This is a genomic window from Pseudoxanthomonas suwonensis (assembly GCF_010093235.1).
GTDB classification, from domain to species: domain Bacteria; phylum Pseudomonadota; class Gammaproteobacteria; order Xanthomonadales; family Xanthomonadaceae; genus Pseudoxanthomonas; species Pseudoxanthomonas suwonensis.
The window spans coordinates 1-56083 of the sequence record NZ_PDWP01000014.1 but is presented as its reverse complement, the minus strand read 5'-3'; the positions used below and the strand labels follow the sequence as shown (position 1 = coordinate 56083).

Annotated in this window: 52 protein-coding genes, 1 tRNA gene and 1 pseudogene (1 of these 54 cut by a window edge); 37 read left to right on the top strand and 17 right to left on the bottom strand. The window is 71.2% G+C overall.

All coding sequences use genetic code 11. From position 1 onward, the window contains the following. The 11 genes and pseudogenes from CSC68_RS08415 to glgX all read left to right on the top strand — a co-directional run. Positions 1 to 245, top strand: the 3' portion of a protein-coding gene (locus CSC68_RS08415; RefSeq protein ID WP_162203116.1) for a chaperone NapD. 55 nt of this gene lie to the left of the window's left edge; the window shows 245 of its 300 coding nt (coding positions 56–300); the start codon falls outside the window, past its left edge; it ends in the stop codon at positions 243 to 245. Further along, positions 242 to 2737, top strand: coding sequence for a periplasmic nitrate reductase subunit alpha (gene napA, locus CSC68_RS08410; protein ID WP_162203115.1), 2496 nt, complete (start codon positions 242 to 244; stop codon positions 2735 to 2737). Before CSC68_RS08415 ends, napA begins: the two co-directional genes overlap by 4 nt. 10 nt (positions 2738 to 2747) lie before the next feature. Further along, complete coding sequence (locus CSC68_RS08405; protein ID WP_211365718.1) at positions 2748 to 3323, top strand: nitrate reductase cytochrome c-type subunit; 576 nt, start codon at positions 2748 to 2750, stop codon at positions 3321 to 3323. Then, on the top strand, positions 3324 to 3923 hold the full coding sequence (locus CSC68_RS08400) for a NapC/NirT family cytochrome c (protein WP_162203114.1): 600 nt from the start codon (positions 3324 to 3326) through the stop codon (positions 3921 to 3923). A gap of 379 nt (positions 3924 to 4302) precedes the next feature. Continuing rightward, on the top strand, positions 4303 to 5784 hold the full coding sequence (glgA, locus tag CSC68_RS08395) for a glycogen synthase GlgA (RefSeq protein WP_211365717.1): 1482 nt from the start codon (positions 4303 to 4305) through the stop codon (positions 5782 to 5784). Continuing rightward, on the top strand, positions 5781 to 8012 hold the full coding sequence (gene glgB, locus CSC68_RS08390; RefSeq protein ID WP_162203112.1) for a 1,4-alpha-glucan branching protein GlgB: 2232 nt from the start codon (positions 5781 to 5783) through the stop codon (positions 8010 to 8012). The genes glgA and glgB overlap by 4 nt, the downstream gene beginning before the upstream one ends. Continuing rightward, a complete protein-coding gene (treZ, locus tag CSC68_RS08385; protein WP_162203111.1) occupies positions 8009 to 9751 on the top strand; it encodes a malto-oligosyltrehalose trehalohydrolase in 1743 nt (580 codons plus the stop codon). Before glgB ends, treZ begins: the two co-directional genes overlap by 4 nt. Then, a pseudogene (locus tag CSC68_RS08380) lies at positions 9748 to 11678 on the top strand (4-alpha-glucanotransferase). The gene treZ and the pseudogene CSC68_RS08380 overlap by 4 nt, the downstream one beginning before the upstream one ends. Continuing rightward, positions 11675 to 14254, top strand: coding sequence for a malto-oligosyltrehalose synthase (treY, locus tag CSC68_RS08375; protein ID WP_162203110.1), 2580 nt, complete (start codon positions 11675 to 11677; stop codon positions 14252 to 14254). The pseudogene CSC68_RS08380 and the gene treY overlap by 4 nt, the downstream one beginning before the upstream one ends. A gap of 11 nt (positions 14255 to 14265) precedes the next feature. Further along, positions 14266 to 14466, top strand: a complete 201-nt coding sequence (locus tag CSC68_RS08370) for a DUF2934 domain-containing protein (protein WP_162203157.1) — start codon at positions 14266 to 14268, stop codon at positions 14464 to 14466. Next, on the top strand, positions 14453 to 16609 hold the full coding sequence (gene glgX, locus CSC68_RS08365; RefSeq protein ID WP_162203109.1) for a glycogen debranching protein GlgX: 2157 nt from the start codon (positions 14453 to 14455) through the stop codon (positions 16607 to 16609). The genes CSC68_RS08370 and glgX overlap by 14 nt, the downstream gene beginning before the upstream one ends. Before the next feature lies 1 nt (position 16610). On the opposite strand, the gene CSC68_RS08360 is transcribed toward glgX, so the two are convergent. Next, a complete protein-coding gene (locus tag CSC68_RS08360; protein WP_162203108.1) occupies positions 16611 to 17624 on the bottom strand; it encodes an SMP-30/gluconolactonase/LRE family protein in 1014 nt (337 codons plus the stop codon). A gap of 140 nt (positions 17625 to 17764) precedes the next feature. Between CSC68_RS08360 and CSC68_RS08355 the strand changes: the two genes are divergently transcribed. Then, positions 17765 to 18580: a polysaccharide deacetylase family protein gene (locus CSC68_RS08355; RefSeq protein WP_162203107.1), complete on the top strand. Its 816-nt coding sequence runs from the start codon at positions 17765 to 17767 to the stop codon at positions 18578 to 18580. 142 nt (positions 18581 to 18722) lie between these two features. On the opposite strand, the gene CSC68_RS08350 is transcribed toward CSC68_RS08355, so the two are convergent. The 3 genes from CSC68_RS08350 to CSC68_RS08340 form a co-directional block, all read right to left on the bottom strand. After that, positions 18723 to 19313 carry a hypothetical protein gene (locus tag CSC68_RS08350; RefSeq protein WP_162203106.1) on the bottom strand — a complete coding sequence of 197 codons (591 nt, stop codon included), beginning with the start codon at positions 19311 to 19313 and terminating at the stop codon, positions 18723 to 18725. Positions 19314 to 19516: 203 nt separating this feature from the next. Next, entirely contained in the window at positions 19517 to 19723 is a 207-nt protein-coding gene (locus CSC68_RS08345) for a hypothetical protein (RefSeq protein WP_162203105.1), read from the bottom strand. 113 nt (positions 19724 to 19836) lie between these two features. After that, entirely contained in the window at positions 19837 to 20679 is an 843-nt protein-coding gene (locus tag CSC68_RS08340; RefSeq protein WP_162203104.1) for a transglutaminase-like domain-containing protein, read from the bottom strand. A 138-nt stretch (positions 20680 to 20817) separates the two neighbouring features. On the opposite strand from CSC68_RS08340, the gene CSC68_RS08335 reads away from it, so the two are divergent. Next, positions 20818 to 21162, top strand: coding sequence for a cupin domain-containing protein (locus tag CSC68_RS08335; RefSeq protein ID WP_162203103.1), 345 nt, complete (start codon positions 20818 to 20820; stop codon positions 21160 to 21162). Between the two features lie 3 nt (positions 21163 to 21165). On the opposite strand, the gene CSC68_RS08330 is transcribed toward CSC68_RS08335, so the two are convergent. Continuing rightward, the gene (locus tag CSC68_RS08330; protein WP_162203102.1) at positions 21166 to 22632 is read right to left on the bottom strand and encodes a GGDEF domain-containing protein; all 1467 of its coding nucleotides are present in this window, start codon (positions 22630 to 22632) and stop codon (positions 21166 to 21168) included. A 148-nt stretch (positions 22633 to 22780) separates the two neighbouring features. On the opposite strand from CSC68_RS08330, the gene gnd reads away from it, so the two are divergent. Further along, on the top strand, positions 22781 to 23680 hold the full coding sequence (gene gnd / locus CSC68_RS08325; RefSeq protein WP_162203101.1) for a phosphogluconate dehydrogenase (NAD(+)-dependent, decarboxylating): 900 nt from the start codon (positions 22781 to 22783) through the stop codon (positions 23678 to 23680). Positions 23681 to 23686: 6 nt separating this feature from the next. Here gnd and CSC68_RS08320 read toward each other — a convergent pair whose 3' ends face one another. Next, on the bottom strand, positions 23687 to 24748 hold the full coding sequence (locus tag CSC68_RS08320) for an oxidoreductase (protein WP_162203100.1): 1062 nt from the start codon (positions 24746 to 24748) through the stop codon (positions 23687 to 23689). Between the two features lie 165 nt (positions 24749 to 24913). On the opposite strand from CSC68_RS08320, the gene CSC68_RS08315 reads away from it, so the two are divergent. Together CSC68_RS08315 and CSC68_RS08310 are read left to right on the top strand one after the other, a co-directional pair. Then, a complete protein-coding gene (locus CSC68_RS08315; RefSeq protein WP_162203099.1) occupies positions 24914 to 25264 on the top strand; it encodes a BON domain-containing protein in 351 nt (116 codons plus the stop codon). 170 nt (positions 25265 to 25434) lie between these two features. Continuing rightward, entirely contained in the window at positions 25435 to 27630 is a 2196-nt protein-coding gene (locus tag CSC68_RS08310; RefSeq protein ID WP_162203098.1) for a glycoside hydrolase family 3 N-terminal domain-containing protein, read from the top strand. Between the two features lie 68 nt (positions 27631 to 27698). Here the strand turns inward: CSC68_RS08310 and CSC68_RS08305 are convergent, their stop codons facing one another. The 7 genes from CSC68_RS08305 to CSC68_RS08275 form a co-directional block, all read right to left on the bottom strand. Then, positions 27699 to 28010 (bottom strand): hypothetical protein, encoded by a 312-nt coding sequence (locus CSC68_RS08305; protein ID WP_162203097.1) that lies wholly within the window; start codon positions 28008 to 28010, stop codon positions 27699 to 27701. Between the two features lie 92 nt (positions 28011 to 28102). Next, positions 28103 to 28600 (bottom strand): hypothetical protein, encoded by a 498-nt coding sequence (locus tag CSC68_RS08300; RefSeq protein ID WP_162203096.1) that lies wholly within the window; start codon positions 28598 to 28600, stop codon positions 28103 to 28105. Positions 28601 to 28677: 77 nt separating this feature from the next. Beyond that, the gene (locus CSC68_RS08295; RefSeq protein ID WP_162203095.1) at positions 28678 to 29952 is read right to left on the bottom strand and encodes a dicarboxylate/amino acid:cation symporter; all 1275 of its coding nucleotides are present in this window, start codon (positions 29950 to 29952) and stop codon (positions 28678 to 28680) included. Continuing rightward, entirely contained in the window at positions 29949 to 30779 is an 831-nt protein-coding gene (locus CSC68_RS08290; RefSeq protein WP_246193493.1) for a L,D-transpeptidase family protein, read from the bottom strand. The genes CSC68_RS08295 and CSC68_RS08290 overlap by 4 nt, the downstream gene beginning before the upstream one ends. Before the next feature lie 7 nt (positions 30780 to 30786). Next, positions 30787 to 31629 carry a MurR/RpiR family transcriptional regulator gene (locus CSC68_RS08285; protein ID WP_162203094.1) on the bottom strand — a complete coding sequence of 281 codons (843 nt, stop codon included), beginning with the start codon at positions 31627 to 31629 and terminating at the stop codon, positions 30787 to 30789. A gap of 43 nt (positions 31630 to 31672) precedes the next feature. Further along, on the bottom strand, positions 31673 to 32770 hold the full coding sequence (locus CSC68_RS08280) for a dipeptide epimerase (protein ID WP_162203093.1): 1098 nt from the start codon (positions 32768 to 32770) through the stop codon (positions 31673 to 31675). Then, on the bottom strand, positions 32767 to 34221 hold the full coding sequence (locus tag CSC68_RS08275; protein ID WP_162203092.1) for a C40 family peptidase: 1455 nt from the start codon (positions 34219 to 34221) through the stop codon (positions 32767 to 32769). The genes CSC68_RS08280 and CSC68_RS08275 overlap by 4 nt, the downstream gene beginning before the upstream one ends. Positions 34222 to 34430: 209 nt before the next feature. Here CSC68_RS08275 and CSC68_RS08270 point away from each other — a divergent pair, with 209 nt between their 5' ends. From CSC68_RS08270 to CSC68_RS08200, 15 genes are all read left to right on the top strand, one after another. After that, positions 34431 to 35936, top strand: a complete 1506-nt coding sequence (locus CSC68_RS08270) for a transglutaminase family protein (RefSeq protein WP_211365716.1) — start codon at positions 34431 to 34433, stop codon at positions 35934 to 35936. Next, a complete protein-coding gene (locus CSC68_RS08265; RefSeq protein WP_162203090.1) occupies positions 35918 to 38947 on the top strand; it encodes a TonB-dependent receptor in 3030 nt (1009 codons plus the stop codon). Before CSC68_RS08270 ends, CSC68_RS08265 begins: the two co-directional genes overlap by 19 nt. Before the next feature lie 56 nt (positions 38948 to 39003). Next, positions 39004 to 40563 (top strand): serine hydrolase domain-containing protein, encoded by a 1560-nt coding sequence (locus CSC68_RS08260; RefSeq protein WP_162203089.1) that lies wholly within the window; start codon positions 39004 to 39006, stop codon positions 40561 to 40563. After that, the gene (locus tag CSC68_RS08255) at positions 40517 to 41272 is read left to right on the top strand and encodes a M15 family metallopeptidase (RefSeq protein ID WP_162203088.1); all 756 of its coding nucleotides are present in this window, start codon (positions 40517 to 40519) and stop codon (positions 41270 to 41272) included. The genes CSC68_RS08260 and CSC68_RS08255 overlap by 47 nt, the downstream gene beginning before the upstream one ends. A 13-nt stretch (positions 41273 to 41285) precedes the next feature. Continuing rightward, the gene (locus CSC68_RS08250) at positions 41286 to 41474 is read left to right on the top strand and encodes a CPXCG motif-containing cysteine-rich protein (RefSeq protein WP_162203087.1); all 189 of its coding nucleotides are present in this window, start codon (positions 41286 to 41288) and stop codon (positions 41472 to 41474) included. 58 nt (positions 41475 to 41532) lie between these two features. Further along, positions 41533 to 41925, top strand: coding sequence for a hypothetical protein (locus CSC68_RS08245; protein WP_162203086.1), 393 nt, complete (start codon positions 41533 to 41535; stop codon positions 41923 to 41925). Positions 41926 to 42129: 204 nt separating this feature from the next. Continuing rightward, entirely contained in the window at positions 42130 to 42486 is a 357-nt protein-coding gene (locus tag CSC68_RS08240; RefSeq protein WP_162203085.1) for an EF-hand domain-containing protein, read from the top strand. Between the two features lie 115 nt (positions 42487 to 42601). Then, positions 42602 to 43324 carry an HAD family hydrolase gene (locus tag CSC68_RS08235; protein ID WP_162203084.1) on the top strand — a complete coding sequence of 241 codons (723 nt, stop codon included), beginning with the start codon at positions 42602 to 42604 and terminating at the stop codon, positions 43322 to 43324. A 45-nt stretch (positions 43325 to 43369) separates the two neighbouring features. Beyond that, positions 43370 to 44557: a helix-turn-helix transcriptional regulator gene (locus CSC68_RS08230; RefSeq protein ID WP_246193492.1), complete on the top strand. Its 1188-nt coding sequence runs from the start codon at positions 43370 to 43372 to the stop codon at positions 44555 to 44557. A 135-nt stretch (positions 44558 to 44692) separates the two neighbouring features. After that, positions 44693 to 45430, top strand: coding sequence for an isocitrate lyase/PEP mutase family protein (locus CSC68_RS08225; RefSeq protein ID WP_162203083.1), 738 nt, complete (start codon positions 44693 to 44695; stop codon positions 45428 to 45430). A gap of 84 nt (positions 45431 to 45514) precedes the next feature. Continuing rightward, complete coding sequence (locus tag CSC68_RS08220) at positions 45515 to 46054, top strand: hypothetical protein (RefSeq protein WP_162203082.1); 540 nt, start codon at positions 45515 to 45517, stop codon at positions 46052 to 46054. A 128-nt stretch (positions 46055 to 46182) separates the two neighbouring features. Beyond that, positions 46183 to 47196, top strand: coding sequence for a tRNA dihydrouridine(20/20a) synthase DusA (gene dusA, locus CSC68_RS08215; RefSeq protein WP_162203081.1), 1014 nt, complete (start codon positions 46183 to 46185; stop codon positions 47194 to 47196). A gap of 205 nt (positions 47197 to 47401) precedes the next feature. Beyond that, a complete protein-coding gene (locus CSC68_RS16155) occupies positions 47402 to 47788 on the top strand; it encodes a PepSY domain-containing protein (RefSeq protein ID WP_425501227.1) in 387 nt (128 codons plus the stop codon). Positions 47789 to 47840: 52 nt separating this feature from the next. Then, positions 47841 to 48524, top strand: coding sequence for a response regulator transcription factor (locus tag CSC68_RS08205; RefSeq protein WP_162203080.1), 684 nt, complete (start codon positions 47841 to 47843; stop codon positions 48522 to 48524). 85 nt (positions 48525 to 48609) lie between these two features. Next, positions 48610 to 49965, top strand: coding sequence for an ATP-binding protein (locus CSC68_RS08200; protein WP_246193491.1), 1356 nt, complete (start codon positions 48610 to 48612; stop codon positions 49963 to 49965). A gap of 620 nt (positions 49966 to 50585) precedes the next feature. Here the strand turns inward: CSC68_RS08200 and CSC68_RS08195 are convergent. Then, positions 50586 to 51374 carry a M90 family metallopeptidase gene (locus CSC68_RS08195; RefSeq protein WP_162203154.1) on the bottom strand — a complete coding sequence of 263 codons (789 nt, stop codon included), beginning with the start codon at positions 51372 to 51374 and terminating at the stop codon, positions 50586 to 50588. Next, positions 51341 to 51631: a hypothetical protein gene (locus tag CSC68_RS08190; protein WP_162203078.1), complete on the bottom strand. Its 291-nt coding sequence runs from the start codon at positions 51629 to 51631 to the stop codon at positions 51341 to 51343. Before CSC68_RS08190 ends, CSC68_RS08195 begins: the two co-directional genes overlap by 34 nt. A 116-nt stretch (positions 51632 to 51747) precedes the next feature. Between CSC68_RS08190 and birA the strand changes: the two genes are divergently transcribed. The 4 genes from birA (at position 51748) to CSC68_RS08170 (ending at position 54223) form a co-directional block, all read left to right on the top strand. Continuing rightward, positions 51748 to 52707, top strand: a complete 960-nt coding sequence (gene birA / locus CSC68_RS08185) for a bifunctional biotin--[acetyl-CoA-carboxylase] ligase/biotin operon repressor BirA (RefSeq protein ID WP_162203077.1) — start codon at positions 51748 to 51750, stop codon at positions 52705 to 52707. Beyond that, a complete protein-coding gene (locus tag CSC68_RS08180) occupies positions 52704 to 53423 on the top strand; it encodes a type III pantothenate kinase (protein WP_162203076.1) in 720 nt (239 codons plus the stop codon). The genes birA and CSC68_RS08180 overlap by 4 nt, the downstream gene beginning before the upstream one ends. Before the next feature lie 44 nt (positions 53424 to 53467). Beyond that, positions 53468 to 54121, top strand: coding sequence for an SPOR domain-containing protein (locus CSC68_RS08175; protein ID WP_162203075.1), 654 nt, complete (start codon positions 53468 to 53470; stop codon positions 54119 to 54121). A 26-nt stretch (positions 54122 to 54147) separates the two neighbouring features. After that, a tRNA-Thr gene (locus CSC68_RS08170) sits at positions 54148 to 54223 on the top strand. A gap of 32 nt (positions 54224 to 54255) precedes the next feature. On the opposite strand, the gene CSC68_RS08165 is transcribed toward CSC68_RS08170, so the two are convergent. Then, entirely contained in the window at positions 54256 to 54573 is a 318-nt protein-coding gene (locus CSC68_RS08165; RefSeq protein ID WP_162203074.1) for a hypothetical protein, read from the bottom strand. A gap of 107 nt (positions 54574 to 54680) precedes the next feature. Here CSC68_RS08165 and rocF point away from each other — a divergent pair, with 107 nt between their 5' ends. Together rocF and CSC68_RS08155 are read left to right on the top strand one after the other, a co-directional pair. Further along, positions 54681 to 55604, top strand: coding sequence for an arginase (gene rocF / locus CSC68_RS08160; protein ID WP_162203073.1), 924 nt, complete (start codon positions 54681 to 54683; stop codon positions 55602 to 55604). A 100-nt stretch (positions 55605 to 55704) separates the two neighbouring features. Then, on the top strand, positions 55705 to 55857 hold the full coding sequence (locus CSC68_RS08155) for an entericidin A/B family lipoprotein (RefSeq protein ID WP_162203072.1): 153 nt from the start codon (positions 55705 to 55707) through the stop codon (positions 55855 to 55857). 107 nt (positions 55858 to 55964) lie between these two features. Here the strand turns inward: CSC68_RS08155 and CSC68_RS08150 are convergent. Beyond that, positions 55965 to 56083, bottom strand: a 119-nt coding sequence (locus CSC68_RS08150; RefSeq protein WP_162203071.1) for a transposase, incomplete at its 5' end; no start/stop codon positions are given.

Below are 56083 nucleotides of genomic sequence, written 5' to 3'. Positions count from 1 at the left end.
GTGCGCTGCAGGCGCTGCGCGCGGCGGTCGCGGCCGAGCCGGCGCTGGAGCTGGCCATCGCCAGTGACACGCGCAGCGTGGTGGTCTGCGAAACCGCGGACCGGTACCAGGTGATGGACCTGGTCGACCGCCTGCGTGAGCTGCCCGGCGTGCTCAACGTGCTGCTGGTGCACCACCATGCCGAACCGGCGGACGCGCTCGACGAACCGGTTTCCCCGCCCATTGCCAGTGGAGCTTCCGCATGAGCACCACGCGCCGCGAATTCATCCGCACCGCCGCCGCGGCCACCGCCGCCGCAGCCGCCGGGCTGCCATTACCCGGCGGCGGCACCAACGTGGTCACCGAAGGCGACCGCACCGGCCTGAAGTGGGACAAGGCGCCGTGCCGCTACTGCGGCACCGGCTGCGGAGTCAACGTGGCCGTGCGCGACGGCCGGGTGGTCGCCACCCATGGCGACGTGCATGCCGAGGTCAACCGTGGCATCAACTGCGTCAAGGGTTACTTCCTGTCCAAGGTGCTGTATGGCGCCGACCGCCTGACCACGCCGCTGCTGCGCAAGAAGAACGGCGCCTATGCCAAGGACGGCGACTTCACCCCGGTGTCCTGGGACGAGGCCTTCGACGTGATGGCCGAGCAGTTCAAGCGTGTGCTCAGGACCAAGGGCGGCGAGGGCATCGGCATGTTCGGCTCCGGGCAGTGGACCGTCTGGGAGGGCTATGCGGCGACCAAGCTGATGCGCGCCGGCTTCCGCAGCAACCACCTGGATCCCAACGCGCGCCACTGCATGGCCTCGGCCGCCTATGGCTTCATGCGCACCTTCGGCATGGACGAGCCGATGGGCTGCTACGACGACATCGAGGCGGCCGACGCTTTCGTGCTGTGGGGCTCGAACATGGCCGAGATGCACCCGATCCTGTGGACCCGGGTCACGGACCGCCGGCTGTCCAACCCGCACGTGAAGGTGGCGGTGCTGTCCACCTTCGAGCACCGCAGCTTCGAGCTGGCCGACATCCCGGTGGTGTTCAAGCCGCAGACCGACCTGGTGATCCTCAACTACATCGCCAACCACATCATCCGCACCGGGCGGGTGGACCGGCAGTTCGTGGAGAAGCACGCCACCTTCAAGCGCGGCGCGACCGACATCGGCTACGGCCTGCGCCCGGAGCATCCGCTGGAGGTGGCCGCCAGCGGCGCGGCCGATCCCGGCGCCGGCGAGCCGTGCAGTTTCGATGACTTCGCCCGCCTGGTCGCGCCCTATACCCTGCAGCACGCGGTAGAGATGACCGGGGTCGAGGCCGGCTGGCTGCAGCAGCTGGCCGAGCTGTACGCCGATCCGAAGGTCAGGGTGATGTCGTTCTGGACCATGGGCTTCAACCAGCACACCCGCGGGGTGTGGGCCAACAACATGGTCTACAACATCCACCTGCTGACCGGGAAGATCTCCACCCCGGGCAACAGCCCGTTCTCGCTGACCGGCCAGCCCTCGGCCTGCGGCACCGCGCGCGAGGTGGGCACCTTCAGCCACCGTCTGCCGGCTGACATGCTGGTGGCCAACCCGGAGCACCGCCAGCACGCCGAGGAGATCTGGAAGCTTCCGCGCGGCCTGCTGAATCCGAAGCCCGGCTACCACGCGGTGGAGCAGAACCGCGCGCTGAAGGACGGCCTGCTCAATGCCTACTGGGTGCAGGTCAACAACAACATGCAGGCCGGCGCCAACCTGCTGCAGGAGACCTGGCCCGGCTACCGCAACCCGGCGAACTTCATCGTCGTCTCCGACGCCTATCCCACGGTCACCGCGCAGGCCGCCGACCTGATCCTGCCGGCGGCGATGTGGGTGGAGAAGGAGGGCGCCTACGGCAATGCCGAGCGCCGCACCCAGTTCTGGCACCAGCTGGTGCAGGCCCCGGGCGAGGCCCGTTCGGACCTGTGGCAGCTGATGGAGTTCTCCAGGCGCTTCACCACCGACGAGTGCTGGCCGAAGGAGATCCTCGACGCCAATCCGGCCTACCGCGGCAAGACCCTGTTCGAGGTGCTGTTCGCCAACGGCAAGGTCGACGCGTTCCCGCTGTCGGATATCGAACAGGGCTACGCCAACCAGGAGTCCCAGCACTTCGGCTTCTACGTGCAAAAAGGCCTGTTCGAGGAGTACGCCGAGTTCGGACGCGGCCACGGCCACGACCTGGCGCCGTTCGACGCCTACCATCGGGCGCGTGGCCTGCGCTGGCCGGTGGTGGACGGCAAGGAAACCCGCTGGCGCTACCGCGAAGGCAGCGATCCCTACGTCAAGCCCGGGACCGGCTTCCAGTTCTACGGCAACAAGGACGGCAAGGCGGTGATCTGGGCGCTGCCCTACGAGCCGCCGGCCGAGGCGCCCGACGACGAGTACGACCTGTGGCTGGTGACCGGACGGGTGCTGGAGCACTGGCATTCCGGCTCGATGACCATGCGCATCCCCGAGCTCTACAGGGCGTTCCCCGCCGCGGTGTGCTTCATGAACCCCGACGACGCCCGCGCGCGCGGGCTCAAGCGCGGCGACGAGGTGCGGGTGGCCTCGCGTCGCGGCGAGATGCGCACCCGGGTCGAGACGCGCGGCCGCAACCGCATGCCGCGCGGGGTGGTGTTCGTGCCCTGGTTCGATGCCGGCCAGCTGATCAACAAGGTCACCCTGGACGCCACCGATCCCATCTCCAAGCAGACCGACTACAAGAAGTGCGCGGTCAAGGTCCTCCCCGCATAGGAGCCGCGTCATGCGAAACCGGATGCCGCTGGTCGCAATCGCCCTGGCCGTCGTGCTGGGGGCACTGCTGTTCTTCCTCGGCGTGATCCTGGGTCGCGGCGCGCGCGAGGCGCGGGCGCCGCAACCGCAGGCCACCGCATCCGTGCCGGTGGACGCGCGGGCCGTCTTCATCCCCGGTTCCGGGCAGATCGACGCCATCCGCCGCGGCGTGCCGGTGGACCAGGAAGGCCACCCGCCGCCGATCGCGCGGGTGGAGAACACCGACATCAAGCGGGTGCGGGCCTATCCGATGCAGCCGCCGACCATTCCCCACGCGATCGACGGCTACCAGGTCGACCGGAACAGCAACCGCTGCATGCTGTGCCACGCCCGCGCCAACGCGGCCACCTTCCAGGCCCCGCCGGTGAGCGTCACCCACTACATGGACCGCGACGACCAGTTCCTCGCCTCGATCTCGCCGCGCCGCTACTTCTGCATGCAGTGCCACGTGGTCCAGACCGATGCCCCGACCCTGGTGGCCAACGGCTTCCGCGACATCGACAGCCTGCTTGCCGATCCGGCGGCCCCGCAGGCGGAGGTGCACTGAATGCTCCGCCGCCTCCGCCGCCACGTGTCGCTGCTGTGGATGACCCTGCGTTCGCCCAGCCGCTACTACAGCCTGGGGTTCCTGACCGTGGCCGGGTTCATCGCCGGCGTCCTGTTCTGGGGCGGGTTCAACACCGCGCTGGAGGCGACCAATACCGAGCGCTTCTGCACCACCTGCCACGAGATGCGCGACAACGTGTTCGAGGAGCTGAAGACCACGATCCACTACACCAACCGCTCCGGCGTGCGCGCCACCTGCCCGGACTGCCATGTCCCGCACAACTGGACCGACAAGATCGCGCGCAAGATGCAGGCCTCCAAGGAGGTCTGGGGCAAGATCTTCGGCACCATCAATACCCGCGAGAAATTCCTTGACGAGCGGCTGGTGCTGGCCAGCCACGAGTGGGCGCGGCTGAAGGCCAACGACTCGCTGGAGTGCCGCAACTGCCACGACTTCGATTCGATGGACCTGACCCGCCAGGGCGCGCGCGCGGCCCAGGTCCACAAGCTGTGGCTGGGCACCGGCGAGAAGACCTGCATCGACTGCCACAAGGGCATCGCCCATCGCCTGCCGGACATGGCGGGCGTGCCGCAGGGCTGAATCGCCCCATCGTGGTGCAATCCACTGCATGACCGTTGCATGCGCCGGCGCATGGAGGGTGTGATGGCGCACCCGCATGAACGGGTTACGTGACCTCGCAGGAAAATCCGCAAAAGTCACACCGGTGACGGTTGGAATTCACAACGTATTTATCGGAACGCGCTGTAGATTGCAGCCGTAGCTCGCGCATATCCCCCACGATCTGCGTTGACCTCCCAAAACGAACCTCCGCTGCCCCCTGCAAGGGGTGGTGCGGGAAACGTCAACCCCAGAACAACGAGCCACTGCGATGTCAGCCGCCCCCGATTCCGTCGGTGTTGTCGCGTTACGTGAACAGAAGTCGCTGCGGCTTCCACCACGGGATGAACGGGGGCGCTTCATGCGCCGCCAGTCGGCAGCCGTGCTGCCGCAGCCGGGCCACCACAGCATCCCGGTGCTCTTCGTCGTCTCCGAGATGGCGGACTTCCTCAAGGCCGGCGGCCTCGGCGACGTCGCCGCCGCCCTGCCGCGCGCGCTGCGCCCTGCCTGCGACGTGCGCGTGCTGATCCCGGGCTACCCGGAAGTCCTGCAGCGCATCCGCGCCATGAACATCGTCGGCCGGGTGGACGCCCATGCCGGCCTGCCGGAATGCCGGATCGGCCTGACCCACCAGGCCGACGGCCTGCCGGTCTACGTGCTGCTGTGCCCGGAACTGTTCGAGCGGAGCGGCTCGCCCTACGTGGACGGCTCCGGCGCCGAGTGGGACGACAATGCAATCCGCTTCGCCACCTTCGCCCATGCCGCCGCGCGCATCGGCGCCGGTGGCTGCGGACTGAAGTGGCGGCCGGCCCTGCTGCACCTCAACGACTGGCCCTCGGCCATGGCCGCGGCCTACGTGCGCTGGACCGGCGGTGACACCCCGAGCGTGCTGACCATCCACAACCTCGCCTACCAGGGCGTGTTCCCGCGCAGCGTGGCCAAGGCCATCGGCGTGCCGAAGGCGCACCTGGAGGACATGGAGTTCCATGGCCGGCTTTCGTTCCTCAAGGCCGGGATCATCAACGCAACCCGCATCAACACCGTCAGCGTCAGCTATGCGGCGCAGATCGTGGGGCCGGAGGAGGGCTGTGGCCTGCACGAGCTGCTGGCCAGGCGGGCCGCGCAGGGCCACCTCAGCGGGATCGTCAACGGCATCGACGACAGCTGGGACCCGGCCACCGACCGTTCCCTGCCGGCGCGTTTCAGCCCTGCCGACTGCCGCGACCGCCATCTCAACGCGCGCGCGGTACGCACCGCGTTCGGCCTGCCGGACAACGGCGGCCCGCTGTTCGCGGTCGTCTCGCGACTGGTCCACCAGAAGGGCCTGGACATCACCTGCGAGGTGGCGCCGCAGATCGTGGCCGCCGGCGGCCAGGTGGTGATCATCGGCGGCGGCGAGCCGCAGGTGGAGGCGCAGGTGGCCGCCCTGGTGCGCCGCTTCCCCGGCGCCGTAGGAGCCTTCATCGGCTTCGAGGAAGGGCTGGCCCGGCGGATGTTCGCCGGTGCGGACTTCCTGTTGATGCCATCGCGCTTCGAGCCCTGCGGCCTCAGCCAGATGTACGCGCAGCGCTTCGGCTGCCTGCCGGTTGCGCATGCGACCGGCGGCCTGATCGACACGGTCGACGACGGCGTGACCGGCTTCCTGTTCGAGGGCGCCAGCGCCGACGGCCTGCGCCGCTGCCTGCAGCGCGCGATACGTACCTTCCGCAGTCCGCTGCTGCTGGGCGCCATGCGCCGCGCGGCCATGCTGCGCCCCGGTGGCTGGACGCCGGCCGGGCAGCAGTACCACGCGCTCTACCGCCAGGCGGCCGGGATCGCCGCAACCCGGGGGCTGACCGCATGAGCGAAGGGGTGGCGGCCATGCCGCAGGAATGCGAACCAGCCTTCCCGGGCGGCCCCGGGGATCCGGAACGCGACGCCGCCCTGGCGGCGCTCGCGGCGGGCGAGCCGGTCGACGCCTTCGCCTGGCTTGGCGCGCATGCGCTGCCGGAAGGCGGGTTCTGCCTGCGGGTCCTGTTCCCGGGGGCGGTTGCGGTGAGCTGCGGCACCGGCCCGGACCAGTGGCCCGCGCTGCGGCCGACTTCGGTGTTCGGCGTGTTCGAGGCACGGGTCGACGGCGGCGGCGTGCACCTGCTGCGGGTGGACTGGGGCGACCGGGTCGAGGAGACCGAGGATGCCTACGGGTTCGGCGCGTTGCTGGACGAGGCGTTGCTGGAGCGCCTGTCGGCCGGCGATGGCGAGGCCTGCCGCGCGGCGCTGGGCGCCCATCCCATGCGGCTGGGCGAAGTCGAGGGCGTGCGCTTCGCGGTATGGGCGCCCAATGCCCGGCGCGTGGCCGTGGTGGGCGACTTCAACGGCTGGGACGGGCGTCGCCACCCCATGCGCCTGCGCCATCGTGCCGGCGTCTGGGAGATCTTCCTGCCGCGCGTGCGGGCCGGCGCCCTGTACAAGTACGAGATCACCGGGCTGGACGGCGCACGCCTGCCGCACAAGGCCGACCCCTGCGCACGCCAGTGCGAACTGCCGCCGTCCACCGCATCGCGGGTGGCCGATCCCGCGCCGTTCGCCTGGAACGACGAGGAATGGATGGCCTCGCGTGGCTGGGAAGGCAGGCCGCTTTCGATCTACGAGGTGCATGCCGGCTCCTGGCGACGCGATGCCGAAGGGCGCGCGCCGGACTGGGACGCGCTGGGCGACGAGCTGATTCCGCACGTGCAGGCGCTGGGCTTTACCCATATCGAGCTGCTGCCGGTCAGCGAGCATCCGTTCGGTGGCTCCTGGGGCTACCAGCCGCTGGGCATCTATGCGCCTACCGCGCGCCATGGCGAACCGGCGGCGTTCGCGCGCTTCGTCGACCGCTGCCATCGCGCCGGGATCGGCGTGATCCTGGACTGGGTCAGTGCCCACTTCCCGACCGACGCGCACGGCCTGCAGCGTTTCGACGGCACCGCGCTGTACGAGCACGAGGACCCGCGCGAGGGCTTCCACCGCGACTGGCACACCCTGATCTACAACTACGGCCGCAACGAGGTCTCGGCCTTCCTGGTCGGCTCGGCGCTGGAATGGATCGAGCGCTTCCATATCGACGGCCTGCGCGTGGACGCGGTGGCCTCGATGCTCTACCGCGACTACAGCCGGCCCGAGGGCGAGTGGGTTCCCAACGAGCATGGCGGACGCGAGAACCTGCAGGCGATCGGTTTCCTGCGCCGGATGAACAGCGAGCTGCGCCGCCGCTTCCCGGACGTGATGCTGATCGCCGAGGAGTCCACCGCATGGCCGGGCGTCACCGCGCCGGCCGAACACGGCGGGCTGGGTTTCACCCACAAGTGGAACATGGGCTGGATGCACGACACCCTCCAGCACATGGGGCGCGATCCGATCCATCGCGGCTGGCACCACAGCGAGATGACGTTCGGCCTGGTCTACGCCTTCGCCGAGCGCTTCGTGCTGCCGCTGTCGCATGACGAGGTGGTGCACGGCAAGGGCTCGCTGCTGCGGCGCATGCCCGGAGACGAGTGGCAGCGCTTCGCCAACCTGCGGGCCTATTTCGCCCTGATGTGGGCGCACCCCGGGGCCAAGCTGCTGTTCATGGGCGGCGAGTGCGGCCAGCTGGCCGAATGGAACCACGATGCCCAGCTGGACTGGGAAGAAGCGAAGCGCCCCCTCAACGATGGGCTGGCGCGGCTGGTCGGCGACCTCAACCGCATGCTTCGCGCGCAGCCGGCCCTGCACGTGGCCGAGCAGGACGAGCGCAGCTTCGAGTGGAGCGTGGCCGACGACTCGCGCAACAACGTGGTCGCCTTCCTGCGCCACGATCCGGAAGGGCGCGCGCCACCGGTGCTGGCGGTGACCAACCTCACCCCGGCCGTGCACCATGGCTACTCGGTAGGCGTGCCCTGCGCCGGCGGCTGGCGCGAGCTGCTCAACACCGACAGCGCCCATTACGGTGGCAGCAACGTCGGCAATGGCGGCCTGCTGCAGACGGTGCGGCGACCCATGCATGGCCACGCGCAGTCGCTGGCCCTGACGTTGCCGCCGCTGGCCACGCTTTACCTCCAGGCCGGGGCATGAGCGCCATCACCGCGTCCAAGCCCCCGGGCGCCTGCCCAGCCGGGGAGGGGAACTGGCGCTTCCGTTTTTGGGCTCCGGATGCGCGCCAGGTGGAACTCGTGCTCGCCGGCCAGGCCGTGCCGATGTGGGCAGCGGGCGATGGCTGGTTCGAAGTCGAAACGGCGGCCGTTGAGGGCGCGCGCTACCGCTATCGCATCGATGGTGGCAACGAGGTACCGGATCCGGCTTCGCGCTGGCAGCCCGAAGGCGTGCACGGACCCAGCGCCCTGTACCGCGGCGATTACACGTGGCGCCACGACGACTGGCGTGGCCGGCCCTGGCGCGAGGCGGTGGTCTACGAACTGCATGTCGGCGCGTGCGGCGGCTATGTCGGGGTACGCGCGCAGCTGCCGCGGCTGGCGGCACTGGGGATTACCGCGATCGAGCTGATGCCGCTGGCCCAGTTCCCGGGCAGCCGCAACTGGGGCTACGACGGGGTGCTGCCGTTCGCTCCCGCCAATGCCTATGGCACCCCGGACGAGCTCAAGGCGTTGGTGGACGAGGCCCATGGCCTGGGCCTGATGGTGCTGCTGGACGTGGTCTACAACCACTTCGGCCCGGACGGGAACTACCTGGGCAGCTATGCCTCGTCGTTCTTCCGCGCCGGCTCGCACACACCCTGGGGCGAGGCCATCGATTTCGGGCAGCCGGCGGTGCAGGGCTATTTCATCGCCAATGCGCTGATGTGGCTGGAGGAATACCGCTTCGACGGACTGCGCCTGGACGCGGTGCATGCGATCGAGCCGACCGCCTTCCTCCACCAGCTGCGGAAGGCGGTGCATGCGGCCCTGCCTGCCGACCGCCACGTGCACCTGGTGCTGGAGAACGAGCACAACCAGGCCAGCCTGCTGCGCGGGGGTTTCACCGCGCAGTGGGACGACGACTTCCACAACGCCCTGCACGTGCTGCTGACCGGCGAGGACGAGGGCTATTACGGCGATTACGCGCCGCAGGCCGCCGCGCACCTGGCGCGCGTGCTTGGAGAGGGCTTTGCCTGGCAGGGCGAGACCACCCCGCGGGGGCGCGTCCGTGGCGAGTCGAGCGCGGATGTGCCGCCGGAACGCTTCGTCGCCTTCGCCCAGAACCATGACCAGATCGGCAACCGCGCCTGCGGCGAGCGGCTGTCAGTGCTGGTCACGCCGGAACGCCTGCGCGTGGCGATGGCCCTGACCGCGCTGACCCCGATGGTGCCGCTGTTCTTCATGGGCGAACCCTGGGCGGCGCGCGAGCCCTTCCTGTTCTTCACCGACTTCCAGGCGCCCCTGGACGAGGCCGTGCGCGAAGGCCGCCGCCGCGAGTTCGCGCACTTCGCCGCCTTCGCCAGCGCCGAGGCCAGGCGCACGATTCCCGATCCCAACGCGGCCTCGACCTTCGAGGCTTCGCGCGCGCCCTGGCCGGCCGGGGACGATGCCCTGGCCGGGGCGTGGCTGGCCTGGTTCGGCGGACTGCTCGCCCTGCGCGCCCGCGAGCTGATGCCGCACCTGGACCAGGCCCGGCCACTTGGTGGGCGCGTGATCGGCGAGTCCGCCGTCGCTGCCGGCTGGCAGCTGGGCGGGGCGCAGTGGTGGATCGAACTGAACCTCGGCCGCGCCACGCTTCCCAGCGCCCTGCCGCCGGGACGCGACCTGCTGCGCACCGGGCCGATGGAGGAGGGCGAGCTGCCGCCGGACCGGCTGCGCGTGCGCAGGGTGGGCCCATGAGCGGGGACGACGCGAGCCTGCACGCCCTGGCCGAGGCTGCGGGCCTGTGCCGCGAATGGACCGATGTCTCCGGCCGGCCGCAGGTGGTGTCCGACGCCACCCTGCACGGGGTACTGGCGGCGATGGATCTTCCCGCGGCCACGGTGGCGCAGCGCCGCGACAGCCTGCATCGGGTGCAGGCCGTGCAGGCCGAGCCGCCGCTGGTGACCGCCCGTCCAGGTACCCGGATCGCGGTCGGCGGCGGACCTGGCCTGCGGCAGTGGGAATCGGAGGACGGCGAACGCGAGGACGCACGGGTCGACGCGCGTGGCCGCGTGCGCGTGCCACTGACGCCGGGTTACTGGACCTTGCGCGACGGCGCGCCGCGCCGGGTCGCCGTGGCGCCGGATCGTTGCTTCGGCGTGGAGGATGCGGTGCCGGATGGACGCGCCTGGGGCGTGGCGCTACAGGTGTACTCGGCGCGCACCCCGGGCGATGGCGGCATTGGCGACACCGCAGGCTGCAGCGACTGGCTGCGCAGGCTGGCCGCCGCCGGTGGCGACGCGCTGGCGCTGAGCCCGGTACATGCCGCGCTCGAGGGCGCGGGCTATTACAGCCCCTACGCACCCAGCGACAGGCGCTGCCTCGATCCCCTGCATGCCTCGCCGTCGCAGGTATTCGGCGAAGTGGCGGAACAGGCGCTGGAGGATGATCCGGGCCTGCGCCCGCGCCTGCGTGAACTGGAGTCGGCGCGGTTCGTCGACTGGGCCGCGGCGCGGCCTGCCAAGTGGGCCTGGCTGCGCCGGCTGCATGCGCATGGCCTGGCCCTGCGCCCCGACCTGCAGGCGGACTTCACGCGCTTCGCCGCCGCGCCGCCACCGGAAGTGGCCGCGTATGTGGCGTTCACCGCCGGCGATGACGAGGACGCCGCGCAGCTGCACCTGTTCGGGCAATGGCTGGCACGCACCGCCTGGGCGCAGTGCCAGCGACAGGCGCGCGGGGCCGGGCTGGGCATCGGCCTTGTCGCGGACCTGGCGGTGGGCTTCGACCCGTCCGGCAGCGAGGCCGCGGCTTCGCCGTCGGCGGTGCTGCGGGGACTGGAACTGGGCGCGCCGCCGGATGCATTCAATGCCGAAGGGCAGGCCTGGGGCATCAGCGGCTATTCGCCCACCGGGTTGCGGCAGTCGGGCTTCGCGCCGTTCATCGAGCTGCTGCGCGCGGTGATGCGCGACCGCGGTGGCGTGCGCATCGACCATATCCTCGGCCTGCAGCGGCTGTGGGTCGTGCCGCGCGGCGCCAGTGCACGCGACGGCGTTTACCTGCGCTGCGAGCTGGATGTGCTGCTCGACCTGCTGGCGCTGGAGTCCTGGCGCCACCGCTGCATCGTGATCGGCGAGGACCTGGGCGTGGTACCGCCGGGCATCCGCGCGAAGCTGGCGCGCCGCGGCGTACTGGGGATCGACGTGCTGCCGTTCACCCGCGACCGCCGCGGCGCGTTCATGCCGCCCAAGCGCTGGCGCCGCCATGCGGTCGCCACCACCACCACACACGACCTGCCCAGCATCGCCGGCTGGGGTGAGGGGCGCGACATCGCCTGGCGCCTGGGACTGCAGGAGGGAACGCCCGAAGCGCTGCTTGCCACGCCGCAGTGGCAGGAGCGGCAGGCCGACGTGGCGCGCCTGCGCAAGGCCTTCCGCACCGAGGGCATCGACAGCGGGGACCTGCGCATGGATGCCTTGCGGTTTACCGCCCGTCCCCGGCCGTGCTTGCGCTGTTGCCGGCCGAGGACGCGCTGGGCCTGGGCGAACAGCCCAACCTGCCCGGGACCACCGACAGCCATCCCAACTGGCGCAGGCGCCTGCCGGATCCGCTGCCGGAGCCGGTCCTGGATACATCGCTGCAGGCCTTCGCCCAGGCCCGCAGCGACGCGGCGGAGGCGACGCCATGAGCCGGCCTTCGCCCCCCGCTCCCCGGGCCACCATGCGCCTGCAGCTGCATGCAGGCTTCACCCTGGACGACGCCACGGCGCAGGTCGGCTACTTCGCCCGCCTGGGCATCAGTCACCTGTACCTGTCGCCGGTCGGCGCCGCGGTGCCCGGCTCGACCCATGGCTACGACAACACCGATCCGACCCGGGTGAACCCGGAGCTGGGGGGCGAGCCGGCCCTGCTGCGCCTGTCGCAGGCCGCGCGCGAACATGGCATGGGCCTGCTGCTGGACATCGTGCCCAACCACATGGCCACCCACGCCAGCAACGCGTGGTGGATGGACCTGCTCAGGCACGGACCCCGCAGCCGGCATGCCGACTGGTTCGACGTCGACTGGGAGGCGCCCGGCGCGGGTGGCCGCCTGCTGCTGCCAGTGCTGGACCGTCCGCTGCATGCGGCGCTGGCCGAAGGCCTGTTGCAGTTGGAGCGCCGGGACGATGGCTGGCAAGTGCGCCATTACGACCAGGCCTGGCCGCTGGGTCCCGGCACGGTACCGGCACCTGCCGGCGCCCGCGCGGGGGCCTGGCTGGAACGCGTCAATGCCGGGGCCCGCCGCGGCGAGGGCACGCTGGCCGGCATCCTCGAACGCCAGGCTTACCGGCTGCTCTGGTGGCGCGCGGGCAACGACCGCATCAATTACCGCCGCTTCTTCGACATCACCTCGCTGGCCGCGCTGCGGGTGGAACGCCGCGACGTGTTCGAGGCGGTGCATGCGCTGCCGCTGCGACTGCTGGCCGAGGGCGTGATCGACGGCGTGCGCGTGGACCATGTCGACGGCCTGACCGATCCCACCGGCTACGTGCAGGCGCTGCGCGGGGCGCTGGACCGTGCCGGCGCGCGTCGCGGCCTCGCGGCGGGACAGGCGCTGCTGTACGTGGAAAAGATCCTCGCACCCGGCGAGCAGCTGCCGGCGTCCTGGCCCAGCCAGGGCACGACCGGCTACGACTTCATGGACCAGGCCGGCGCGGTGCTGCATGACGCCGCCGGCCTGCAGGACCTGCGTGCGCGCTGGGAGCAGGCCGGTGGCGAGGGCGACTTCGCCGCGGTCGAGCGCGATGCGCGGCTGCTTGTCCTGCGGGGCCCGCTGCAGGCCGAGTTCAACCGTTGCCTGCACAGGCTGTTGGCGGTCGCCGCGCAGGAGCCGGCGCTGGCCGATTTCAGCGCGCAGATGTGGGCCCGCGCCCTGCAGGCTCTATGCGTGCGATTCCCGGTCTACCGCACCTATGCGGGCCAGGACGGGCTGGATGCCGAAGGCGGCGCGTGGCTCGATGCCGCCACGGCTGCCGCGCGGGACGATCTCGGTCCGGCGGAGGAGCAGGCCCTGGCAGCGCTTACCGGCTGGCTGCGGGGCGGCGCCGATGCGGCTGGCGTGCCCGCCGCACTCCTGCAGCGGCTGCGCGCCGGCTTCGAGCAGCTCACCGCGCCGCTCAACGCCAAGGCGGTGGAGGACACCGCGTTCTACCGCCATGGCGTGCTGCTCTCGCGCAACGAGGTCGGCAGCCACCCGCTGCATGCACCACCGGGCATCGATGGCTTCCACCGCGCCTGCCGCGAGCGCGCCAGGCGCCATCCCCTGGCGTTGCTGGCCACCGCCACCCATGACCACAAGCGCGGCGAGGACACACGCGCCCGGCTGGCGGCGCTGTCGCATCGCCCGCAATGGTGGGGCGAACAGATCGACGTCTTCGAGGAGGCCACGCCGCCGCGCCTGCGCGACGCGGTGCCGGCCACCTTCCGCCTGATGCTGTGGCAGACCCTGGTCGCGGCCTGGCCGCTGCAGCTTCGGGACAACAGGGCGCGCAAGGCATACGCCGACCGGGTCGTCGCCTGGGCGACCAAGGCGCTGCGCGAGGGCAAGCAGCACAGCAGCTGGACCGAGCCGGACGAGGCCGTCGAAGCGGCAGTCGATGCGCTGGTGCGCCATGCGCTGAGGGACAACGCCCTGCACCAGGCGCTGGCCCGGACAGCCGAAGCGCTGGGCGTGCCCGGAGCGCGCCTGGGCCTGGCCCAGCTGCTGTTGCGGCTGGCCACGCCCGGAGTGCCTGACACTTACCAGGGCACCGAGGGCTGGGACCTGAGCCTGGTCGATCCCGACAACCGTCGCCCCGTGGACTATGCCCTGCGCCGTGCCTGGCTGGACGACGCCCGCGACTGGCCGGCGCTGCTGCGACAGTGGCAGGACGGTGCGGTCAAGGCCCGGCTGCTGGCGTCCATGCTCGCGCGGCGCAGCACGCATCCACGGCTGTTCCAGGCGCGCTACACGCCGCAGCCAGCAGGCGAGGACGTGGTGGCATTCCTCCGCGGCAGCGGCCGCCAGCAGCTGTGGGCCGGCGCGCTGGTGGGCGATGCCCCGGTGGTGGAAGGCGAAGGACTGCTTGTGCCCGAAACGCACTGGGGTGCGCGCAGCCTGCGCCTGCCCGCGGGCAACTGGCGCGACGTGCTGGGAGATGCGCGCCTGGAACTGGAATCGCCGCGGGACGTGCCGCTGTCGACGCTGTTTGCACGCTCGCCCGTGGCAGTGTGGATCACTGAATGAGGAACGATGCCATGGACCCGGCCGAACGCCAGCGCCGCACGCGCGAACTCGCGCGCCAGATCTGGGAGGCCGAGGGCCGCCCCGACGGCCAGGAGCTGCGCCACTGGGGCATGGCCGAACGCCTGGTGGAAGCCGAGATCGCCGCACGCGCGCTGGACCAGCAGGCCGGCCAGGGAACCGCGGGAGAGGAGGACGAACGTGCCGACGCGTAAATGGAGCCGCCAGTCGCGGCTGGAAGAGGGCACGCCGTACCCACTGGGCGCGACCTGGGATGGGCTGGGCGTCAACTTCGCCCTGTACTCGCGGCATGCCACGAAGGTGGAGCTGTGCCTGTTCGACGAACGCGGACGCGAGCAGGAACGCATCACCTTGCCCGAGTACACCGACGAGATCTGGCACGGCTACCTGCCCGATGCGCGGCCCGGCCAGCGCTACGGCTACCGCGTGCACGGCCCGTACGAGCCGGACGCCGGCCACCGCTTCAACCCGCACAAGCTGCTGCTGGATCCCTACGCCAAGCAGATCAGCGGCGAACTCAAGTGGGCGCCCCACCTGTTCGGCTACACCCTGGGCCACCGCGACCTGGACCTGAGCTTCGACCGCCGCGACAGCGCCCCGTACATGCCCAAGTGCGTGGTGATCGATCCGGCCTTCACCTGGGGACGCGAGCGCTCGCCGGCCACTCCCTGGGACCGGACCGTCGTCTACGAAGCCCATGTGCGCGGCCTGACCATGCGCAATGGCGCCATCCCGGAAGGGCTGCGCGGCACCTTCGCCGGCCTGCGCCACGACGCGGTGATCTCGCACCTGAAGTACCTGGGCGTGACCGCGATCGAGCTGCTGCCGGTGCATGCCTTCGTCGACGACCAGTACCTGCTGGACAAGGGCCTGCGCAACTACTGGGGCTACAACTCCATCGGCTTCTTCGCGCCGCACCCGCGCCACCTGTCGGGCAGCAGCATCACCGAGTTCAAGCAGATGGTGGCGCGAATGCACGACGCCGGGATCGAGGTGATCCTGGACGTGGTCTACAACCACACCGCCGAGGGCAACGAGCTGGGCCCGACGCTGTCGTTCAAGGGCATCGACAACGCTGGCTATTACCGGCTGGCCGACGACCGCCGCTACTACATCAACGACACCGGCACCGGCAACACCTTCGACCTGACCAACGCCGGCGCGCTGCGCATGGTGATGGACTCGCTGCGCTACTGGGTGCGCGAGATGCGGGTCGACGGCTTCCGCTTCGACCTGGCAACCATCCTCGGCCGCGAGCGCACCGGCTTCGATGCGTCCTGCAGCTTCCTCGACGCGGTGCGCCAGGACCCGCTGCTGGCACACGTCAAGCTGATCGCCGAGCCCTGGGACATCGGCCCGGGCGGCTACCAGCTGGGCAACTTCGCCCCGGGCTGGGCGGAATGGAACGACAAGTTCCGCGACAACGTGCGCGCCCTGTGGCGCGGCGACCCGGGGCAGCTGGCCGAGTTCGCCACCCGCTTCACCGGCTCGGCCGACCTGTTCGACCACCATGGCCGCAAGCCGTACTCGTCGGTGAACTTCGTCACCGCGCACGACGGCTTCACCCTGCGCGACCTGGTCAGCTACAACGACAAGCACAACCTTGCCAACGGCGAGGAGGGCCGCGACGGCAGCGACAACAACATCTCCTGGAACCACGGCGCCGAGGGCGAGACCGACGATCCGGAGATCAATGCCCTGCGCGCCCGGCAGATGCGCAACCTGCTCGCCACCCTGCTGCTGTCGCAGGGCACGCCGATGCTGCTGTCAGGCGACGAGTTCGGCCACAGCCAGCAGGGCAACAACAACGCCTATTGCCAGGACAACGAACTGACCTGGCTGGACTGGGAGGCGGCGGCCGCCCCGGCGGCGCAGCAGCAGGCGGCCTTCGTGCGCCGGCTACTGCGCCTGCGCAGGCATTACCCGCAGCTGCGCCGCCGCCGGTTCTTCATGGGCGAGTACGACCGGTCCCACGGCCTGCACGACATCGGCTGGTTCCGTCCCGATGGCAGTGCGATGGAGGAGGGCGACTGGCACGACGGCGAGCGGCGGGTGCTGATGGCCTGCCTGGACGGGCAGGCGCCCACCAGCGGCCTGCACCAGCCCGAGCGCGAGGATTCGCTGGTGTTCCTGTTCAATGCCGGCGATGCCCCGCAGGAATTCCGCCTGCCGGAGCAGCTGCATACGCCGCGGTTGCTGGCCAGCAGCGCGGACGACCTGCCGCAGCCGGTGGATGGCGCCTGGCAGCTGCCGCCGCGTTCTCTGGTGCTGCTGGCCGTGCGCGTGAACCAGCCGCAGCCTGCCGATGCGGAGGATGCGGGACAGCCTGCGTCCTGACTCAGGGCGCGCCGTCGTCGGGCGCCGCTTCTTCCGGGACTGCTTCTTCCGGGACTGCTTCTTCCGGGACCGGCGCGTCCGGGACCGTTTCGTCCGAAGCCTCCTCGTCCGAAGCCTCTTCGCCCGGGGCCCAGCGGAAGGCGAGCAGGCGGTTGTTGCGCAGCAGGGGCACCCGCAGCAGCTGCCGTTCCGGCAGGTAGAGGGGGTCGGCGGTGCCGGGCATCAGCACCAGCAGTTCGGTCACAGTGCCGTCCGCGGCCACGTGCAGCAGCCGTCCGGGCGAGAAGTCGGTAACGGTCCAGCCGCCCCGTCCGTCCGGTTCGATGCCGTCGATGTGCCCGATCGGGGCATCGCCGATGCGGCCGGCGTGGCCATCGGCGAGATCGAACGTGCTCAGGTGGCCGGCCTTGCCGGTGGTTGGCACTTCCCAGCTTCCAGCCAGAAGGCGCTCGCCATCGGCGCGCAGGCCATTGAAGTGGCCGCTGTTCTCCACGTCGACTTCGACCCAGGGCGTGAAGCCCTCGGGCGAGAGCCGGTAGATCGTGGCCAGTCGACGGCTGTAGACATAGACATTGCCCGCGGCATCGGCGGTGCAGTCGTTGAACTGCCCCGGACCGCCATCCCGCGGCCAACGGCGTGCGACGATGGCGCCGTGCTCCAGGTCGATCTCCACCAGTGCATCGTCGTCGCCGACGTAGAGGCGGCCATTGGCCAGCGCCAGTCCCTTCGGGTTCTGCAGGCCCTGCACCCACTGCAGGTCGAGGATCCGGCCTTCGCCATCGAGCCGGCTGATGAAGCCGTCGCCCGGCGCGGCACCCTCGCCATGCGTCCCCATGTTGGAGACATAGAAGAGGTCGCGGTCGGCGTCGTACACCACCGACTCGGGTGCGGAGAAGCCGGTGGCCTGCCACAGCAGCGCCGGTTCCGGCAGCGACGGCGTCGCCACGCAGGGCAGTGCCGGCAGCACGAGCAGCAGCGCCCACGGACGCAGGCATCGGAACGTACGGATGGACATGGACGGCCTTCCGGGGTGGCGACGGCGGGAGGATACCCGCTGGCGGCCCGCCTTCGCGCGCCCGGGCAGGGGGGCGGCGGCTGCGGCTAGACTCTGCGCCGGAAGGCGCGGGAGGGCCGCGGCCGATCGAGGGAGAACGCATGGGAGCAGGAAAGGTCTGCCTTGCACTTTGCCTGGCCGCGCTGGCGCTGCCGGCGGCGGCGAGGGAGAAGTTCGCCTGGCCGGAGGGCCGCAAGGCCGCGGTGAGCCTGGCCTACGACGACGCCCTGGATTCGCAGCTGGACAATGCGGTGCCGGCGCTGCAGAAGTACGGCCTCAAGGGCACGTTCTACATCGTGCCTGCGCGAGAGCCGGTCCGGGCGCGGATGGAGGAATGGCGCGAGGTGGCGCGCATGGGCCATGAGCTGGGCAACCACAGCCTGACCCATCCCTGTTCGGCCCACGGACCCGGTCGCGAATGGGTGCCGGCGCACCAGGACCTGGACCGGATGAGCCTGGCCCAGATCAGGGAGCAGGTCGAGGTCGCGGACGTGTTCCTGCAGTCGCTGGACGGCTACACCGGTCCGCGTACCTATACCGCCCCCTGCGGCGACCGCAACGTGGCCGAGGGCAACTACATCGAGGCCATCGCCGACCGCTTCGTCGGCATCAAGCTGGTCGGCGGCGACGTGGTGCCTGACATGGACGCGCTGGATCCGGCGGCGGTGCCGGCGGCGGTGCCGAACGGGGTCACCGGCAGGCAGCTGATCGCGCTGGTCGAGGAGGCCGGGCGCAAGGGCACGATGATCGGCTTCACCTTCCACGGCATCGGTGGCGACTACCTTTCGGTATCCAAGGAAGCGCACGAGGAACTGCTCGCCTTCCTGGCCGCCAACCGCGACAGGTACTGGACCACCACCTTCCTCGAGCAGATGCAGTGGGTGCGCCGCCAGCAGGAGGCGCGGGGAAAGAAGTAGCGTTGATCCCGGCCCCTCCTCCTTCCGGGGGGAGGGGTTTGGGGAGACGGTCGGGGTACCCGCGACATGCGAGGTAACCGCACACCACGGTTCCGCTTCGCGCCCGCGGCCGCGCATCCCACCCTGGAGGGAAAGGCGGAACTCAGGCCCGCGACTTGCCCGGGCGCGGGGACTTGGCCTTCGTTGCCGGTGCCTTGCGTGCACGCGGCGCGCTCTTGGCCGGACGCGCGCGGGGCGCGGCCGGGGTGCCTCCCGGCGGCGAAGCGGTGGCGGACGCCGTTGGCGCGTGGCCGGGAAAGCCGGGCACCAGTCCGGGCAGCGCATCCCAGCCCTGGAAAAGCGCGCCCCACATCGGGTTGTCGACCGGGAAGCCCAGGCCGGCCTCGTCGAGGGCGGCGGCGGTGTCGCGTCGCCACTCGCGCATGGCCTCCTGCAGGCCGCGGGCGAAGGCGGCCTGGACCGCCACCGAAACCTGCGCCGCGGCCTGCTGGTCGCCGAAGCGCTGCTGCACCTGGCGCCAGAACGCATCGGCCGGCAGCGCGGCAAGCGCCTGCCAGTCGTGGCGGCCGAGGCTTCGCAGCTCGGCGTCGCGTTCCAGCAGTCCCTCCTCGACCAGGCGCTGGCCGAAGTCCAGCCATTGCCTGCTGCCGTCCTGCAGCAGCTCCGCAATGCGTGCCTGCAGCTGCAGGTTGGCGCGATACAGCGCCTGCGGAAGCCCGTTCGGTCCTTTCATCGGAATCCTCCTCCATGGTGCGGGCGGCGCGTGCCGCGAGGTCAACCTTCGAGGCCGGTGCACATGCGTGCGGTGCTTCGGCCCGGCGGCCGGGACGCTGGTCGCACGCATCGCCACCGTGTGCGCCACCGGGCCGCTGAAGGAAAAGGCCCGCGGGCACCGGCGGCATCGCGTCCCGGGCGTTACCAGCGAGCGGAGCGCCGTCAACGCCGTGGACGGTCGGGCGGCAGGCGCTCGTAGTCCCCGGGCACGGCGTGGTTGCGCTCCGGATCGGTGTCCGGCATGTCCGGACCCTTCTTCCGCCCCTCGTTGTTGGCGTACCGGTCGGGGGTATGCGGCTTGTCCTGGTCCGCGGCGGGGCGCTTGTCGCGGGTGCTGTGCGTTTCGGGCGGGGAAGAAGGACGGGTCATGCCGGGCTCCAGGCTGCTGTCGCGCGTTTTTCGCGCACCAGCCGACATGAGCGCACGGCAGGCGTAAGCGCAGCGGCAAGGCCGCGGCCAGGAACCGTGAACGGGTGCCCGGATCAGGAAGCCAGGGCCAGGGCGGCGACCTCGACCGTGGCGCCGGCGTCCGCGGGCGCCACGGATTCCTGGATCGCCCACACCTCCACCCGTTCCGGCTCGCACATGCCGAAGGTGCAGCTGGTGGCGACGTCGGCGGCGTCGCGGCGGCGCGCGACCGGGATGCGATCCGGGCAGGCCGCGCCGGTACGCGGGTCGAACGCCTGCCAACGCCCGTCGATCCAGGCTTCCATCCAGGCGGCGAATGCAGGCTCCGGGCGCATTCCGGCGGTGGCGGCCGGATAGCCCGCGCAGTAGCGCGCGGGAATGCCGACGTTGCGGCACAGGCCGATGGCCGCATGGGTGAAGTCGCGGCAGATGCCACGGCCTTCCTGCAGCGCCCGCAGCGCGCCGCGGGTGAAGTCGACGCTTTCCGGCGCGTACTCGATGGTGCGCGCAACGTGGGCGCAGATCGCCCGCACCCGGACCCGGTCCGACGGGAGGTCCGCGAACCGCAGCTGGGCGTGGCGGGCCAGCGGCCGGCCTTCGCAGTGGCGGCTGGGTTGCAGGAACATCCGGGCTTCCTCGGGAAGCGGCTGTTGCGGTCCCGGGCGCCAGCCAGCCGCGGCGTTGTCGGCGAGCAGGGCATCGCCGCGCAGCACCAGCAGCCCGGCCGGCGCCAGCAGCCGCCGGCAGCTGTTGCCGAAACGGTCGCGGTAGCGATGCAGGGCGACCTCCGGCGAGGTCCACACCGCCGGACCGGAGATCAGGCGGTGGGCGTGGCTGTCGTGCACGTCCAGCATCGCCACCATCGGCGTGGGCTGGGCGAAGCGGTAGGCGATCTGGAAACCCAGCCGGACTGGCATCGGCGTGGCCCGCTGAAAGAGGGATGGCCGAATTGGGCCGGGAAAGCGCGCAAGGCCGCGTGAAGCACGCCGGCAGGGCGCGACGGCGGCTTCACGCCGGCGCCGGCAGGTTCGGCCGGAGACACTTGCGGAGGAACCATGGAGCACCGGCGACTGCGCTTCGGCCGCGGCTTCCGCGTCCTTTTCGGCCACCGCCGGGTGCAGGCGGCGCAGATGGTGCTGCCTCCCGGCGGCAGCGAGGGCGGGCCGGGCAATCGCCACCGCGGCGCGGACCAGTGGCTCTACGTGGTGTCCGGCAGCGGCCTGGCGGTGGTCGACGGCCGCCGCCAGCGCCTGGGCCCGGGCAGCCTGCTGCTGATCGAGCGCGGCGAGGAGCACGAGATCCGCAACACCGGCACAACCCCGTTGCGGACGGTGAACTTCTATTCGCCGCCGGCCTATACCGCGGGCGGCGACGAGCGTCCTGCCGGCCGCCCGAGCTGAGACTCAGCGCACCGCGACCACGCGGTTGCGGCCGTCCTGCTTGGCACGGTACAGCGCACGGTCCGCGCGCTTGAGCAGGCGCTCACCGTCCTCGCCCAGCTGGCGCACGGCCACGCCCGCGCTGAAGCGGACTTCGATGCGACGCTCCTCGTGCGCGAGCGGACGACCGGCCAGCTCGCGCTGCATGCGCTGCACCAGCGCCAGCGCCTCCTCCAGGGAAGCGCGCGGCATCAGCAGGAAGAACTCCTCGCCGCCGTAGCGCGCGATCGCGTCTTCCTTGCGCAGCCCGTCGCGGAGCACCTGCACCACGTGGCACAGCGCGGCGTCGCCGCCGGCGTGGCCGTGGGTGGCGTTCAGCTTGCGGAACTCGTCCAGGTCCACCACGGCCACCGCGACTGGCCAGGCCTCGCGCTCGGCCTGCTCCAGCACGCGGCCGTAGAGCTCCTCGAAGCCGCGGCGGTTCAGCGCGCCGGAGAGCGGATCGCTGCTGGCCAGCTCGCCGATGTCGCGCAGCCGCGACTCCAGCTCGCGCACGCGCGCCTCGGCGGCCTCCACGTCGGCGCGCGCTGCCTGCAGCTGTTCGTGCGAGCGCAGCGCCTGCTCCTGCAGGCGGCGGGTGTCGTCGAGCACGTCCTCCAGGCGGTGGCCGAGGTCGGCGATGGTGCGCGCCTCGCGGATCGCCGCCAGGTGCGCCTGCAGCCGGTCCTGGAACTCGCCGGTCTCGGCGGCCATGCCGTCCAGGCCCTCGACGAAGGAGGCCATCATGACCCGCATCGCGTCCTTGGACTGCTCGATGCCCCGGCGCAGCAGCCCCTGCTGGTAGGCCAGCTCGCGCAGGCCCTGGCGGGTCGCTTCCAGCGCCTGGCGGTCCGGTTCCTGCGCCAGCAGGTTGCGCACGGCGGCGACCTGGGCACGCAGCCAGCTGCCGTCGTCCAGCAGCTCGAACAGGTTTTCCAGCAGCAGGTCGAACAGTTCCAGCAGCAGCGCCTGCTGTTCGGCGGCCTCGCCGGCGTGCACGCCGACCTGGTGGCATAGCTCGCGCACCCGCGCCGCCAGCGGCGACAGGTCGGCCCCCGGCGACCAGCGCTTGAGGTCGCCGGCCACGGCGGCGGACTCGTCGGCCAGGACCGGCAGCGGACGCAGCAGCGAGGCCAGGGCGACGCCCACGGCCTGGCGCAGCAGGTCGCGCAGCTGCTCGGCCTCGGCGGCCGAGGGTGCGTCCAGCGCCGCCGCGAAATCGCGCAGGTACTTGTCCAGGAACTGGCGCAGCACGCGCGCCACGGTGGCCCAGTCGGCGTTTTCGGTGGCCGAGGCCAGGCGCCGGCCGAGGTCGCCCAGCTCGCCCGGCAGCGTCGCCATGCCACGGGCGAACACGGGCAGGACGTTGCCGGCGTCGGGGGCGAGGCCGTCGCTGGGGGCGGACCGCAGCGCGGGCTGGCCGCTTGCGGCTCCGCGGTCTCGGAAGGACATGCGCATGCTTCTCGGGCCCTGGGCCCGGTTGGGGTAACGCCTCGTTAACGGCGGCACGCCGCCGGGATTTAGCACGGGACGGACCTTTCCACGGGCGCCGGCGCCGGTTGTGCGAGGCTTGGCCCCCTCACCCACGACAGGAGGACCCATGGACATCGGCATGGTCGGGCTTGGCCGGATGGGCGGCAACATGGCCTTGCGCCTCAAGCGCGGCGGGCACCGGGTGGTCGGCTACGACCCCGGCGCCGCCGGTCGCGGCGCCGCCGCGGAACTGGAAACGGTGGATTCCCTCGAGGCCCTGGTCGCCGCACTGCCGGCGCCGCGGGCGATCTGGCTGATGGTGCCGGCCGGCGCCCCGGTGGACGCCACCCTCGACCTGCTGCTGCCCCTGCTGCAGCCCGGCGACGTGGTGGTCGACGGCGGCAACTCCAACTACCGCGACAGCGAGCGCCGCGCCGCGCGCTGCCGCGACGCCGGCGTGCACCTGCTGGACTGCGGCACCAGCGGCGGCGTCTGGGGGCTGCAGGAAGGCTACAGCCTGATGGTCGGCGGCGACCCCGGGGCCGCCGCGCGGCTGCGTCCGGTGTTCGAGAGCCTGGCTCCGGCGCCGGATCGCGGTTGGGGCCATGTCGGGCCCAGCGGTGCGGGGCATTTCGCCAAGATGGTCCACAACGGCATCGAGTACGGAATGATGCAGGCCTACGCCGAGGGCTTCGCGATCATGCAGCGCAAGGAATCGATGGCGCTGGACCTGGCCCAGGTCGCCAGGATCTGGCAGCACGGCAGCGTGGTGCGTTCGTGGCTGCTGGACCTGGCCGCCGACGCGCTGGAACGCAACCCGGGCCTGGAGGGCATCGCTCCCTACGTGTCCGATTCCGGCGAGGGCCGCTGGACGGTGGCCGAGGCGATCGAGCTGGACGTGTCCGCACCGGTGATCACGCTTTCGCTGCTGGAACGCCTGCGCTCGCGCGAGAACGATTCCTACGCCGACAAGATGCTGGCCGCGCTGCGCCAGGGCTTCGGCGGGCACGGCGTGCGCAGCGGCTGAGGCCGCTCAGCCCGCCCAGGCGAAATCGACCTCGCGGCGTTCGGCGTCGCTGCGCTTCGCCGCATCGATCAGTGCCATCACCAGCAGCGCGCTGTCGCCGGTCACCGGCGGCAGGCCGCCGCGCACGATCGCGTCGCGCACGCCGGCGTAGTAGGCCGGCCAGTCGCCGCGCAGCGCCGGGGCGGATGCGTCCTCGGCCACCGGGCCGTCGTCGCCGACGCGGAGCAGCACGCCCGGGCGCGGGTCCTGGCCCCATCCATCGCCGCTTCCCGGGCGCAGGCCCGCGCGCAGCGCATCCTCCTGCGGATCGAGCCCGTGCTTGATCCAGCTGCCACCGGTGCCGTGCACGGCGAAGCGCAGGCCGTGCCCCGGCACCAGCGAGCCGGCGTGCAGCAGCACCCGCAGCCGCGGATAGCGCAGCTGCACGTGGAAGTAGTCGACCGCGGAGGCGCCGTGGCGCTGGATGCCCAGGTCCGCGGTGACCGCCAGGGGTGGCCCGAACAGTTGCAGTGCCTGGTCGGCCAGGTGTGGCCCGAGGTCGTACCACAGGCCGCCCCCCGGCCCGGCGCGGTCGCGCCAGCGGTCCGGCACCAGCGGACGGAAGCGGTCGAAGTGCGAATGCAGCTCGGCGACCTCGCCCAGCGCACCGGCATCGAGCAGCGAGCGCAGGGTAAGGAAGTCCGCGTCCCAGCGCCGGTTGTGGAATACGGACAGCACGAGGCCGTGGGCACGTGCCTCTTCCACCAGGCCGCGGGCCTCGTCCAGGTGCAGGGCGAAGGGCTTGTCGACCACCACGTGCTTGCCAGCCTGCAGCGCCGCGCGCGCGATCGGAGCGTGGCTGTCGTTGGGCGTCGCCACGACGACAAGGTCGATCGCAGGATCACCCAGCACCTCCGCCACGCCCGCGCACGGGCGTGCCTGCGGGTGGTCGGCGGCGATCTCGGCGGTGCGGCTGGAGACGATGCTGTGGAGGCGCAGCCCGGGCGCGGTCGCGACCAGCGGGGCATGGAAGACGCGGCCGGCGAGCCCATAGCCGACCAGCGCGATGTTCAACGGAGACGATGGCATTGGAAGCGATTCCACTCGATGCACCCGGCGATTAGACGTGCGTCCTTGCGCAGCCGCAACCGATTCATGGGCGTGAACCAATCACGAATCCATTGCGCGCGGTTCACCTCGACTGGACGTACCGCTGGCGGAGACTGGCCGCCCGATCAGCCAAGGAGGTAACCCATGCGCAAGAACGCTTCCATCCTCGCCGTCGCCCTGACCGCCGTGATGTTCTCCGGTGCCGCGATGGCCGCCGACAACGACCCGCAGAAGAAGAAGGCCGCCGACGCCGATTCGAGCCAGCCGGTTTCCGATACCTGGATCACCACCAAGGTGAAGTCGAGCCTGCTCGCCGACAGCGATGTGGCCGGCACCAAGATCGAGGTCGACACCGTCGACGGCGTGGTCTTCCTGACCGGAAACGTCGAGAGCCAGGCCCAGGTCGACGAGGCCAAGCGCATCGCCGCCGAAATCGACGGCGTCGGCAAGGTCGACACCACCAAGCTGAAGGTTTCGGCCCAGGCTTCGCGCTGAGCCAGGCTTGACGCACTTGCCGCTGCGCCCCGCCCACGGGGATGCAGGCAGGGCGCGGGACCCACGTCCCGCGCCTTTTTTCTTGCCGGATGCAGGCGCGCGGCCGGGGCGGGGAGATGCCGCAGCGGCCACTCCGCTAGAATTCCCGGACCCCCGCACCCCATCCGCCGATGCCGACCACCCTCCCCGCCGACCCGCGGGTCGAATCGCTGATCCAGAGCATGACGCTGGAGGAGAAGGCCGGCCAGCTCGGCGTCTTCGCCGACATGGTCCGCCCCTTCGCGCCGGACGTGAATCCCGAGACCAACGTGCGCAACGCGGCGGAGGTGCTGGAGCAGGTGCGCGCAGGCCGCGTCGGCACCCTGTTCAACGGCGTCGGCGCCGCGGCCGGGCGCGAGATCCAGCGCGTCGCGGTGGAGGAGAGCCGGCTGGGCATTCCCGTGCTGCTGGCTGCGGACGTGATCCACGGCATGCGCACCGTATTCCCGATCCCGCTGGGCGAGGCGGCGAGCTTCGAGCCGGAGCTGGCCGAGCGCACTGCCCGCGCCACCGCGGTCGAGGCCACTGCCGCCGGCATCCACTGGACCTACGCGCCGGCAGTGGACATCGCCCGTGACCAGCGCTGGGGCCGTGGCGCCGAAGGCGCCGGCGAGGACGTCTACCTGGGCTGCCGGTTCGCCGCCGCGCGCGTGCGCGGCTTCCAGGGCGGCGACCTGCGCGCGCCGGATTCGCTGCTGGCCACGGCCAAGCACTTCGTCGCCTACGGCGCGGTGACCGCGGGCCTGGACTACAACTTCGTCGAGATCTCCGAAGGCACCCTGCGCGACGTCCACCTGCCGCCGTTCAAGGCCGCGCTCGATGCCGGCGCGCTGGCGGTGATGACCGCCTTCAACGACATCAACGGCGTCCCGGCCAGCGCCAACCACGCGTTGCTGACCGGAGTGCTGCGCAACGAATGGGGCTTCCCCGGCGTCGTGGTGTCCGACTACACCGCCGACATGGAGCTGCTGGCCCACGGCTACGCCGCCGACGAGGCCCATGCCACCGAACTGGCCTTCACCGCCGGCATGGACATGAGCATGCAGAGCGGCTTCTACGCCGCCCACCTGCCGGCGCTGGTGGAATCGGGCAAGGTGCCGATGGAGCAGCTCGATGCCGCGGTGCGCCGCGTGCTGCAGCTCAAGGCGGCGATCGGACTGTTCGATGATCCCTACCGTTGCCTGGACCCGGCACGCGAGGCCGATACCTCGCTTCTGGCCGGGCACGAGGCCCTGGCGCGCGATGCCGCGCGGCGCGCGATGGTCCTGCTGAAAAACGAGGGCGGGGTGCTGCCGCTGCGCCGCGACGCGCGCATCGCCCTGGTCGGGCCGTTCGCGCGCGACATGGACAACATCGAAGGCTGCTGGACCCTGTTCGGCGACCGCAGCCGCTACGTCGGCCTGGAGGCCGGCATCCGTGCCGCGCTGCCGAAGGGCGCCGCGCTGCAGGTCGTGGACGGCTGCGGCCTGGAAGCGCCGCTGGACGGTGGCATCGAGGCGGCGGTCGCCGCCGCGCGCGAGGCCGACGTGGTGGTGCTGGCGCTGGGCGAGCCGCAGCGTTACAGCGGCGAGGCGCAGTCGCGCGTGCGGATCGAGCTTCCGCCGGTGCAGCAGGCGCTGGCCGAGGCCGTCGCCGCCACCGGCAAGCCGGTCGTGGTGCTGCTGCGCAACGGCCGCGCGCTGGCGCTGCAGGGCGCCGTACGCGACGCGCAGGCGATCCTGGTGACCTGGTTCCTCGGCAGCCAGGCCGGGCATGCCGTGGCCGACGTGCTGTTCGGCGACCACAGCCCCTCCGGGCGCCTGCCGGTGAGTTTCCCGCACGATTCCGGGCAGCAACCGTACTTCTACAACCATCCGCGGACCGGACGTCCGGAGTTGCCGGACATGAAGGAATTCAAGGCGCGTTGGCGCGAGCACCCGCATGCGGCGCTCTATCCGTTCGGCCATGGACTGACCTACAGCCGGATCGAATACGGCGCGACCAGGGTGGACGCCGCCGCGGTGCCCTGGGATGGCGAGGCGGTGGTCCGCGCCAGCGTGCGCAATGCCGGCACGCGCGCGGTGGAGGAGGTGGTGCAGCTGTACGTCCACGACCGCGTCGCCAGCCGGGTGCGGCCGGTGCGCGAGTTGAAGGGGTTCAGGAAGCTGCTGCTGCAGCCGGGAGAGTCGTGCGAGGTGGAGTTCCGCCTGGCCCGCGCGGACCTGGCCTTTACCCGCGCCGACGGCACCCATGGTGCCGAGCCGGGCTGGTTCGACGTGTGGGTGGCGCCATCGTCGGTTGCGGGAGAGCCGGCGGCATTCGAACTGCTGGCCCCGGCGGCACGCTGACCGCATAAGCGTCGCGCCGGCAGTGCCGGCGCGACGGTAGGTGGCCACGGATTGGTCCGCGTTGCGGACTACATGCCGTGCGGATCGGCACCGCGCTCCCAGGCGCGCTGGATGGCCAGGCGCGCCCGCGACCAGTCCAGGCGGGAGCTGCCCTTGCGGCCTTCCCATTCGCGTCGCATCTGGTCTTCGGCGGCGGCGAACTCGGCCGCGGGATCGCGACGGCGGAAGGCGTAGCCGGTCTCGTATGCCGCGGCGTAATCCTCGTAGGTGTCGCCTTCCAGGTAGTACGGTTCGCTGCGGTACTGCTGGTTCCAGTAGCCGGAGTCGGGGAACTGCTCGGTGGCCGTGCGGCCGGGGATCTGGTAGCCGGGCGTGCTCATCGGCGTTTCTCCTGTTCGGTTGGATGGATACCCAACCTATCGGCTGCGCCGTTAAAGCCGCCGCGCCGGTGGGTGATCGCGGTGTTAGGCGTTCAGCTGGCTACGCTGCTGCCCTCGTAAGGCATCTGCGTGGCGCCGGCGCGCTGGATCGCCGCATCCGCGATCGCCAATTGCTCCTCCTCACCGTCCACGACCAGCAGCACCTGGCCGCCTTCGATCGCCTCCTCGAACTTGCGCCGCACCGGGTCCTGCACGGTGGCGCCCATCAGCGCCGAGGACCAGCTGCCTACCGCGGCACCGACGCCGGTCATCAGTGCGGCGCCCGCGAGGGTGATGCCCAGCGGCGGCACCGCCACCGCGACCAGCCCCGCGACCAGTCCCATCGCGCCGCCACCGGCCGCGCCACGCAGCGCCGCCGGCACCATGTCGGTGTGCGCCTCGCGCAGGTCGTCGGGTACCGCATCCATTTCGATGTCCGCGCGCGCGATCAGCGACAGGTCGTCGCGGTCGATCCCGGCATCGCGCGCGGCGCCGAGCGCGGCCTGCGCGGCCGCGAGATTGGGGCTGCTGTATATGTGCCGCTGTTTCATCGCGGTTCCTCCGTATCGTCCACGGAAGAATGTCGGACCCGCGCGGTGACACCTGCGTGAGCGGGCGCCGCCTGCGTTCAGGCTGCCTCGACAGGCGGCGGCTCGTCCGGATCCACCGCATCCGGGCTGTGGCGCGCGACGATGCTGGTCGCGGCCAGGTCGCCGGTGACGTTGCCGGTGGTGGCGAACACGTCGGGGATGGTGTCCACCGCCAGCAGCAGGCCCAGGGGTTCGAGCGGCAGGCCCATGGACTGGGTCACCGGCAGCACCGTGGCCATGAAGCTCACCTGGCCGGGCAGGCCGACCGACCCCATGCTGATCACCACCGCCAGCGCCGCGCCGGCCGCCAGCTGCAGCGGGGCCAGCTCGATGCCATAGGCCCAGGCCACGAAGCAGGCGGCGGTCACGTACTGGATCGGGCTGGTGATGCGGAACAGGGTCACCGCCATCGGCAGCACCAGGCCGGCCACCGTGGCCGGAATGCCCAGGCGCTCGCGCGCGCTCTCCAGCACCGCCGGCAGCGTGGCCAGCGAGGACTGGGTGCTGGCCGCCACCCCCTGCCCCGGCAGCGCCGCCCGTGCGAAGGCCAGGGGCGAGCGTCCCGCCGACACCGCCACCAGCACGTAGCAGATCGCCGTCGCGCCGAGGTACAGCCCGCATTGCAGGACGATGTAGCCGGCCAGCGCGCCGACCACGCCAAGGCCCGCCTGCGCGCACACCGCGAGCATCAGCGCGAACACGCCCAGCGGCGCCGCCAGCAGCACCCAGTGCACGATCACGATCATCGCGTCGGCAATGCCCTGGCACAGGCCGATGACCTGGGCGCGGCGCTCGGCGGCGATGCGGGTGAGGGCGAAGCCGAAGAACAGCGCGAACACCACCAGCGGCAGCATCGCCCCCTGGGCCGCGGCCATGATCGCGTTGGAGGGAACGATGTTGCCGATCCACTGCGCCAGCGAGGGCGCGCCGCCGGCCGGTGCCGCGACCATGCCGCCCTGCAGGCTGGCGGCAAGCTGCGGGTCCGGTTCGACCGAGGCCAGCACCGTCGGCGCAACGACCGCGGCGTAACCGGAGAACAGCGACAGCAGGACCACGAACACCAGCATCGCCCGTCGCGCCACGCGGCCGGAGGCGGCCGCGTTGGCGGCGTTGGCCACGCCCAGGATCACCAGGGACAGCACCAGCGGCACCACCGTCATCTGCAGCGCGCTGAGCCACAGCTTGCCGATCGGCTGGGCGATGGCGGCCGCCGTGGCCGCGGCCGGCGCGCTGGCATGGGCCAGGGCCAGGCCGGCGATGGCGCCTGCAGCCAGCGCCAGCAGCACGCGCGTGGTGGCGCCGGGCCACCTCATCGGGCGGATCCCGCCGCCGGGAGATCCCAGCGCGGCGCCAGGCGCGCGTACTCGGTGCGCGGCAGCAGCACGAAGCGCGGCTGCGCGGCCGGATCGAGCCAGGCCAGCAGGCGGCGCATGTCCTCCTCGGCCATGGCGGTGCAGCCTGCGGTGGGCTCGCCGGGCTGCCGCCACAGGTGGGCGAAGATGCAGCTGCCGTGGCCGGGCGTGTTGCCGGGGTTGTGCGCGATCACCAGGCCCAGGCGGTAGCGCGGATCGCCGTCGTGGTGGAGGTCCAGGCGCATGGGTTCGCTGGAACCGGCCACCGCGGCCTGGCCGACCTCGCGCGCGTCGACGATGCGGTTGTAGTGCGGCGACCCTGGCACGTCCATGCACCAGTGGCTGGCGTCCATCCGCCGGTAGGGCAGGGCAGTGTCGACCTCGTCCGCCGGCGGGTAGCCGAACGCGGGCCCCAGCGCGAACACACCGGCCGGGCTGCGCCCATCGCCCTCGCGCTTGGCGGGTCCCTCGCCCTGGGCGGCCGCCGGATGCAGGCCCTCGCCCCAGGCCGCGCCGCTGCGGCCGATGCTCACCGCGAAGCGCCCGGCCTCGCGCCATGGCGCGTCGGGCGTGGCGCGCCCGTAGTAGCGCAGGGTGCCGGTGGTGGCGTCCCAGTCGGAGATGGTCACGACCACCAGCTGCAGCGGCGCGGCTGCGGTCCCATCCTCCTGCGCGGCTGGCCACGCGGCCAGCACGGTGGCGCTGGCGCCGGCCAGCAGCAGGACCCCGGTCGCCAGCAGGCGCAGGAACGGGTGCAGGCGAAGCGGGCGGCTGCGGGGCTGGGTCATGGTCGCCTCAGGTATCGAGCAGGTGCTGGATGCGCTCGAGGTTGATGTTGAGCTGGCGGTGCCGTTCCGGGTTGGCCTGGCACAGCAGCACGAACAGGAAGTCGAGCAGGTACTGCAGCGAGGAGCGGTACAGCAGCTGGGCCACGTGCGGGGCCGGATCGTGCGCGGACACCACCAGCGCCGCGTCGGCATGGGCGCGCAGCGGGTTGGAGGTGTGCCGGGTGATTGACACCACCTTGCCTTCGCAGGCCTGGAACTGGCGGCTGAGCTGGGGCAGCGGCGCCAGCTGGCCGAACTCCGAGAGCAGCAGCAGCACGTCGCCCGGCCGCGCCGCGGACAGGTTGGCCATCATCAGGATGGGGTCGGCGTGGTGCACGACCAGCACCCCCAGCAGCGACAGGCGCATGGCGAACTCGCGCGCGAACAGGCCGTCGTCGCCCAGGCCGCAGACGAACACCTTGTCCGCGCCGTCGACCATGCCGACGATGGCCTCGATCCGCTCGCGCGGATTGATCAGGCGGGTCTCCTCCTCGGCGGCCGCCTTGCTCCGGCGCAGGCCTTCCTCCAGGCGCGCATAGGCGTCGTCGGACTGCGGGGGAGCGGCCGGTGCGTCGCCCCCGTTGCGGGCCAGCGCCTGGCCGATGCTGAACTTCAGGTCGGGATAGCCGCGGAAGCCGAGCTTCTGGCTGAACTTCACCACCGAGGACTGGCTCACGCCCAGGGCGCTGGCCAGCTGCTGCGAGGAGTAGTCGCGCAGCAGGTGGGCGTTGTCGAGGATGAAGTCGGCGATGCGGCGCTCGATGGCCGACATCTGGTCGCGTTCGGAACGGATCTTTACCAGGGGCGGCATGGGGCGATCTTCATCCGGAGGGCCGTGGCGTGGCAACCGGCGCTCAGCGCGCCAGCGGCTCCAGGCCACGGATCTGGCGGATGCCCAGGCCCGGCGCCTCGGTGATGCTGATCTCCGATTCCTCGAAGATGACCCCGCCCTCGACCGGGTTGAACTGGCCCAGCGAGGGCCCGTCCAGGTCGACCTTGGTGATGGCATCGGCCTTGGCCACGGCCAGGTGCACGGCGGCGGCCACCGAGATGGCCGATTCGATCATGCAGCCGATCATGCATTGCACGCCGTAGATCGAGGCGATGTCGGCGATGCGGATGGCGTTGGACAGGCCGCCGGTCTTCATCAGTTTGATGTTGATGATGTCGGCGGCGCGGCGCTGGATCAGGTCGAACACCTGGTCCGGGCCGAACACGCTCTCGTCGGCCATCACCGGGGTGTGGACCCGGTCGGTGACGTACTTCAGGCCCTCGATGTCGGCGGCCTTGACCGGCTGCTCCAGCAGCTCCAGCAGCACGCCGGCATCCTCGAGGGTCTGCATGGCGTAGACCGCCTGTTTCGTGGTCCAGCCCTGGTTGGCGTCCAGGCGCAGCAGGGCGCGGCCCTCGACCGCGGCATGGATCGCCTTGACCCGCTCGATGTCCAGGCCGATGTCCTTGCCCACCTTGATCTTCAGCGAGTCGAAGCCGCGTTCCACCGCCGAGATCGAATCGGCAACCATCTTGTCGATGTGGTCGACCGAGATGGTGATGTCGGTGGTGATCACCGGGTCGCCGCCGCCCAGCATCCTGTACAGGGGCGCGTCGTAGAGCTGCCCCCACAGGTCGTAGACCGCGATCTCCACCGCCGCCTTGGCGCTGGTGTTGCGCTCCAGCGCGCCCTGGATCAGGCCGCAGATGCGGTTGAGGTTGGCGATCTCCTGGCCGACCAGGCGCGGCTTGATGAAGCGGTCGATGGCCTCGGCGATGGAGCCGTGGGTATCGCCGGTGATCACCGCGGTGGCCGGGGCCTCGCCGTGGCCGGTGTGGCCGGTGTCGGTGCGCACCAGGACCACGATGTCCTCGACCGTGTCGACCGTGCGCAGCGCGGTCTTGAACGGGGTCTTCAGCGGCACGCGCAGCATGCGCAGTTCGATGTCGGTGATCTTCACTTCGATGTCTCGGGAAGGGGATGCGGACGGAGCCGCTGGATGCTGGTCATGCGGTCCACGTAGGTTTCGCCCTCGTTGAACAGCAGCGGTTCCAGCGGGGTGACCGACACGCCGTTGAGGCCGGCGGATACGCGCTTGCCGTCCGGGCCGCGCCAGCCGCCGCCGTTGGTGTCGTGGATCACGTAGGCCATGCCGTCGCGATGGCCGATGGCCATCATCACGTGGCCCGGGATGTAGACGAGGTCACCGGCCTGCAGTCCCTGTACCGCGGCCTTGCGGCGTGCAGGGTCGTCGCCGGCCTCGAAGCCGATCCGGTCCAGCGCCGGGCTCACTGCCTGGTCGCGGGTATTGCGCGGCATGAGGATGCCGAAGCTGCGGTAGACCTCGGACACGAAGCCGCTGCAGTCGCGTGCGTCGTAGGAATGGCCCCAGCCGTAACGCTCGCCGAGGAACTTGAACGCCTGCGTGATGAGGTTGGCCGGGGTCAGCGGCAGGTAGTCGGCGGCCACGTCGGCCGAGCGCGGGATGAGGGCCGGCACGAATTCCAGGCCGCCATCGGCGCGGCGCGCCGGCAGGTCGACCACGTGCGAGGCGTAGGGATGCTGGCCGTTGACCGTGCGCAACGGATCCAGCCCCGTGCGCAGCGGCAGGCGCAGGCCCATGTCCAGCTGCAGTGCCGACACCCGGGGCTCCTCCGGGGTGTAGGTGGTGCGGACGGTGGCGCCGGTGACCACGATGTACGGCGTGCGGCTGGCATAGCCCAGTACTTCCTCGCGCGTTCCGATGGCCACGTGCCGGGCCTCGATCCACGCGGAGTACCGCTCGGAGGTCACGAACAGCCATTGCCGGTCGCGGCTTTCGTGCAGCACCGCCACCGCGTCGCCGGGAAACAGCGCCGATTCCTGGAAGCGGTCGATATCCGTGTCGCCGGGCGAGGAGAACACCCGCAGCATCGTCGGGAAGGTGCGCAGCGCGGCGCGGTGCACCACCAGGCCGTAGCGGAGCGGGCGGCTGGCCGGGATCGCGTCCAGCGCAAGTTCGCGCTGCAGTGCCGAGAGCCTTCGCGCCGGCACCGCCTTGCCCTGTTCGTCGTAGAGCGGACGGGCCGGTGGCGACGAGAGCTTCTCCACCCGTGCGCGCACGAGGTTCCCCGGCAGCGGGTCGGGCAGGGCGGCGATGTCCTGGATCGAGGGATCGCCGGCGCGCATGCGTGCGTTTTGCGCGGCAATGCCCTCGCGGTCGAGGATGATGCGGTGGGGCTGTTCCAGCCGGCTGATCCAGTGCCGGGGATCCAGGTCGGGCAGGCGTACGCCGACCACCGCGGTAGCCGCGTCTTCTCGGGCGGGGGTGCTCCAGGCGGGCAGCGCCAGCACCAGCCCGGCCAGCAGGCCTGCGGCCAGCGCGGCCACGCGCCGGCCATCGGGGTTGTTCCGCGCGACTGGCGGGGTCATGTGGCGGCCTCCCCTCTGCACGGACGTATTGAAGAATAGTTATTCCGAAGATTTGCGAGGTCAAGAATAAATTATTGACCCCGCCTTCCGTGCGTGTTACACCGGCTGCACCACCGCACGCGGGAAGTGTCGTCGTGGAAGCCCGTCTTCGCCAACCAGGGATGCCCGCCGTTGTGCGGACTGCGGTCTGCGGCGGGCCGTTGCCGCGCATGGGCGCGGGCCTGCTGCTGCTGTTCGCGCTGGGGAGCGCGGTGGCCGCGGTGCCGGACTCGCTGCCGCAGGTGGTGGCCGCGGTGGACGAGGGGCGGTTCGCCGAGGCCGAGGAAGGCATCGCCGACCTGCTTGCCCGCTGGGAAACGGCGGGCCTGCAGCGGCGCGCGCTGGAGTTCGAGCGCGAGCGCATGCGTCGTATCCGCCTGGACTTCAGCCTGAACCGCGAAGGCGTGCTGGCGCAGCTGCGGCGGCAGATTCCCGACCTGCGCGAGGCCGAGTTCGAGGCCTGGGACCGGGCAGGCCTGGTCGAGCACATGGACATCGACGGGGAGCGCCGCTGGTTCAGGCGCGCGGTGTCCAACCTGTTCCGGCTCAGCCCCGAGGCGGCGGCACGCCGCGCGCCACCGGTGCGGCCGTTCGCCGAAGGCCCGTTCGAACGCCTGCATCCGCACCATGCCGAGGTGCTTGCCGCCTCCGCGGGCGGCGCCACCAGCGTGGCACCGCGCCGGCTCGAGGTGACGCAGTCGATCATCGTCGAGCCTGATGCGGTGCCGGCGGGCGAGACGGTGCGGGCATGGATTCCGTACCCGCGTGCGATCCCCGCGCAGCAGGAAGGGATCCGCCTGGTCCGGACCTCGCCGGCCGGCGGCAGGGTAGCGCCGGAAAGCGCGCCGATGCGCACCGTCTACCTGGAAGCCACGGCGCAGTCCGGCAGGCCCACCGAATTCTCGGTGACCTACGAGCTGACCGTGTACGCGCGCCGCGTGCGGGTCGATCCGGCGCGGGTACAGGCGGTGGATCGCAAGGATCCGACGCTGGCGCCGTTCCTCGCCGAGCGTCCGCCGCACGTGGTGTTCACCCCGGGGCTGCGTGCCTTCTCGCACCAGGTGGTGGGGAACGAGACCAATCCCTACCGCATCGCGCAGAAGCTGTTCGCGGCGGTCGACCGCATTCCCTGGGCCGGCGCCCGCGAGTACTCGACCATCTCCAACATCAGCGACCACGCGCTCAGGGCCGGGCATGCCGACTGCGGCCAGCAGACCCTGCTGCTGATCACGCTGCTGCGGCTCAACGGCATCCCCGCGCGCTGGCAGTCCGGCTGGACCTACTCGGACGAGGACGTCGGCTACGACAACATGCACGACTGGGGCTGGATGTACCTGCGTCCCTACGGCTGGCTGCCGATGGACGTGACCACCGGCCAGCTGGAAAGCGACGACCCGGCGCTGCGCTGGTTCTACCTGGGCGGCCTGGACGCCTACCGCATCGCCTTCAACGACGACTACGCGCGCGACTTCGTGCCCGCCAAGACCCACTTCCGCTCCGAGACCGTGGACTCGCAGCGCGGCGAAGTCGAGTGGCGGGGCGGCAACCTCTATTTCGACCAGTGGGACTACCGGTTCCAGTGGCGGATGCTACCGGTCGGGGAAGGCGGCCGGACGGGCGGGGATGACCTCAACACCACTGCGGGAGAGAGACGGGGATGGACAGCAGGATCCTGAGGAAGGCGGCCCTGGCCGCGGCGCTCGGCACGTGCCTGGGCGCGATGGCACCGCTGGCGATGGCCCAGAGCGCTACCGGCGCCGTCGCCGGCAGGGCGGAGGCCGGGGCGAGGGTGACCATCACCAATCCGGCCACCGGCTTCAGCCGCACGGTCACCGCAGGCGAGGACGGCAGCTACCGCCTGCCGCTGCTGCCGCCGGGCAGCTACACGGTGCAGGCCGAAGGGGGCAGGCAGGCCGACGTGACCGTGACCCTGGGCGCGACCACCTCGGTGAACCTGGTCGCCGAACCCGCCACCCTCGAAGGCATCGAGGTGGTCGGCAGCCGCGTGGTCCTGCCGGTGGACGTCACCTCCACCGAGTCGGCGATGAACATCAACGCCGAGGAGCTGGCGCGCCTGCCGGTGGACCGCAACGTCACCTCGGTGGCGCTGCTGGCGCCCGGCGTGGCCGCCGGCAGCGCCGCGTTCGGCGGCATCTCCTTCGGCGGTTCCTCGGTGGCGGAGAACGCGTTCTACGTCAACGGCCTCAACGTCACCGACTTCTACAACCGCGTCGGCTTCTCCGAGGCGCCGTTCGACTTCTACGAGGACTTCCAGGTCAAGACCGGCGGCTACTCGGTGGAGTTCGGCCGCACCACCGGCGGCGTGGTCAACGCCGTGGCACGGTCCGGTACCAACGAGTTCCACTATGGTTCCAAGCTGGTGTGGGCTCCGAAGGACTGGGAGTCGTCGGCGCGCAACAGCTACCTGGACGGCGACCGCTACCTGACCCGCAGCAGGGACAGGACCGACTCCACCCGCCTGAACGTGTGGGCATCGGGCCCGATCGTGAAGGACCGGATGTTCTTCTTCGCCATGTACGAGGGCCGCAAGGTCGAGCCGGAGAACACCAACGACGCCGGCACCTCGTTCGACCGCGGCGACTCCGACGACGGCTTCTGGGGCACGACCCTGGACTGGCAGATCACCGACCGCAACCTGCTGAGCCTGATGGCGTTCTCCAACGAGAACCGCACCGACACCGCCACCTACGCCTACGACTTCGACAGCGACACCGTCGGCCAGAAGCTCAGCGACTCCTACTCGGAGACCGGCGGCACCAACTGGGCGCTGACCTGGAGCTCGTACCTGACCGACAACCTGTCGATGAAGGTGATGCACGGCCGCAACGAGCGCAACAGCGTCACCGGTTCGCCCAACGACGTGGACTGCAACTACGTCACCCGCGCCTCCGGCGTGCCCGATCCGGGCGTGCCCCTGGGCTGCACCAGCAACCCCACCGTCTACGACCGCAACGACGAGCGCGAGCAGAGCCGGATCGACTTCGAGTGGGTGCTGGGCGACCACCTGCTGCGCTTCGGCATCGACGACGAGACCAACACCTCCGACCTCGACCAGGTCTACTCCGGTCCCGGCGGCGTGCAGTACAACGTGTATACCGCCACCCCGCTGACCAACAACTCCAACTGCGGCGGGTTCCTGGTCCCGGCCGGCTACACCGCCTGCGTGCGCGCCCGCCAGTACGCGATCTTCGGCGAGTTCGAATCGACCAACCGCGCCTACTACATCGAGGACAACTGGTCGATCACCGACAACCTGGTCCTGAACCTGGGCCTGCGCTACGAGGAGTTCAACAACAAGGACGCCGAAGGCCGCACCTACATCAGGATGGACGACATGTGGGCGCCGCGCCTGGGCTTCTCCTGGGATCCGGCGGGCCAGGGCACGATGAAGGTGTTCGGCAACGTCGGCCGCTACTTCCTGCCGGTGGCCAACGTCATCAACATCAAGCAGGGCGGCGCCCTGCTCGACGCGCGCAGCTACCACGGACTCGAGGGCTGGGAGATCCGCGAGCGCGACGGCGTCCAGTACGCGGTGCCGGTGCTGGGCGAGTTCATGGGCTTCGACGACGACCAGGGCGACGGCACCGTCGGCGACCTGCGCGCCGAGGTCGATGCCGACATGGACCCGGTCTACCAGGACGAGCTGATCCTGGGCTTCCAGCAGGTGCTGGGCGAGAAATGGTCGTGGGGCGCGCGCGGCATCTACCGCAAGCTGCACAACGCCATCGACGACATCAACATCACCGCCACCCACTGCGGCCGCGTGCCCAGCGTGTGGGTGATGGGCAACCCGGGCAAGGACGTCACCATCTGGGGCGACACCGACTGCGACGGCAGCAACGACGGCTACATCACCGTCGACACCTCCAGGGGCGGCTACTGGACCGAGTCGGACGACTTCGAGTACATCGACGGCGAGTGGGAGTACGTGGGCTCGACCCCGACCGGGCAGCGCGGCTGGAGCAAGCCCAGGCGCACCTACAAGGCGCTGGAGCTGCAGCTGGACCGCGCCTGGGACGGCAAGTGGGCGTTCAATGCCTCGTACACGCTGTCGTGGAACGAGGGCAACGCCGAGGGCCCGGTCAACACCGACACCAACTTCGGCGACACCGGCCGCACCGAGAACTTCGACGACCCGTTCGTGAACTACCGCGGCCACGGCCCGCTGGCCAACGACCACCGCCACCAGGTCAAGCTGCGCGGCACCTACGCCCTGACCGGGAACTGGAGCCTGGGCGCGACCGTGGACGCCCGCTCCGGCGGCCCGATCACCGGCTTCGGCGTCGGCAACCCGTACAACTGGAAGCTCTACCACAGCTACTTCGTGTGCGTGGACAAGTGCACCCCCGAGGAAGCCTTCGCCAATCCGCAGGAAGGCGACACCTGGAGCACCTCCGACCGCGTGTACGAGCACTCCGCGCGCGGCGGCGCCGGGCGCATGCCCTGGTACATCGACGTCGGCCTGAGCGTGGCCTACCAGCGCGATTTCGGCCCGGCGAAATTCTCGGCCAAGCTTTCGGCCAACAACATCTTCAACCGCCAGCGGCCGGTCTGGGTCTACCAGGACCTGGAATCGAGCATTGGCACCCGCGACGAGTTCTTCGGCCGCGAGCGCTTCCTGCAGTCCCCGCGCTATGCCCAGCTGGTGCTGGCGCTGGAGTACTGACAACCGGACGGCGCGGGCCTGGTGATGGACCACAGGCCCGCATCGGGGAGCAGGTGATGCTGCGTTTCCTCCCTCCTGCGGCCGCCCTGGCGGCCGCTTTTTTTGCGATTCCGGCGATCGCCGCGGACCTGCCTTCCGGTCCGGCGCAGGCCTTCGCGGAAAAGGCCGTGGACGAGGTGGTCGCGCGCTACGACCTGCCCGGCATCGCGGTCGGCGTGATCGAGGACGGCCGGGTGACGGCGGTCGTCACCCGCGGCGAGCTGGCTGCCGGCAGCGGCGAGCCGGTGACGCCGCAGGCCCTGTTCAATATCGCCTCCAACAGCAAGGCCATGACCGCGGCGGTGCTGGCGCGGATGGTCGACCGGGGCAGGTTGCGCTGGGACGACCCGGTGGTGAAGCACCTGCCGCGGTTCCGCATGCACGACCCATGGGTCACCGCGAACATGCAGGTGCGCGACCTGCTGGTCCACAACAGCGGCCTGGGCCTCGGCGCGGGCGACCTGATGCTGTGGCCGGAGCCCAACGACTTCAGCCGCGCCGACATCATCGCCGGGCTCGCGCATCTGCGGCCGGTGGCCAGCTTCCGTTCCGGTTACGCCTACGACAACCTGCTGTACGTGGTGGCCGGGGAGGTCGCCGCGGCGGCCGGCGGCAAGCCGTACGCACAGCTGGTGCGCGAGGAGCTGTTCGCGCCGCTGGGCATGGAGGGCTGCCGCGTGGGCAGCTGGAACGTCGCCGACGCCGGCCCGATCGCGCGTCCGCACCGGCGGGTGGACGGGCGCAACCTGCCGGCGCCGCCGGAGCGGGGCGTGGTGCCGGATCTCACCTCGATGGCCGCCGGGGGGATCCGCTGCAGCCTGGACGACATGCTGCGCTGGATCGGGATGTGGCTGGATCCGGCGCATCCGTGGCTGTCGGCCATGCAGCGCCAGGCGACATGGACCGGCCACGTGCCGATGCCGGTGGGCCGGCGCATGCGCGAATGGGACAACAGCCACTTCCATGCCTACGGCTACGGGTGGCGCCTGTCGGACATGGACGGGCAGTGGAAGGTCGCCCATACCGGCACGCTGTCGGGGATGTATTCCTCGGTGATCCTGCTGCCGGACCTGCGCACCGGCATCGTCATCCTCGTCAACGGCGAGGCCGAGGACGCGCGCACGGTGCTCGGACAGGTGCTGGCCAAGCGCTACACCCGCCCGGAACCGGCCCTGGACGTGGCCCATTACGCCGCCCTGCTGGAACGCGAACGCGCCCTGCGCCGCCGGGCCGAGCCGGCGCCGGACACCCGCGCGCGGCGCCCGGCGACGCGCCGCGAGGCCACGGCGCTGCTGGGGATCTGGCGCGATCCCTGGTTCGGCGAGGTGGCGCTGTGCCCGCGCGGGGATGGCGTCGGTTTCGCCTCGGCGCGCTCGCCCCGCATGCGTGGGCGGCTGATGCGGGTCGGCGAGCGCTGGCTGGTGGACTGGGACGACGACGGCGTGGACGCCGAAGCCTGGCTTCACCCGCCCGGCGCGGACGGGAGTACGCTGCGCCTGTCCAAGGTCGATCCGGAAGCGGACTTCAGCTATGACTACCAGGACCTCGCCTTCGTGCACGAACGCGGCTGCCGCTGAAGTCCTTCCCCGCCGCATCCGCGGCCGCCTGATCGCCTTGCTGCTGCTGCCGTCGGCCGCGATGGCGTGCGAGGTGCAGGTATCCCCGGCGGAAACCGCGGAGGAGGCCGGCCTGGTCGAGGTGCGCACGCTGGGTCCCGGCATCCAGGTCGAGGCGCGCTACTTCGGTTCCAACAACTTCACCGGCGCGCCGGTGCCCGGTTACGAGGCCAATGCCTGCCTGCTGCTGCCGCAGGTGGCCGAGGCCCTGGCGCGGGTGCAGCACGACCTGCAGTCCCAGGGGGTCGGCCTGCTCGTCTACGACTGCTACCGGCCGGTGCGCTCGGTGCAGGCCTTCATGGACTGGGCCCAGGGCCCGGACGATCCGCGGCAGAAGGCGCGCTGGTACCCGCGGGTGGACAAGACCGACCTGGTGCCGGACTACATCTCCGACAGCTCCGGCCACAGCCGCGGCGCCACCGTGGACCTGACCCTGCTCCAGTGCACCGATGCAGGCTGCGAGCCGCTGCACATGGGCACGCCGTTCGACCTGTTCGATCCGTTGTCCAGTACCGACGCGCCGGTGCCGGAAGCGGCGCAGGCCAACCGGCAGCGCCTGCTCGCGGCGATGCAGATCCGCGGCTTCGGCAACTACCCGCAGGAGTGGTGGCACTACACGCTGCAGCCGGAGCCGGATCCGTGCACTGCCTATGACGTGCCGGTGCGTTGAGGGAGGCGTGCAGATGGAAGAGTGGCTGACGGTGCAATGCCCGTGGTGCGGGGAGAACTTCGACACCGCGGTCGATCCCAGCGGGGGCGACCAGCGGTACGTCGAGGATTGCCAGGTCTGCTGCCAGCCGATCGTGCTGGACGTGGCGATCGACCAGGACGGCCACGCCTCGCTGACCGCCCGGCGCGAAGGCGAGGACTGACCGGCAGGCGCGTGGCGGCTAGACTTGTGGCCCGTTTTCGCCAAGGTCCAGCCGCTCCATGAACCTGCCCCTGCATACCGGCCTGCTTGGCTGCCTCGAAGCCGGCCTGATCGCGTTCCTCGTCGGGGTGCTGGTTTACGCCGCCTGGGCCTGGATCGGGCGCCGCACCGGCATGCAGATCGGCCACGTGCTCGGCTGGGGTGCGGTGATCGCCACGGTCGTCGCTGCCGGGCTGGACGCCTGGAACCTGTTCTACATCGGCATGGTGAAGCTGGAATCGCCGCTGTACGCCCGCCTGGCCCTTGCCGGCATCCACGACGCCGACAACCTCGGCACGCGGGTGATGTTGGAGGTCATCGGCGCGGTCTCCGGCAGCGTGCTGGGCTGGTGGCTGTTCAGTCACCGTCATGCCGCGCAGGACGCCGCGGGCGGTGCCGATACGACGAAGTAGGGCGCTGTTCGTCGCGGTTGAAGGCGGGTCTAACAGCCCGTCCACGGCGCGCTAACAGGCGATTACAACGCCCCGCGGCCTGTGTGGTTAACAGGGCGTTCCGCGTGGGATCGCGAGGGCATTGGTGTTCATTCGTGCTGGTGCAAGGTGCGCCCCGTGTGCTGCGAAACGCAGTCACGTCCTTCCACCCGACGGAGTACGCCAATGAGCAAGCACAACACCCGCACCACGACCGGCCTGCTGTTCCTGGGCATGATTGCCGCCGCGCCGATGGCGTTCGCGCAGAGCACCACGCCCACCACCCAGCAGACCCCGACCCAGTCCGCCACCGGCGCCGCCGAGCAGCAGCGCCAGCAGTCCGGTGCCAGCGGCCAGGGCATGGGCTGGGCCGACCTGGATACGGACGGCAACGGCAGCATCAGCCGCACCGAGGCGCAGGCCCATTCGGCGCTGTCGAGCGTGTTCGCGACCGCCGATGCGGACGGCGACGGCGAGCTGACCGCCGACGAGTACCGCACCTTCATCCAGAACCAGCAGCAGGGCGGCGCCGCGCAGGAGTAACCGCGGGTCCCTGGTGGCAACGGAAGCGGGCTCCGGCCCGCTTCCTTTTTTCTGGCCCGGCCGGGGCGCTGGTATCCTGCACCCCCGCCGCGAGGCGCGTGTCCGGGACCTGCCAATGAACGATATCCGCCTGGTCGGCTTCGACGGCGACGACACCCTCTGGCGCAGCGAGGACTACTACCGCGCCGCCGAGAAGCGTTACGAGGAAATCATCGGCCGTTACATCGACCTGCACGACGCCGGCACCCTGCGCCACCTGCTCGAGGTCGAGCGGCGTAACCTCAAGGTGTTCGGCTACGGCGCCAAGGGCATGACCCTGTCGATGATCGAGGCGGCGATCGAACTGACCGACGCGCGCATTAGCGCCCGCGACCTGCAGCAGGTGGTCGACATAGGCCGCGATACCCTGGGCCATCCGGTGGAGCTGCTGGACGGTATCCGCGAGGCGGTCGAGGCGGTGGCCGCGCGCTGGCCGGTGGTGCTGGTCACCAAGGGCGACCTGTTCCACCAGGAGGACAAGATCGCCCGCTCCGGGCTGGCGGACCTGTTCCCGCGCATCGAGATCGTCTCGGAGAAGGATCCTCCGACCTACGCGCGCGTGCTGGCCGAGTTCGGCATCGACGCATCGCAGTTCGTGATGGTCGGCAATTCGCTGCGCTCGGACATCGAACCGGTGGTGCGCCTGGGCGGCTGGGGCGTGCATATCCCCTATGCGATCACCTGGGCGCACGAGGCCGAGCATGGCCTGGCCGAAGCGCATCCGCGCGTGCGCACCGCGACCACCGCGGCGGAGCTGCCCGGGGTGATCGGCGGGATCGCGGACGGCGCCGCCGGCTGAGCACCGCAGGCCCGCCACGGCCGGGCGCGGCACAATGCGCTGGCCATGGTCGATTTCACCGTCCAGCAACTGCTGAAGACCCCGCTGGTCGAGGTCCGGGACGTCGTCTGTGCCGGCCTTTGCCGGCATCAGCGCGAGGTCGAGCAGGCGACGCGCACCCAGCTCGTGTTCCCGTACCGCGGCACCTATCTGCGCCACGTCGGGGGTGGGGAAGTGGTGGCCGATGCCAGCCAGGTGCTGTTCTTCAATGCCGGCGAGCCTTACCGGATCAGCCACCCGCATGCCGGCGGCGATGCCAGCCTGGCGATCACGCCGGATCCGGTGTTGCTGCGCGAGATCGCTCCGCCACCGTTGCTGCATGAGGGCGAACCCCTGCGCTTCCGCGTCCAGCGCCTGCGCATCGATCCGCGCGCACAGGTGCTGGTCGCGCTGTTGCGGCACAGCCTGCGCGAAGGCGTTGCCGATGCGCTGGAAGGCGAGAGCCTGGCGCTGACCCTCATGCTGCGCGCGATCGGCCCGCGCACCACGCACGCGGCCGGCGCAAGCCATGGCCGCCAGCGCCTCGTCGACCGCGCCAGGCTGGTGCTGGTGCGCGACCTGGGGCGGCGCTGGACACTGGCCGAGGTCGCCGCCGAGGTCGGCGTGTCGCCGGTGTACCTGACCCAGAGCTTCCACGCCGTCGAGGGCGTGCCGCTGTACCGCTACCAGCTGCGGCTGCGCCTGGCGCGGGCGCTGGACCTGCTGGGCGAGGGCGAGGAAGTGGGCGATCTCGCACACCAGCTCGGCTTTTCCAGCCACAGCCACTTCAGCGCCGCCTTCCACCAGGCTTACGGACGCACGCCAGCGAGTTCCGCGAGCTGGCCCTGCAGCGGCGCCCGTCGGCAGGTCGCTAAAGATTCCGATAACGCCCGGCCGCGCTGGCGACGTCTACTGCGCCCGCCAGTTCCGGGCGGCGAACCAAGGCATCGACATGAGCGGGAAGACCTGTGCGGCCTGCGACTGCGAACTCGACGGGGACGCGATCCAGGTGAAGATCGGCGGCCGCATCGTCGAGGTGTGCTGCGACGAATGCGCCGCGAAGCTGAGGGAGGCCTACGCCTCGGCATCGGAGGCGTGAGCCATCGCGACGCCACGCCCCGCCAAGGGACGTGGCGCGCACGACATCGCCGGGACGGACGCGGCCTGGAGACCCGGCGCGCGCGCCCATCGATCGCCAGGCGCCCGCACGGATGAAGTCCGTTTCCGGCCAGCGACGCCGCGATGGGGCCCGGACGATGTGGCGCCTGGCGGCATCGCCCGCCGGAAACGCCGGTGCATCGGCGCGATCGCCGGTGGCCCTCCGGCCAACCCATCCAGGAGAAGACCGCAATGAACAACCAGCCGCTTGAAGGCTTCCGTGCCCTGCATCGCCCCGGCATGCCCCTGGTGCTGGTCAATGCCTGGGACGCGGGCAGCGCACGCGCGGTCGCCGCGGCGGGCGCGCGCGCGATCGCGACCAGCAGCTGGGCGGTGGCGGCATCCATGGGGCTGCCGGATGGCGAGGCGCTGGCCTTCGGGGACCTGGTGCGGGTTGCCGAGCGGGTCGCGCGCAGCGTGGAGCTGCCGCTGAGCGTGGATTTCGAGGCCGGTTATGGCGACTCCGTGGCCGAGGTGGCCGGCAACGCCCGCCGTCTTCGCGACGCCGGCGCGATCGGCTGCAACCTCGAGGACCGGCTCGGCGACGGAGTGCGTGCGATCGACGGGCAGGCCGGGCGCATCGCCGCAGTCGCCGCCGCCGGACTGTTCGTGAACGCCCGTACCGACCTGTTCCTGCAGGAGCGCCCGGAAACGCACGCCTCCCTGCTGGAGCAGGCGATCGGGCGCGCGCATGCCTGGCGGGCGGCCGGTGCGGGAAGCCTGTTCGTCCCGGGCCTTCTGGAGCCCGGCCTGGTGCGCTCGCTGTGCGCCGCCTCCCCGCTGCCGGTGAACATCATGCTGCTGGACGTGGAGGCGCCGCTCGCCCCGTTCGCCGCCGCCGGCGCGGCACGCGTCAGCTACGGCCCCGCGCCGTACCTGGCGGCGATGCGTGTGCTGGAGGACCGTGCGCGCGCGCTGCTGGCCCCGTGACCGCGGGGCGGCACGGCGGCGCCCGCCACGCGCCGCCGGGCAGGACGCGGCACAATGCGGGTCTGGCCTGATCCTTGGAACGTCATGCACTGCAGGATGCTGTCGCTTGCCCTGTGCCTGGTCGCCGTAGGCGCAACGCTTCCGACGCCGGTGGCGGCCGCCCCCGCCGCCGAGCGCCCCGCCGAGCGTCCGCATTACGGCACCGGCGACGCCTGGATGGACCGCCAGCTGGCGGACATCGACCGCTATGCCCCCGACTACCCGGAAGCCTTCGCCGCGGAAGTGGAGCGCTATGCCGGCACGCCGCGCGCCTACGTCCATGGGCTGGTCGCGCAGCCGGGCTGGAACCCCGGCGATGCCTGGTATGCCTGTTTCCTCGCGCGTGCACTGCAGACGGACTGCCGCAGCGTGGTGCGCGAACGCGCCCGGCTGGGCGCCGAGGGCGACTGGGCCGAAGTGGTGGCGAAGCTGCGGAAGCCGGAGGCACCCGACCCGCACGTGGCCCTGCGCCTGGCCATGGCCGATGCCTACCGCCGCTGGGGGCGCGACCTGGAGCCGGATGCCACCCTGCGCCGCGCCCTGCAGCAGCGCGAACGCGAACACGCCGCGCGCGCCGGACGCTAGCCGGGGCGCCGCCGCCCTGCGGCAACCAAAGGCCGCATCCGTTCCCGGCAGGCCACGTGCCTGAACCCGCCGGTTAGGTAACCCGTGCAGGCCTGGGCGACAATTGCGGGCCCCACGCCGTACCCGCCATGTCCATCATCCCCGCTTCCTACGCCGCTTCCGCCCGCCTGTCCGTCGCTCCCATGATGGACTGGACGGACCGCCACTGCCGGGTGTTCCACCGGCTGCTGGCCCCGCATGCGCGGCTGTACACCGAGATGGTCCACGCCAATGCCGTGGTCCTGGGCGACCGCGGACGCCTGCTGGGCTACGACCCGGTCGAGCATCCGCTGGCCCTGCAGCTGGGCGGCAGCGAGCCGGAGGCGCTGGCCAGCGCCACGCGGATCGGCGTGGAATGGGGCTACGACGAGGTCAACCTCAACTGCGGCTGCCCCTCCGACCGGGTCCAGGCCGGCCGCTTCGGCGCCTGCCTGATGCGCGAGCCGGCCCTGGTGGCCGAGTGCGTGGCGGCGATGGTGGAGGCCGCCACGGTCGATGGCCGCACCGTCCCGGTGACGGTGAAGTGCCGGCTGGGCGTGGACGAGGACCACGAATACGAGCGTTTCGCGGCCTTCATCGACACCGTGGTCGCGGCCGGCTGCCGGACCTTCGTGGTCCACGCGCGCAACGCCTGGCTGCAGGGGTTGTCGCCGAAGGAGAACCGCGAGGTCCCGCCGCTGCGCTACGAATGGGCATGGCGGCTCAAGCGCGAGCGCCCCGGGCTGGAGGTGCTGGTCAACGGCGGCCTGGCTTCCGAAGAGCAGGTCCAGGCCCAGCTGCAGCACGTGGATGGGGTGATGCTGGGCCGCGCCGCCTACCACGACCCGTACCTGCTGCACCGGCTGGACGTGGCCCTGTATGGGGGCCAGCAGCTCGAACGCGGCCAACTGCTGCGTCGCCTGGCCCCGTACGTGGAAGCCCAGCGCCAGGCCGGGGTCCCGCTCAAGCACATCGTCCGCCACGTCCTGGGCCTGTTCCACGGCCAGCCGGGCGGGCGGCTTTTCAGGCAGGTCCTGAGCGAGGGCGCGCACCGCCCGGGTGCCGGCTGGGACCTGGTCGAGCAGGCCCTGGAGGCGACCCTCGCGCCGGCAGGCGCGGCCTGAGCCCTGGTCGCGTTTTTACGAGAAAACGCGGGAAAAACGGCTGCTTGTTGCGCTGAACGGCAGCCGTCAGGGGTGTGGATAAGTTCAGACCGGATTCACTGCTCCCTAACGAACATGCCTATCCAAGGCCAAGGGTCCTGACTGCCACGCGTTGCATCCGTGACGGCCATATCAAAGACCTCCGCCGTTCGTTAGGATTGCAACGATGTCTGCTCCGCGCCGCCTCATCCCTGTTCTGCTGCTGGCCGGCCTGCCGGGCCTTGCGGCTGCCCAGCCGCCGGTGGCCGGGCCGGGTGCGGGGGCGGGTGAGCGCGCCGGCGGACCGCCGCGCAGCGAACGTCCGCTGCATTCGGAGTCGGCTGGCGCGTCGGAAGTCCGGCAGTCCCGCCGCTCGCTGTCGGAGGCGGTACGCTGGGTGCAGCGCTCGACCGGGGGGCAGATCCTCGGCGCCGAGCTGGTCCCCTACGAGGGACGCAACATCACGCGCGTCAAGTACATGGACGATCGTGGCCGGGTCCGCTATATGGATGATCCGGGTCCGGGCGAGCGCAGCCGCCGCGCTTCGCGACGCGACGATCACGATTCACGCTAGACGATGGGGCCCCGGCAAAAAGCCGGTCCCGACTGCAACTCAGGGAGAGTGCATGCGAATCCTTCTGGTCGAAGACGAGGCCCCGCTGAGGGAGACGCTCGCCGCGCGCCTCAAGCGCGAGGGCTTCGCGGTGGATGCCGCGCAGGATGGCGAGGAAGGCCTTTACATGGGACGTGAGGTCCCGTTCGACGTGGCCATCATCGATCTGGGCCTGCCCAAGATGTCGGGCATGGAACTGATCAGGGCCCTGCGCGACGAGGGCAAGAACTTCCCGGTGCTGATCCTCACCGCGCGTTCGAGCTGGCAGGACAAGGTCGAGGGGCTCAAGCAGGGCGCCGACGACTACCTGGTCAAGCCGTTCCACGTCGAGGAGCTGCTGGCGCGCCTCAACGCGCTGGTGCGCCGCGCCGCGGGCTGGAGCAAGCCGGTGCTCGAATGCGGGCCGGTCGCGCTCGACCTGGCCGCGCAGACGGTCACGGTCAACGGCAGCAACGTCGACCTGACCAGCTACGAGTACAAGGTGCTCGAGTACCTGATGATGCACGCCGGTGAGCTGGTCTCTAAGGCCGACCTCACCGAGCACATCTACCAGCAGGACTTCGACCGCGACTCGAACGTGCTGGAGGTGTTCATCGGCCGCCTGCGCAAGAAGCTGGATCCCGAGGGCGAGCTGAAGCCGATCGAGACCGTGCGCGGCCGCGGCTACCGTTTCGCGATCCCGCGCACCGAAGGCTGAGCCTCGGCAGTTGGGCCACGTGGAAGGGAGCGAACGGCCCCGGCTGCGGCATTGGCGACCTCGTTCGCTGAAGGCGCGCCAGCTGATGGCGGCCAGCATCGGCCTGGTCGCCTTCCTGATGCTGGCGGGCATCGCGCTGGACCGGTCCTTCGCCGAGACGGCGCAGAACAACCTGCGCCAGCGGCTGAAGAGCTACGCGATGGCGTACGCGGACAACATCGACTTCGGCCGCGACGGTTCGCTGTACACGCCGGAAGTCGGGCCCGATCCGCGCTTCCACCGCCCGGGAAGCGGTCTGTACGCCGAAGTGGTGCTGCCCGACGGGCACTGGGCCTCGCTGTCGGCCGAGGGGCCGCTGCTGCCGGAAGCCTACGGGATGCTGAGCCCGCGCGAGGAGCGCTTCGAGGGCCCGCTCCGGATCACCCAGCTCGACGGCAGCCAGGGTGAGGTCTACCGCTACGGCATCGGCCTGGTCTGGGGCGAGCGCGGCCCCGAGGCCGAGTTCCCGTACACCATCTACGTCATGGAGGACACGCAGACCCTGGATGCCCAGGTCCGCGTGTTCCGCGGCGCGCTATGGATGAACCTCGGCAGCGCCGGCCTGATCCTGCTGCTGCTGCAGGCGCTGATCCTGCAGTGGAGCCTGCGTCCCCTGCAGCGCGTGATCGCCGAGCTGACCAAGGTGCAGCGCGGCCAGCTGCAGCGCATGAGCGAGCGCCACCCGCGCGAGCTGGAGCCGCTGACCGACAGCATCAACGCGCTGATCGATTCGGAGCGCGAGAACCTGGAGCGCCAGCGCAATACCCTGGCGGACCTTGCGCACAGCCTGAAGACGCCGCTGGCGGTCCTGCGTACCCAGCTCGATGCCGGGGCCTCGGAAGAAGCCCTGCGCCAGGAGCTGGACGCGCAGCTGCGGCGCATGAACGACCTGGTCTCCTACCAGCTGGCGCGCGCCGCTTCCAGCGGCCACAAGCTGTTCTCCGCGCCGGTGCCGATCGAGTCCACCGCCGAGGAGATCGTGCGCGGGCTCGAGAAGGTCTATGCGCGCAAGGGCGTGCTGTGCGAATTCGACATCGCCCCGCGCGCCCAGTTCTACGGCGAGGCCGGCGACCTGCAGGAGCTGCTGGGCAACTTGCTGGAGAACGCGTTCAAGTGGGCCAACCGGCGCGTGGTGCTGACCGCGCGTCCCGGCCCGACCGCGCCCAACCGTCGCGCCGGCCTGCTGCTGGCGGTCGACGACGACGGCCCGGGCATCGCCCCGGAGGACGTGGCCAAGGTGCTGCAGCGTGGCGTGCGCGGCGACGAGCGCGTGCAGGGCCACGGCATCGGCCTGTCGATCGTGCAGGACCTGGTCCGCGACTACCGCGGCGAACTGCACGTCACCCGTTCCGAGGAGCTGGGCGGGGCGCGTTTCGAGGTCGTGCTGCCGCCGGGGCTTTGAAGGCGGGGATTGGTGATTCGGGATTCGTGATTCGTGATTCGGGATTCGGGATTCGGGATTCGGGATTCGGGATTCGCCCGCGTGGTGCGGCGGGGAGCCACGAGGGGTTCCCGGATGCGCTTCGCTTATCCGGGCTACGCGCTCGTGGCGTTCAGCCGACCTGGGCGAAGCGGCGAGGGCCGCAGTTCGTAGCCCGGATAAGGCCGAAGGCCGCATCCGGGGGGGCGCATGCCAACCGCGGGCGGACGCCTGCCGGGAGCCTGTTCCCGGATGCGCTTCGCTTATCCGGGCTACGGGGCTGCGCGTTGGTGGAGTTCAGCCGACCTGGGCGAAGCGGCGAGGGCCGCAGTTCGTAGCCCGGATAAGGCCGAAGGCCGCATCCGGGGGGGCGCATGCCAATCGCGGGCGAACGCCTGCCGGAAGCCTGTTCCCGGATGCGCTTCGCTTATCCGGGCTACGGGGCTACGCGCTCGTGGCGTTCAGCCGACCTGGGCGAAGCGGCGAGGCCGCGGTTCGTAGCCCGGATAAGGCCGAAGGCCGCATCCGGGGAGACGCATGCCAATCGCGGGCGGACGCCTGCCGGAAGCCTGTTCCCGGATGCGCTTCGCTTATCCGGGCTACTACGCGGCGCGTAGGGGCGAGGGGCCGTAGAAGCGGGCCAGGTGCGCGGCCACTTCCGGCATTTCTTCCGCGAGCAGTCCGGGCGCGGAGAAGTGGTATTCGGTGGCCACCGCGAAGAACTCCTCCGGCGCCTCGGCGGCATACGGGTCGATCGCGGTCTCACCACCGGCGTCGACCGTTGCGCAGAACGCGTCGTAGGCGCGCTGGAAGTCCCGGGCCCATTGCCGGTGCCACGCCGGCGGCAGGGGTGGGGTGCCGTCCAGCTCGCCGTCCAGCACGTCCAGCTTGTGCGCCATCTCGTGCACGGCCACGCAGTAGCCGCCGTCCGGCTCGTCCAGGTCGGCCTGCACGTCGGCCCAGGACAGCACCAGCGGACCATGGTCCCAGGCCTCGCCGGAGAGCTCGTCGTCCCATTCGTGCAGAACGCCTGCGGCGTCCACGTGGCTGCGGCGCACGCGGAAGGCGTCGGGATAGACCAGCAGCTGCGACCAGCCACGCAGTCCGTCCGCACCGAATTCCAGCAGCGGCAGGCAGCACAGCGCCGCCAGCAGGACCCGGTCGGTGGCCGACAGCTCCAGGCCCGCCAGCGGGGTGATGGTCTTCTCGTGCAGGAAGCGGCTGGCCAGGGTCCGCAGCCGCCCGCGGCGCCCCGGGTCCAGCCCGCGCACCCACGGCAGGGCCTGGCAGGCCTGCTGCCAGAGGTCCTCGTCGATGGGTGCCGCGCCCAGGCGCAGCCAGCGCGAAAGCCTGCCGATCAGCGGAACATACCCGGGAGGAAGCTGTGCCAGCGGCCGCCGCGCGCACGCGGCACGACGCCGTCCGAATCCCCGCCACCGCCGTTGGCCGGCGCCTGCGGCGCACTCCTGGCAACCGGTGGCACCGCCGGCCGTGCCTGCGGCACGTCGCCCTCGACCCGCGAGGTCGGGGTTGCCGCGGGCCGCGCGTAGACGCATGCGCCGCGCTTCTGTTCCTGATCCGGCAGTTCGGGGCCGGCCCAGCACAGGGTTGGGATGGTCAGCAGCAGGATCGGGGCGAATCGGCGCATGGTCGGTCCGGGCGGCCGGTCAAGGCATGGAATATACCGCGGATCCAGCCTTCGCGACGGTCCGGCGGACCCCGGATGCCCGATAATCGGCGATTGCGCAGATTGCAGGAGCGGTTGTGGACGATCGGGAGCTGCTACGGCGGCTGGCCGCAGGCGGGAGTTCGGGCGATGCACTGGCCCGCGACGCGGGCATCACCCGCGCCGCAGTCTGGAAGCGCATCGAGGGTTTGCGTGCGGCCGGTGCCCGGATCGAGGCGCGCCCCGGCCGCGGCTACGTGCTCACCAGTCCGGCCGAACTGCTCGATGCCGGGCGCCTGCGCGCCGGCCTGTCGACGGAGGCGGCCGCCTTGCTGCATGCGCTGGATGTGGCCTGGGCGGTGGATTCGACCAATAGCGAGCTGCTGCGGCGGCCGCCGGCCCCGGGCGTGGAGGTGCTGCTGGCCGAGCGCCAGAACGCCGGTCGCGGGCGCCTGGGGCGTCGCTGGGTTTCGCCGCTGGGCGGACAGGTGTGCGTTTCGGTGCGGCGGGGCTTCAATGGCGGCCTGGCGCGGCTGGGAGGCCTGAGCCTGGTCGCCGGCGTGGCGGTCGCCGAGGCGTTGCGTGCCAGCGGTTACGCCGCGGTCGGGCTGAAGTGGCCCAACGACCTGGTCGCCGACGGGCGCAAGCTGGCCGGCCTTCTGGTCGAGGGCGGCGGCGAGCATGGCGGGCCGGTGCATGCGGTGATCGGAATCGGCATCAACGTGGACCTTGGCGGCGAGGCCGGGGACATCGACCAGCCCTGGATCGACCTGGCCCGGCTCGGCGGGGGCGTGCCCTCGCGCAACGCCCTCGCCATCGCCGTGCTGGATGCCCTGCTGCCGGCGCTGGAGCTGTTCGACCGCGAGGGCCTGGCCCCGTTCGAGCCGCGCTTCGCGGCGCTGGACGTGCTGGCCGGCCAGCCGGTGCGGGTGCTCGACGGGCGCGGCGACTTCGAGGGCCGCGCGCTGGGGCTGGCGCCGGATGGCGCGCTGCGCGTGGCCACCGATGCCGGCGAGCGCCGCGTGCATGCCGGCGAAGTCAGCGTGAGGCGGCGATGAGCGACTGGCTGTTCGACCTGGGCAACTCGCGCTTCAAGGCGGCGCCCTGGGATGGCGGCGCGCCCGGGCCGGTCCAGGCCTGGCCGCACGGCGAGGACCTGCACCGCGCCCCGGTTCCGCGCGGGCGCCGCGCCTGGGTCGCGAGCGTGGCCAGCCCGGCCATGACCGCCGCGGTGCTGGAACGCCTGCATGCGAACTTCGAAGAGGTGCACATCGCCCGCACCCTGCCCGGATGCGCGGGCGTGCGCGTGGCCTACCCGCAGCCACAGCGCTTCGGCGTGGACCGCTTCCTGGCGCTGCTGGCCGCCCACCAGGCCGGCGGCGACGTGCTGCTGGCCGGGGTCGGCACCGCGCTGACGATCGACCTGCTCGACGCCGGCGGACGCCACCACGGCGGCCGGATCGCGCCGTCGCCCACGCTGATGCGCGAGGTCCTGCACGCGCGCGCGGCGCAGTTGCCGGCGCGGGGAGGCGACTACGTCGAGTTCGCCGACGATACCGAGGATGCGCTGGCCTCCGGCTGCGACGGCGCTGCCGTGGCCCTGGGGCTGCGCTCGCTGGACCAGGCGCGCCAGCGGCTGGGCCGCGAACCGGCGCTGCTGCTGCACGGAGGCGGGGCCGAGGCCCTGCTGCCGCTGCTGCCGCAGGCGCGGCTGCAGCCGTCGCTGGTGATCGAGGGCCTGGCGATCTGGGCCCGCGAGGCGGCGGTCCGCTGACCGGCGGCCGGCCATCGCCGGCCGGGGTCCCCTAGAATCGGGCCATGATCGCCCGCGCCCTCATCGTCGTCCTGGCCGTCCTCAACCTCGGCGTGGCCACCTGGTGGCTGCTGCGCCCCGAGCCCGGACAGCCGCAGCCGCCCGCGCCGCTTGCCGGGGTCGCCACGCTGGAACTCGTACGCACGTGGGCGGAGGCCTCCGCCGCGCCAGCGGCCGCGCCGGCTGCCCCGGCGGCGCCCACCTGCCTGCGCGCCGGCCCCTTCCGCAGCCGCGCCGCGGCCGTGGAGCTGCAGTCACGCCTGGACGCGCTGGTGGCCCGGTCGGAACTGGAGGAGGAAGAGGGCGAGGCCGGGATGTTCCGGGTCCTGCTGCCTCCGGCCGCCAGCCGCAGCGCAGCGGATGAGACCGTGGAACGCCTGCAGGCGGCCGGCTTCACCGACGTGCTCGTGCTGCAACAGGGGGGCGACGCCAACGCCGTGGCGCTGGGCACCTTCCGCAACCGCGCCATGGCCGAGCGTCGCGTGGAAGCCATGCGCCAGCTGGGTTTCCCGGCAGAGCTGCGCCCCATGGGCAACGCACAGCCACCGCGCTGGTGGCTGCTGCTGGCGACCAGCCAGCCGGAACAGGTGCGGGAAATTGCCGGCCAGACGCGGCCCATCGATTGCGGTCCCCTGGCCGGACCGGCCGGCGGTCGCTGACCGCCTGCGCTAGAATCGCCGGCCGCGCCGCTTTAGCTCAGCTGGTAGAGCAACCGCCTTGTAAGCGGTAGGTCGTCCGTTCGAATCGGACAAGCGGCACCATCCAGGCTCCGGCCGCATCGCGGCCGGGCGCGTCAGGGCAGCAGCCCGCAGGCCGCGTACAGCGGCGCGGGACGCGACAGGCGTACGCCGTCCGGCAGGCCCGGCGGCCAGCGGTAGCCCGCCTGCCACGCGAGCACGCGCCACTGGCCTGCCGCAGGCAGGTCGTAGGCGTACCAGGCTTCGCCATCGTGGAACCCATGCAGGATGTCGGTCTGCCCCTCGGCTTCGGCCAGCAGGGTCAGCGGCACGTTGAACGGCGGCGGCTCGTCGGTGGGAAGCGCGACGGCGGGAATGACCGCGGCCGGGGGGCGCGGCTGGCGGGATACGGGGGGCAGCGAGGTGGTCGACATGCACCCTCAATAGCACCGCGGCCGTGAAACCAGCGTCTGCTGCGTTGCGGCGCGAGGTGCGCGGGCATGCCGGCTAGACTCCCGGGAAAGTTTCAACGGATACCGTCATGCCCCGCAGCTATCCCCCTGTTTCCCTGATTGGCGTCCCCACCGACATCGGTGCCGGCCACCGTGGCGCCTCGCTGGGTCCGGACGCCCTGCGCATCGCCGGCATCGCCGAGGCGCTGTCCGCGCGCGGCGTGGACGTGGTCGATACCGGCAACCTGTCCGGACCGCCCAATCCCTGGCAGCCGCCGGTCGACGGCTACCGCCACCTGGCCCAGGTGGTCGAGTGGAACCGCACCCTGATGGAGGCGACCCTGGTCGAGCTTCGCCGCGGGCGCATGCCGGTGATGCTGGGCGGCGACCACTGCCTGGCCATGGGCTCGATCACGGCGGTGGCGCGGCCTTGCCGCGAGACCGGGCGCAAGCTGCGGGTGCTGTGGCTGGATGCGCATGCCGATTTCAACACCAGCGAGGTCACGCCTTCCGGCAACGTGCATGGCATGCCGGTGGCCTGCCTGTGCGGCATCGGCCCGGACGTGCTCACCCGCCTCGGCGGGGAGGGGCCGGCGATCACGCCGGCCCAGGTGCGGCAGATCGGCATCCGCTCGGTGGATCCGGAGGAGAAGCGCCTGGTCAAGCAGCACGGCCTGGACATCTACGACATGCGCTACATCGACGAGGTCGGGATGAAGGCGGTGATGCAGCAGGCGCTGGAAGGCGTGGACGCGGACACGCACCTGCACGTCAGCTTCGACGTGGATTTCCTCGACCCCGGCATCGCGCCCGGCGTGGGCACGACCGTGCCTGGCGGCGTGAACTACCGCGAGGCGCAGCTGGTGATGGAGATGATCGCCGACACGGGGCGCATGGGCTCGCTGGACATCGTCGAGCTCAACCCGGTGCTGGACAACCGCAACGCGACCGCCGAGCTGGCGGTGGACCTGGTCGAGAGCCTGTTCGGCAAGTCCACGCTGATGCGTGACTGAAACGTCATCGCCGGGTTCACGCCGGAACGACGGTGATCCGGGAAAAGTGGCGCCCAAGCCGCACATGCCGTGCGGGCATGACACCCGATGGGAGCCCCTTATGAAGCGCATCGTTGCCCTGACCCTGCTGGGCCTGTTCTCGATTTCCGCCCTGACCGCCTGCAACACCATGGCCGGCGCGGGCAAGGACATCCAGAGGGGCGGTGAAAAGCTCGAGGACAAGGCCCAGGACTGCAAGGACGGCAAGTGCTGAGCTGGAAGCTCGAGAGGAACCGGTGAGCGCAGGATGCGCCGGGCACAGGACGTGCGCAGATGGAGTTGCAGGCGGAGCCAGCGATGGCTCCGCTTTTTTTTGGTTCTTCACCCAACTCCGGGGAAGGCCGCCCGGGTCTTGAGGAAGAAGTAGGCGTCATCGCGGAAGCCGTAGGCCATGCGCTTGATGACCTTGATCTTGTTGTTGATGCCCTCGACCAGGTTGG

Coding starts and splice junctions, on each gene's coding strand:
- napA (WP_162203115.1), top strand. CDS start 242: ATGAGCACCACGCGCCGCGAATTCATCCGCACCGCCGCCGCGGCCACC.
- CSC68_RS08405 (WP_211365718.1), top strand. CDS start 2,748: ATGCGAAACCGGATGCCGCTGGTCGCAATCGCCCTGGCCGTCGTGCTG.
- CSC68_RS08400 (WP_162203114.1), top strand. CDS start 3,324: ATGCTCCGCCGCCTCCGCCGCCACGTGTCGCTGCTGTGGATGACCCTG.
- glgA (WP_211365717.1), top strand. CDS start 4,303: ATGCGCCGCCAGTCGGCAGCCGTGCTGCCGCAGCCGGGCCACCACAGC.
- glgB (WP_162203112.1), top strand. CDS start 5,781: ATGAGCGAAGGGGTGGCGGCCATGCCGCAGGAATGCGAACCAGCCTTC.
- treZ (WP_162203111.1), top strand. CDS start 8,009: ATGAGCGCCATCACCGCGTCCAAGCCCCCGGGCGCCTGCCCAGCCGGG.
- treY (WP_162203110.1), top strand. CDS start 11,675: ATGAGCCGGCCTTCGCCCCCCGCTCCCCGGGCCACCATGCGCCTGCAG.
- CSC68_RS08370 (WP_162203157.1), top strand. CDS start 14,266: ATGGACCCGGCCGAACGCCAGCGCCGCACGCGCGAACTCGCGCGCCAG.
- CSC68_RS08360 (WP_162203108.1), bottom strand. CDS start 17,624: ATGTCCATCCGTACGTTCCGATGCCTGCGTCCGTGGGCGCTGCTGCTC.
- CSC68_RS08355 (WP_162203107.1), top strand. CDS start 17,765: ATGGGAGCAGGAAAGGTCTGCCTTGCACTTTGCCTGGCCGCGCTGGCG.
- CSC68_RS08350 (WP_162203106.1), bottom strand. CDS start 19,313: ATGAAAGGACCGAACGGGCTTCCGCAGGCGCTGTATCGCGCCAACCTG.
- CSC68_RS08345 (WP_162203105.1), bottom strand. CDS start 19,723: ATGACCCGTCCTTCTTCCCCGCCCGAAACGCACAGCACCCGCGACAAG.
- CSC68_RS08340 (WP_162203104.1), bottom strand. CDS start 20,679: ATGCCAGTCCGGCTGGGTTTCCAGATCGCCTACCGCTTCGCCCAGCCC.
- CSC68_RS08335 (WP_162203103.1), top strand. CDS start 20,818: ATGGAGCACCGGCGACTGCGCTTCGGCCGCGGCTTCCGCGTCCTTTTC.
- CSC68_RS08330 (WP_162203102.1), bottom strand. CDS start 22,632: ATGTCCTTCCGAGACCGCGGAGCCGCAAGCGGCCAGCCCGCGCTGCGG.
- gnd (WP_162203101.1), top strand. CDS start 22,781: ATGGACATCGGCATGGTCGGGCTTGGCCGGATGGGCGGCAACATGGCC.
- CSC68_RS08320 (WP_162203100.1), bottom strand. CDS start 24,748: ATGCCATCGTCTCCGTTGAACATCGCGCTGGTCGGCTATGGGCTCGCC.
- CSC68_RS08315 (WP_162203099.1), top strand. CDS start 24,914: ATGCGCAAGAACGCTTCCATCCTCGCCGTCGCCCTGACCGCCGTGATG.
- CSC68_RS08310 (WP_162203098.1), top strand. CDS start 25,435: ATGCCGACCACCCTCCCCGCCGACCCGCGGGTCGAATCGCTGATCCAG.
- CSC68_RS08305 (WP_162203097.1), bottom strand. CDS start 28,010: ATGAGCACGCCCGGCTACCAGATCCCCGGCCGCACGGCCACCGAGCAG.
- CSC68_RS08300 (WP_162203096.1), bottom strand. CDS start 28,600: ATGAAACAGCGGCACATATACAGCAGCCCCAATCTCGCGGCCGCGCAG.
- CSC68_RS08295 (WP_162203095.1), bottom strand. CDS start 29,952: ATGAGGTGGCCCGGCGCCACCACGCGCGTGCTGCTGGCGCTGGCTGCA.
- CSC68_RS08290 (WP_246193493.1), bottom strand. CDS start 30,779: ATGACCCAGCCCCGCAGCCGCCCGCTTCGCCTGCACCCGTTCCTGCGC.
- CSC68_RS08285 (WP_162203094.1), bottom strand. CDS start 31,629: ATGCCGCCCCTGGTAAAGATCCGTTCCGAACGCGACCAGATGTCGGCC.
- CSC68_RS08275 (WP_162203092.1), bottom strand. CDS start 34,221: ATGACCCCGCCAGTCGCGCGGAACAACCCCGATGGCCGGCGCGTGGCC.
- CSC68_RS08270 (WP_211365716.1), top strand. CDS start 34,431: ATGGGCGCGGGCCTGCTGCTGCTGTTCGCGCTGGGGAGCGCGGTGGCC.
- CSC68_RS08265 (WP_162203090.1), top strand. CDS start 35,918: ATGGACAGCAGGATCCTGAGGAAGGCGGCCCTGGCCGCGGCGCTCGGC.
- CSC68_RS08260 (WP_162203089.1), top strand. CDS start 39,004: ATGCTGCGTTTCCTCCCTCCTGCGGCCGCCCTGGCGGCCGCTTTTTTT.
- CSC68_RS08255 (WP_162203088.1), top strand. CDS start 40,517: ATGACTACCAGGACCTCGCCTTCGTGCACGAACGCGGCTGCCGCTGAA.
- CSC68_RS08250 (WP_162203087.1), top strand. CDS start 41,286: ATGGAAGAGTGGCTGACGGTGCAATGCCCGTGGTGCGGGGAGAACTTC.
- CSC68_RS08245 (WP_162203086.1), top strand. CDS start 41,533: ATGAACCTGCCCCTGCATACCGGCCTGCTTGGCTGCCTCGAAGCCGGC.
- CSC68_RS08240 (WP_162203085.1), top strand. CDS start 42,130: ATGAGCAAGCACAACACCCGCACCACGACCGGCCTGCTGTTCCTGGGC.
- CSC68_RS08235 (WP_162203084.1), top strand. CDS start 42,602: ATGAACGATATCCGCCTGGTCGGCTTCGACGGCGACGACACCCTCTGG.
- CSC68_RS08230 (WP_246193492.1), top strand. CDS start 43,370: ATGGTCGATTTCACCGTCCAGCAACTGCTGAAGACCCCGCTGGTCGAG.
- CSC68_RS08225 (WP_162203083.1), top strand. CDS start 44,693: ATGAACAACCAGCCGCTTGAAGGCTTCCGTGCCCTGCATCGCCCCGGC.
- CSC68_RS08220 (WP_162203082.1), top strand. CDS start 45,515: ATGCACTGCAGGATGCTGTCGCTTGCCCTGTGCCTGGTCGCCGTAGGC.
- dusA (WP_162203081.1), top strand. CDS start 46,183: ATGTCCATCATCCCCGCTTCCTACGCCGCTTCCGCCCGCCTGTCCGTC.
- CSC68_RS16155 (WP_425501227.1), top strand. CDS start 47,402: ATGTCTGCTCCGCGCCGCCTCATCCCTGTTCTGCTGCTGGCCGGCCTG.
- CSC68_RS08205 (WP_162203080.1), top strand. CDS start 47,841: ATGCGAATCCTTCTGGTCGAAGACGAGGCCCCGCTGAGGGAGACGCTC.
- CSC68_RS08200 (WP_246193491.1), top strand. CDS start 48,610: ATGGCGGCCAGCATCGGCCTGGTCGCCTTCCTGATGCTGGCGGGCATC.
- CSC68_RS08190 (WP_162203078.1), bottom strand. CDS start 51,631: ATGCGCCGATTCGCCCCGATCCTGCTGCTGACCATCCCAACCCTGTGC.
- CSC68_RS08180 (WP_162203076.1), top strand. CDS start 52,704: ATGAGCGACTGGCTGTTCGACCTGGGCAACTCGCGCTTCAAGGCGGCG.
- CSC68_RS08175 (WP_162203075.1), top strand. CDS start 53,468: ATGATCGCCCGCGCCCTCATCGTCGTCCTGGCCGTCCTCAACCTCGGC.
- CSC68_RS08165 (WP_162203074.1), bottom strand. CDS start 54,573: ATGTCGACCACCTCGCTGCCCCCCGTATCCCGCCAGCCGCGCCCCCCG.
- rocF (WP_162203073.1), top strand. CDS start 54,681: ATGCCCCGCAGCTATCCCCCTGTTTCCCTGATTGGCGTCCCCACCGAC.
- CSC68_RS08155 (WP_162203072.1), top strand. CDS start 55,705: ATGAAGCGCATCGTTGCCCTGACCCTGCTGGGCCTGTTCTCGATTTCC.